Origin of the sequence: Algoriphagus halophilus (assembly GCF_900129785.1) — a bacterium.
Classification (GTDB): Bacteria; Bacteroidota; Bacteroidia; order Cytophagales; family Cyclobacteriaceae; genus Algoriphagus; species Algoriphagus halophilus.
Window position 1 is genome coordinate 2,191,519 of record NZ_FSRC01000001.1, and the last position, 57,671, is coordinate 2,249,189.

General features: G+C 40.3%; 42 protein-coding genes (1 of these 42 running past the window's edge). 20 read left to right on the forward strand and 22 right to left on the reverse strand.

Annotated elements, in window-relative coordinates; genetic code table 11:
- Positions 1–28 precede the first annotated feature (28 nt).
- From cysQ to BUR11_RS09380, 14 genes are all read right to left on the reverse strand, one after another.
- Positions 29–823: a 3'(2'),5'-bisphosphate nucleotidase CysQ gene (cysQ, locus tag BUR11_RS09315; protein WP_234982136.1), complete on the reverse strand. Its 795-nt coding sequence runs from the start codon at positions 821–823 to the stop codon at positions 29–31.
- Between the two features lie 122 nt (positions 824–945).
- A complete protein-coding gene (gene cysN / locus BUR11_RS09320) occupies positions 946–2,205 on the reverse strand; it encodes a sulfate adenylyltransferase subunit CysN (RefSeq protein ID WP_074224555.1) in 1,260 nt (419 codons plus the stop codon).
- Positions 2,206–2,359: 154 nt separating this feature from the next.
- On the reverse strand, positions 2,360–3,265 hold the full coding sequence (gene cysD / locus BUR11_RS09325; RefSeq protein WP_074224556.1) for a sulfate adenylyltransferase subunit CysD: 906 nt from the start codon (positions 3,263–3,265) through the stop codon (positions 2,360–2,362).
- Between the two features lie 21 nt (positions 3,266–3,286).
- Complete coding sequence (gene cysC / locus BUR11_RS09330) at positions 3,287–3,880, reverse strand: adenylyl-sulfate kinase (RefSeq protein ID WP_074224557.1); 594 nt, start codon at positions 3,878–3,880, stop codon at positions 3,287–3,289.
- Between the two features lies 1 nt (position 3,881).
- Complete coding sequence (locus BUR11_RS09335; RefSeq protein WP_407640228.1) at positions 3,882–5,639, reverse strand: SLC13 family permease; 1,758 nt, start codon at positions 5,637–5,639, stop codon at positions 3,882–3,884.
- Between the two features lie 20 nt (positions 5,640–5,659).
- A complete protein-coding gene (locus BUR11_RS09340; protein WP_074224558.1) occupies positions 5,660–6,592 on the reverse strand; it encodes a UDP-glucuronic acid decarboxylase family protein in 933 nt (310 codons plus the stop codon).
- 85 nt (positions 6,593–6,677) lie between these two features.
- Positions 6,678–7,103 carry an adenylyltransferase/cytidyltransferase family protein gene (locus tag BUR11_RS09345; protein ID WP_074225192.1) on the reverse strand — a complete coding sequence of 142 codons (426 nt, stop codon included), beginning with the start codon at positions 7,101–7,103 and terminating at the stop codon, positions 6,678–6,680.
- Positions 7,104–7,842: 739 nt separating this feature from the next.
- Entirely contained in the window at positions 7,843–10,299 is a 2,457-nt protein-coding gene (locus BUR11_RS09350; RefSeq protein WP_074224559.1) for a GumC family protein, read from the reverse strand.
- A gap of 5 nt (positions 10,300–10,304) precedes the next feature.
- The gene (locus BUR11_RS09355; protein WP_074225193.1) at positions 10,305–11,120 is read right to left on the reverse strand and encodes a polysaccharide biosynthesis/export family protein; all 816 of its coding nucleotides are present in this window, start codon (positions 11,118–11,120) and stop codon (positions 10,305–10,307) included.
- A 217-nt stretch (positions 11,121–11,337) separates the two neighbouring features.
- Positions 11,338–12,060 (reverse strand): 3-deoxy-manno-octulosonate cytidylyltransferase, encoded by a 723-nt coding sequence (gene kdsB, locus BUR11_RS09360; protein WP_074224560.1) that lies wholly within the window; start codon positions 12,058–12,060, stop codon positions 11,338–11,340.
- 135 nt (positions 12,061–12,195) lie between these two features.
- The gene (locus BUR11_RS09365) at positions 12,196–14,655 is read right to left on the reverse strand and encodes a GumC family protein (protein WP_074224561.1); all 2,460 of its coding nucleotides are present in this window, start codon (positions 14,653–14,655) and stop codon (positions 12,196–12,198) included.
- Positions 14,656–14,660: 5 nt separating this feature from the next.
- Positions 14,661–15,485, reverse strand: a complete 825-nt coding sequence (locus tag BUR11_RS09370) for a polysaccharide biosynthesis/export family protein (RefSeq protein ID WP_074224562.1) — start codon at positions 15,483–15,485, stop codon at positions 14,661–14,663.
- Positions 15,486–15,614: 129 nt separating this feature from the next.
- Complete coding sequence (locus BUR11_RS09375; protein ID WP_074224563.1) at positions 15,615–16,553, reverse strand: GNAT family N-acetyltransferase; 939 nt, start codon at positions 16,551–16,553, stop codon at positions 15,615–15,617.
- Between the two features lie 38 nt (positions 16,554–16,591).
- On the reverse strand, positions 16,592–17,620 hold the full coding sequence (locus BUR11_RS09380; RefSeq protein WP_074224564.1) for an LLM class flavin-dependent oxidoreductase: 1,029 nt from the start codon (positions 17,618–17,620) through the stop codon (positions 16,592–16,594).
- A gap of 157 nt (positions 17,621–17,777) precedes the next feature.
- Between BUR11_RS09380 and BUR11_RS09385 the strand changes: the two genes are divergently transcribed.
- The gene (locus BUR11_RS09385) at positions 17,778–19,004 is read left to right on the forward strand and encodes a hypothetical protein (protein ID WP_074224565.1); all 1,227 of its coding nucleotides are present in this window, start codon (positions 17,778–17,780) and stop codon (positions 19,002–19,004) included.
- A gap of 1 nt (position 19,005) precedes the next feature.
- Here the strand turns inward: BUR11_RS09385 and BUR11_RS09390 are convergent, their stop codons facing one another.
- The 3 genes from BUR11_RS09390 to BUR11_RS09400 form a co-directional block, all read right to left on the reverse strand.
- Positions 19,006–20,742 carry a discoidin domain-containing protein gene (locus tag BUR11_RS09390; RefSeq protein ID WP_074224566.1) on the reverse strand — a complete coding sequence of 579 codons (1,737 nt, stop codon included), beginning with the start codon at positions 20,740–20,742 and terminating at the stop codon, positions 19,006–19,008.
- A 73-nt stretch (positions 20,743–20,815) separates the two neighbouring features.
- A complete protein-coding gene (gene msrB / locus BUR11_RS09395) occupies positions 20,816–21,256 on the reverse strand; it encodes a peptide-methionine (R)-S-oxide reductase MsrB (protein WP_074225194.1) in 441 nt (146 codons plus the stop codon).
- A 66-nt stretch (positions 21,257–21,322) separates the two neighbouring features.
- Positions 21,323–22,294 carry a polysaccharide deacetylase family protein gene (locus BUR11_RS09400; RefSeq protein ID WP_084560904.1) on the reverse strand — a complete coding sequence of 324 codons (972 nt, stop codon included), beginning with the start codon at positions 22,292–22,294 and terminating at the stop codon, positions 21,323–21,325.
- 92 nt (positions 22,295–22,386) lie between these two features.
- On the opposite strand from BUR11_RS09400, the gene BUR11_RS09405 reads away from it, so the two are divergent.
- The 5 genes from BUR11_RS09405 (at position 22,387) to BUR11_RS09425 (ending at position 25,350) form a co-directional block, all read left to right on the forward strand.
- Positions 22,387–23,169, forward strand: coding sequence for a glycerophosphodiester phosphodiesterase (locus BUR11_RS09405; RefSeq protein ID WP_074224568.1), 783 nt, complete (start codon positions 22,387–22,389; stop codon positions 23,167–23,169).
- Between the two features lie 244 nt (positions 23,170–23,413).
- Positions 23,414–23,806: a response regulator gene (locus BUR11_RS09410; protein WP_074224569.1), complete on the forward strand. Its 393-nt coding sequence runs from the start codon at positions 23,414–23,416 to the stop codon at positions 23,804–23,806.
- A 70-nt stretch (positions 23,807–23,876) separates the two neighbouring features.
- Entirely contained in the window at positions 23,877–24,302 is a 426-nt protein-coding gene (locus tag BUR11_RS09415) for a hypothetical protein (RefSeq protein ID WP_074224570.1), read from the forward strand.
- Between the two features lie 11 nt (positions 24,303–24,313).
- Entirely contained in the window at positions 24,314–24,637 is a 324-nt protein-coding gene (locus BUR11_RS09420) for a hypothetical protein (RefSeq protein ID WP_143185900.1), read from the forward strand.
- 2 nt (positions 24,638–24,639) lie between these two features.
- Complete coding sequence (locus tag BUR11_RS09425) at positions 24,640–25,350, forward strand: LytR/AlgR family response regulator transcription factor (protein WP_074224572.1); 711 nt, start codon at positions 24,640–24,642, stop codon at positions 25,348–25,350.
- An 18-nt stretch (positions 25,351–25,368) separates the two neighbouring features.
- Here BUR11_RS09425 and BUR11_RS09430 read toward each other — a convergent pair whose 3' ends face one another.
- Positions 25,369–29,715 (reverse strand): PAS domain S-box protein, encoded by a 4,347-nt coding sequence (locus tag BUR11_RS09430; protein ID WP_074224573.1) that lies wholly within the window; start codon positions 29,713–29,715, stop codon positions 25,369–25,371.
- Positions 29,716–30,058: 343 nt separating this feature from the next.
- Here BUR11_RS09430 and BUR11_RS09435 point away from each other — a divergent pair, with 343 nt between their 5' ends.
- The 5 genes from BUR11_RS09435 to BUR11_RS09455 all read left to right on the forward strand — a co-directional run bounded on the left by BUR11_RS09435 (position 30,059) and on the right by BUR11_RS09455 (position 37,855).
- On the forward strand, positions 30,059–31,465 hold the full coding sequence (locus tag BUR11_RS09435; protein ID WP_074224574.1) for a sulfatase family protein: 1,407 nt from the start codon (positions 30,059–30,061) through the stop codon (positions 31,463–31,465).
- Between the two features lie 261 nt (positions 31,466–31,726).
- Positions 31,727–32,902 carry a DUF4856 domain-containing protein gene (locus tag BUR11_RS09440; protein ID WP_074224575.1) on the forward strand — a complete coding sequence of 392 codons (1,176 nt, stop codon included), beginning with the start codon at positions 31,727–31,729 and terminating at the stop codon, positions 32,900–32,902.
- Between the two features lie 61 nt (positions 32,903–32,963).
- The gene (locus BUR11_RS09445; protein ID WP_074225195.1) at positions 32,964–34,091 is read left to right on the forward strand and encodes an imelysin family protein; all 1,128 of its coding nucleotides are present in this window, start codon (positions 32,964–32,966) and stop codon (positions 34,089–34,091) included.
- Positions 34,081–35,454, forward strand: coding sequence for an HTTM domain-containing protein (locus tag BUR11_RS09450; RefSeq protein ID WP_074224576.1), 1,374 nt, complete (start codon positions 34,081–34,083; stop codon positions 35,452–35,454). The genes BUR11_RS09445 and BUR11_RS09450 overlap by 11 nt, the downstream gene beginning before the upstream one ends.
- Positions 35,435–37,855: a TonB-dependent receptor domain-containing protein gene (locus BUR11_RS09455; RefSeq protein WP_074224577.1), complete on the forward strand. Its 2,421-nt coding sequence runs from the start codon at positions 35,435–35,437 to the stop codon at positions 37,853–37,855. The genes BUR11_RS09450 and BUR11_RS09455 overlap by 20 nt, the downstream gene beginning before the upstream one ends.
- Positions 37,856–37,947: 92 nt before the next feature.
- Here BUR11_RS09455 and BUR11_RS09460 read toward each other — a convergent pair whose 3' ends face one another.
- The 3 genes from BUR11_RS09460 to BUR11_RS09470 form a co-directional block, all read right to left on the reverse strand.
- Positions 37,948–40,677, reverse strand: a complete 2,730-nt coding sequence (locus BUR11_RS09460) for a WD40/YVTN/BNR-like repeat-containing protein (protein ID WP_074224578.1) — start codon at positions 40,675–40,677, stop codon at positions 37,948–37,950.
- Between the two features lie 142 nt (positions 40,678–40,819).
- Positions 40,820–41,854, reverse strand: coding sequence for a DJ-1/PfpI family protein (locus BUR11_RS09465; RefSeq protein WP_084560905.1), 1,035 nt, complete (start codon positions 41,852–41,854; stop codon positions 40,820–40,822).
- Positions 41,855–41,910: 56 nt separating this feature from the next.
- Positions 41,911–42,876 (reverse strand): GlxA family transcriptional regulator, encoded by a 966-nt coding sequence (locus tag BUR11_RS09470; RefSeq protein WP_074224580.1) that lies wholly within the window; start codon positions 42,874–42,876, stop codon positions 41,911–41,913.
- A 287-nt stretch (positions 42,877–43,163) separates the two neighbouring features.
- Here BUR11_RS09470 and BUR11_RS09475 point away from each other — a divergent pair, with 287 nt between their 5' ends.
- The 9 genes from BUR11_RS09475 to BUR11_RS09515 all read left to right on the forward strand — a co-directional run bounded on the left by BUR11_RS09475 (position 43,164) and on the right by BUR11_RS09515 (position 55,191).
- Positions 43,164–44,027, forward strand: coding sequence for a heme/hemin ABC transporter substrate-binding protein (locus BUR11_RS09475; protein ID WP_084560906.1), 864 nt, complete (start codon positions 43,164–43,166; stop codon positions 44,025–44,027).
- Positions 44,027–45,097, forward strand: coding sequence for a FecCD family ABC transporter permease (locus tag BUR11_RS09480; protein WP_074224581.1), 1,071 nt, complete (start codon positions 44,027–44,029; stop codon positions 45,095–45,097). Before BUR11_RS09475 ends, BUR11_RS09480 begins: the two co-directional genes overlap by 1 nt.
- Positions 45,090–45,908 (forward strand): heme ABC transporter ATP-binding protein, encoded by an 819-nt coding sequence (locus BUR11_RS09485; RefSeq protein WP_074224582.1) that lies wholly within the window; start codon positions 45,090–45,092, stop codon positions 45,906–45,908. Before BUR11_RS09480 ends, BUR11_RS09485 begins: the two co-directional genes overlap by 8 nt.
- Positions 45,895–46,944: a hemin-degrading factor gene (locus BUR11_RS09490; protein WP_074224583.1), complete on the forward strand. Its 1,050-nt coding sequence runs from the start codon at positions 45,895–45,897 to the stop codon at positions 46,942–46,944. Before BUR11_RS09485 ends, BUR11_RS09490 begins: the two co-directional genes overlap by 14 nt.
- A 41-nt stretch (positions 46,945–46,985) precedes the next feature.
- The gene (locus tag BUR11_RS09495) at positions 46,986–49,241 is read left to right on the forward strand and encodes a TonB-dependent receptor (protein WP_074224584.1); all 2,256 of its coding nucleotides are present in this window, start codon (positions 46,986–46,988) and stop codon (positions 49,239–49,241) included.
- 22 nt (positions 49,242–49,263) lie between these two features.
- Positions 49,264–50,325 carry an HmuY family protein gene (locus BUR11_RS09500; RefSeq protein ID WP_084560907.1) on the forward strand — a complete coding sequence of 354 codons (1,062 nt, stop codon included), beginning with the start codon at positions 49,264–49,266 and terminating at the stop codon, positions 50,323–50,325.
- Between the two features lie 141 nt (positions 50,326–50,466).
- Positions 50,467–51,978 (forward strand): rhamnogalacturonan acetylesterase, encoded by a 1,512-nt coding sequence (locus tag BUR11_RS09505; protein ID WP_074224586.1) that lies wholly within the window; start codon positions 50,467–50,469, stop codon positions 51,976–51,978.
- Between the two features lie 110 nt (positions 51,979–52,088).
- Positions 52,089–52,424 (forward strand): L-rhamnose mutarotase, encoded by a 336-nt coding sequence (gene rhaM, locus BUR11_RS09510; RefSeq protein ID WP_143185902.1) that lies wholly within the window; start codon positions 52,089–52,091, stop codon positions 52,422–52,424.
- On the forward strand, positions 52,417–55,191 hold the full coding sequence (locus tag BUR11_RS09515; protein WP_084560908.1) for a glycosyl hydrolase: 2,775 nt from the start codon (positions 52,417–52,419) through the stop codon (positions 55,189–55,191). The genes rhaM and BUR11_RS09515 overlap by 8 nt, the downstream gene beginning before the upstream one ends.
- A gap of 148 nt (positions 55,192–55,339) precedes the next feature.
- Here the strand turns inward: BUR11_RS09515 and BUR11_RS09520 are convergent, their stop codons facing one another.
- Positions 55,340–57,671 carry the 3' portion of a glycosyl hydrolase family 18 protein gene (locus tag BUR11_RS09520; protein ID WP_074224587.1) on the reverse strand. 104 nt of this gene lie beyond the right edge of the window, so the window shows 2,332 of its 2,436 coding nt (coding positions 105–2,436); the start codon falls outside the window, past its right edge; the stop codon is at positions 55,340–55,342.

The window sequence follows — 57,671 nt, forward strand, 5'->3', positions numbered from 1 at the left end:
TAGAATAATATTATACTACCAAAAAAATTCATTTCTTCTTATTCAAATTTATCTCTAACAAAAAAGTTATAAAATATGGATTTAATAAATCAATTTTATTATAGTTTATTATATGATTATTAGGCCATTGTAACATATGCCCATTCATCGCTAATATCACACCATGAGCTGCTGCAGTATCCCACTCCATTGTAGGGGCAAACCGAGGATAAACCTGAGCTTTTCCTTCAGCGACCAACATAAATTTCAGTGAAGAGCCCATAGAAATCACTTCTACTCCAGGGTATTGATCGATAAAATCTTGAGTTTCGGGACTAAGATGGGAGCGACTGGCAACAATTGTTTTAACTTCTGAAGAAAATCTTTTTTTCAATTGAAAGGCAGTGGCAGACCCTTCTTGTTTCCAAGCTCCCTCCTCTTTATTACCCCAATACAACCATCCCAAAACAGGTGCATAAACGACACCTAGTATAGGCTGCCCTTCATGAATTAAAGCAATATTTACCGTAAACTCTCCATTCTTTTTAATAAACTCTTTGGTTCCATCCAGTGGATCTACCATCCAAAAATAATCCCAAACTTTTCTTACTTCGTAGGGAATGTCCTTTCCCTCTTCAGATAAAATAGGAAGTCCCGTTTTTTCGAGAAAGTTTTCAATTACTTGATGCGCTGCTTGATCTGCTTTGGTGAGTGGAGAATTATCACCTTTCATTTCAACACCAAAATCAGCCGAATTGTAGATTTCAAGAATTGCTTTGCCTGCGACTACAGAAGCTTCTTTGGCAAGAGAGGTAAGTTGTTTTATGTTGATTTTTGAATTCAATGCTGTCTTATTAATCCTCCTTAGCCCCCTTTGAAAAAGGGGGAATTGATTGGGAGTAAATTTGTATTCTATTTGTAAATTGTAAATAAATATCTTGACTCTAGGATCTAAAATCTTGACTCTTAGATTATCATTCCAGCTCCGACCGTCTCATTTGTATTTGGATCAATTAGGATAATGGAACCGGTTTGTCTATTTTTACTATAGGAGTCAAAGAAAACAGGTTGTGCTGTTCGTATAGAAATTCTTGCAATGTCATTCATACCTATCTTCTGAATATTTTCTATTCTATGTAGTGTATTCACATCGACTTTATATTGAATATCCTTTACCATGGCCTGGCACTCCTTCGTAGTATGCTTCACAATCAACTTGGTTCTATTTTGAAGGGACTTTTGATTCATCCAACAAACCATCACTTCTAAATCTTGCTCGACTTTCGGTTGATTATTAGGTCTAACTATCATATCCCCTCTACTGATATCTATCTCATCTTCAAGTGTCATAGTGACTGACATTGGAGCATAGGCCTCATCAATGGCTTCCCCATTCAGTTCTATACTTTCAACCTTGGAAGTAAATCCAGAAGGTAAAATCTTCACTTCATCACCTGGCTTAAAAATTCCTCCATCTATTCTACCTGCATACCCCCTAAAATCCTGGAAATCCAAGGTATGGGGACGAATTACCATTTGCACAGGAAATCTGCAATCTATATGGTTGAAATCAGAGGCTATATGAACATGTTCTAAATGATACAATAAAGTGGAGCCTTCATACCAATGCATGTTCTCAGATCTGTCTACAACATTATCTCCTTTCAAAGCAGAAATGGGTACAAATTGAACATCTTTGATATCCAACTTGGATGAAAAAGCCTCATAATCTGCAACAATTTTGTTATAGACATCTTCAGAATAATCTACCAAATCCATTTTGTTCACACAAACTACCACATGTGGGATATTCAAAAGCGAGGCGATGAAAGAGTGCCTATAAGTTTGTTCTAATAAACCCTTACGTGCATCTACCAAAATAATGGCAAGGTTAGCAGTGGATGCTCCCGTTACCATATTTCGAGTGTATTGAGTATGACCAGGAGTATCTGCTATGATAAATTTCCTCTTAGGGGTGGCAAAGTATCGGTAGGCTACATCAATAGTGATTCCCTGTTCTCTTTCGGACTTTAATCCATCAGTGAGAAGTGATAGGTCTACATAATCAAAGCCTTTTTTTTCAGAAGAAGACTTTACAGCCTCAATTTGATCCTCAAAAATTGATTTGGAATCGAATAGAAGTCTTCCGATTAATGTGCTTTTCCCATCATCTACTGAGCCTGCGGTAGTAAATCGAAGTAATTGATTGTTTTCTTGTATAGACATTATTATGAATTCTTATTGATCAATTGAATTTGTTGTCATTGCAAACGCAGAGAGAAATATTATTTTTATTTAAACTTACAAATAGATTTCTCTTTGTACCTCGTCTAAATGACTATAAAATCTAGATACTAAATACTATGTACTAGATACTATTCTAAAAATACCCCGCCTTCTTTCTATCTTCCATAGCGGTTTCTCCTCGTTTATCATCAGCCCTTGTCCCACGCTCTGTAGTCCTAGTTGTTGCAACCTCTTCAATGATCAATTCAAGAGTATCTGCATTCGAAAGAACAGCTCCTGTAATAGGCATATCTCCACAAGTTCTATAACGAACAACCAATTTCTGAATCTCTTCCCCTTCTTTCAATGGCAAATATTCTGACTTCGCTAAAATCACTTCATCACGTACCACACATTCTCTTTCGTGAGAGAAGTACAAGGATGGCAAAGCAATATTCTCTTCCTTGATGTACTGCCAAACATCCATTTCTGTCCAGTTAGAAATTGGAAAAACCCTAAAATGTTCCCCATGATGCTTTCTACCATTAAACAAATTCCAAAGCTCAGGTCTTTGGTTTTTAGGATCCCACTGACCAAATTCATCTCTATGGGAAAAGAAACGCTCCTTCGCTCTAGCCTTTTCTTCATCTCTTCGGGCACCGCCCATAGCAGCATCAATTTTCAAATCCTCTAAAGTATCTAATAAAGTTATCGTCTGAAGTGAATTTCTACTAGCATTTACCCCAGTCTCTTCTCTAACTCTCCCTTTGTCAATACTTTCTTGCACTGACCCCACTACTAATTGTACTCCCAATTCTTTAACCAAAGCATCCCGAAATTCCAAGGTTTCTGGGAAGTTATGACCGGTATCAATGTGAACTAATGGAAATGGAATTTTTGCAGGATAAAATGCCTTTTTGGCAAGGTGCGCCAAGAGAATACTATCTTTTCCTCCTGAAAATAGTAGAGCCGGCTTCTCAAACTGAGAAACAACTTCGCGTATGATGAAAATTGCCTCTGCTTCCAGTTCTTTTAAATGTGATAAATAGTATTGTCCCATTGTTTATTTCTGGATTGTGGATTAATGGCAAATGTTTGCCGAAATTGTTTTGATTACTTTTTGAACAGAATCTTTCAATTCTTCTTGATCAGAATGCACATGAACCGCTGGGTTTAAGGGCTCTTCATAAGGAGAATCAATTCCTGTAAAGTTTTTGATAATACCTTTTCTTGCCTTAGCATATAGCCCTTTTACATCCCGTTTTTCACAAACCTCAATAGGACAGTCCACAAATACTTCCAAGAAGTTTTCTTCCCCGACCAATTTTGCTATCATCTCTCTTTCCTCCCGAAAAGGAGAAATAAATGCGGAAACAACTAAGAGCCCTGCATTCATCATCAACTTAGCCACCTCTGCGATTCTTCGAATATTTTCAATTCTATCTTCATCCGAAAAGCCTAAATCTTTATTCAGACCGGTTCTAATATTATCCCCATCTAACAAATAGGTCATATAACCGTCCTCAAAAAGTTGGGTTTCTACTGCATTTGCCAATGTTGATTTTCCCGAACCTGATAAGCCAGTAAACCAAATCAACTTTGGTTGTTGCTTCAAGCGCTCTTTTCTCTGTTGTCCTGAAATTTTAAATACAGTAGGATGTATATGGTTTTCCATATTAGAAATAATATAAATATATAAAACTGATCACTATACTGGAGTAGATGATAGTTAATGGCAAGCCTATTCTTGTATAGTCAGAGAATTTATAGTTCCCTGGTCCTAATACCATCAAATTCGTTTGATAGCCAATTGGAGTCATAAAGTCTGCAGAAGCAGCAAAGGCTATGGCAATAAAATAAGGGGTTAAATTTTCTCCAAGACCTAAACCCATTTCATAGGCCACCGGAAACATAATAGATACTGCTGCAGCATTAGTAATCAAAGTTGTTAAACCTAAAGTCAGTAAAAACAAAATACTTATTTCACCAATAGGACTCAATCGTGGAAATATTCCAGAGATTTGCTGAACTAAAAATGAAGCCGAACCTGATTTTTGGATTGCCACTCCTACAGCTAAGGCTGAAACCAAAATTATCAAAAGATCCACATCTATGGCAGATTTAATCTGATTCAGATTAATTACTTTAGACAAAGTCATTACTAAAATCCCAATAAAGGCAGCAAGAAATAAATCTATGAATCCAAAAATACCAATCAATAGTATTCCAATTGAGAGTATGCTCGGTAAAGTCTTTTTAAATGACAGATCAGTTTGAACCTCGCCTGATTTGGATAGCACAATCAAGTCCCTAATAGAAATTACTCTGGAAAAATCCTTAGAACAAAGAAGTAATAATAAATCACCCTCCTTCAATTTAATCTCACCAAGATTCTCTTTTACTTTTTCCCCTTTTCTATAAACCGAAATTACTGAGGCCTTATATTTGTCTCGAAATCCTAAATCTTTTAGGGACACACCTACCAAATCACTTCCTGATGGAATTACAGCTTCTGTCAATGCCGAGAAGCCATTGCTTACTAGGTGTGTTGTTTCAGGAAGTTCCAATCCATTATTATCATTGATTAAATCTAAAATAGAATGTGTATTCCCTGCAAAAAAAAGCACATCATCGGCATGAATTATTCGATCAGAGGATACTGCAGCAATGCTTCTTTCTCCTCTTTTGATTTCAACCAAAAACAAATCCTTTAAATGCCTTAACCCTGCCTCTTCTATGGTTTTTCCAATCAAAGCTGAGCTTGAATTTACTTTGGTTTCCACTAAATACTCATTGAGATGCTCCAACAAACTTTCTTTTTTTGTGGTGGTGTTTGGCAATAACTTTTCAGAAAAAAAGGCCAAATAGCTTAATCCCAAAACGGTAACTATTCCTCCTAAAAATAAGAAATCAGAGTAGTTTAGAGAAGGAAGTCCTGATTGAACAATCAACCCATTTAAGACCAAATTGGTGGAAGTACCAACTATCGTGATCATCCCACCTAATATGGTTGCGAAAGAAAGTGGAATCAAGAATTTTGATGCAGAATACCCGTTGCTTTCTGACCAGTTCTTAACGTAGGGGATCATAAATGCCACCACAGGAGTATTATTAAGCATACTGGACAATCCTGAAACTGTTAACATCATCCTCAATCGAAACTGAAAAGGTGAAAGCATCTTATTGAAAAGGGTGTAAAAAAAGCCTTTTCCAAGATTTTGCTGAATTCCAGAAGTAAGAATTATCAGTAAGAAAATTAAGATAATTTGCTTATTAGCTAGTCCTAGTAAAAAATCCTCTATAGAAATCACTTTTAAAATTACAAAAGCAAAAACTACAAGCACAAATGCCAAAGAAGGTTTTAGCCAGTTTTTGTAAAGGGTGATGACTAACCCAGTTACCAAACAAATCGTACTAAAAATTTGGATTGACAAAAAAAATAAATTAATAACTTTTATATTAAAGATTCAAAGTAACTTATAGTTTTCTTTAAGCCATCTTCTAGCTGTATTCTTGGATCCCAATCCAATTCTTTCTTAGCCAGCTCAATGACAGGTTGTCTCTGTAATGGATCATCCTGAGGTAGCGGAAGAGAAACCAGTTTGCTTTTACTATTGGTTAATTCCAAAATCAGCTGAGCTAATTCCAACATAGTAAATTCACCAGGGTTCCCAATATTAACAGGACCAGTAAATCCATTTCGGGAATTCATCAATTTGTACATTCCCTCAATATTATCATCTACATAGCAAAAGCTTCGAGTCTGAGAACCATCTCCGAAAATAGTGATGTCTTCTCCTTTTAACGCTTGTACAATAAAATTACTTACCACTCGTCCATCTTCCGGATCCATCCTTGGTCCATAGGTGTTAAAAATTCGCATTACCTTAATTTCCAATCCATGTTGTCGGTGGTAATCAAAAAACAAAGTCTCTGCACACCTTTTCCCCTCATCATAGCAAGCTCGAATTCCAGTGGTACTCACTGAACCTTTGTAAGATTCAGGTTGAGGATGTACCTCAGGGTCTCCATATACCTCAGAAGTACTGGCTTGCAAAATCTTGATTTTTAACCGCTTTGCCAATCCCAACATGTTGATCGCTCCCATCACAGATGTTTTGGTAGTCTGGACTGGATCAAACTGGTAATGAATCGGGCTTGCGGGACATGCCAAATTGTAAATCTCATCCACTTCTACATACAATGGGAAGGTAATGTCGTGCCGCATAAATTCAAAATTCTTATAATCCATTAAATGATGAATATTCGACTTACTACCTGTATAGAGATTATCCACACATAATACCTCATTCCCTTCTGTAATCAGTTTGTCACAAAGATGGGAACCTAAAAACCCTGCACCACCAGTAACCAAAACTCTTTTCATAAATTATTTACTGCTATTTTATTTAAAAATATTATCAACTTTTTAATATTTTTATAAGGAATAACTCTCCTAATTAAATATTAAACTATTTCGAACCCGTGAGTAACCAACTGCTGGACTGAATTTTCTCACCCAAACCATCGATCAATTTTATTCCGAGCTCTTCACATACCGGAACTTCAGGAATAGATTGATTATTCTGATCACCTCCATTGGCGAATGCTAAATGATAAGAATCCGAAAGTTCTTGATGAATTTGTCTAATCGTGTTACAAACAGTCCTATCCTGGTCAATTGATAAATAGACCCTGTCTACACTTTTAATATTGGATACGATAAAATGCCGCTCTTCTTCCTTTTGGAATTCTTTAGAGCCTTTTAATGCCCGCTGTAAATCATTGTTGACAATTACAATCAACTCATCTCCAACTGCCTTGGCATGGTTAAAATATTCAATATGACCTTTATGTAGCGGATTGAAATACCCTGAGACGATAATGGCTTTTTTCATTCTATTTAACTTTTCAAGAAACATTTTGGTTGATAGCATGTCCAGAATAAGACATTTAATTTACAGCTTCGCCCTTTCAGTCCCATTTTTATCGAATTGGAATAAAGATTTATTTCAACTGAAATTAAATCCAATCCTATTTTTCAATGGAACTTAGCTTAGAAAATCAGGTTCATCCATTTTGATGAACATTTTGGGTTAATTGTTAAAAAAACAGCCTCTTTTTTAATAATAAGGCAATATTTCATCAAAGATAATGAAAGCGAGTAGTTTTTGTACTCATTTTTTATCCTATTTTTAAATGGAATTTTTATATACTTAAAACTGCATTTGATATTTTAATGGGCGATTTCTGTTCCCCTACTTAATCAAAAAGGCGACCAATTTTTAATTCCTTGGAAACCTGATGTTTGAAGTAATGTTCATAAATTAAGGATGTACAAGGGATAGTCAGGTTGGGGAAAATGGAAACAGATGTATGTTAAAAGATGCATGATGTATGATGTTAGATGTCAGATGTTTGATTCATATTTCTAAATTCAGACTTCTTACTTTAATTTCAGATTTCTGACTTTATATTTCTGACTTTTTCCCTGCCCTGCAATTTGGCCACTTTGCTTTCGATCTTTTTTTAATTTCCTTATGTAATCCCCCCGCCCCTTTTTAAAGGGGGAGTTGATGCGTTCTCAATTCAAAATCTCATTTCAGACTTCTGAATTCATACTTCTTACTTAAGCTATTATTTCCTTCTCAGCGCCCTTTTCCACCAAGGAAGTGGTGTAGCTTCTTCATGGTACCCATAGGAGTTTCCTCCGTATCCATAGCCATAGCCATACCCATAGCCATACCCATAGCCTTTGTCAATGTGCATATCATTCAAAATCCCATAAATCTTGGTTACCCCTCCTTTTTCCACCAAATTATTTAAAATTTGTGTATTCCCTTTCATAGAATACCCCTGACGGAATACATAGAATGAAATGTCGGCTAAGGCGAATAATTCCTTGGTTTCAGAAACTAATCCTACAGGAGGACAATCAAACACCACCACATCGTATGATTGCTTAATCTCATTGATAATTTGTGTAAACTTATCCTGAAGTAATAACTCTGCAGGATTAGGCGGAATGGGACCCGACAATATCACATCAAAATCTTGATGGCCTGAAGATTTTACTACCGACTGCCAAGGGGTATCTGAACTCAAACAGGTACTCATTCCCTTATCATTCGGCAATCCAAAATCCTCCGCAATTTTAGGTTTCCTTAAATCCAAACCTATTAAAATTGTTTTCTTACCCATCAAGGCATAAACGGAAGCCATATTAATAGAAACAAAGGTTTTACCTTCTCCAGATATACTTGAGGTAAATAAGATCGTCAAATTATCCTTTTGCTGACTTAAATAAGTCATATCTGCTCGAAGGGAACGAAATGATTCAGTAACTGTGGACCTAGGATTATTTAATACAGGTAATGCATCATAAGAGGTATTTCTTCCTACCATCCCAATTAATGGTACTTTAATTTGATTCTCTAAATCTTTTGGATCCTCGATTTTAGTATTCAAAAAATCTTTAACTGTGATAAATCCAATTGGCACAATCAATCCTAAAATCAACCCGATCAATAAATTTAAAGAACGCTTCGGTGCAACAGGTTCTTGACCAGCTTTTGCAAAATCTAAAATCGTATTTTTAGGCATATTTGAGGCTTTGGTAATTTCAGCTTCTGCCTTTTTCTGCAATAAATACACGTAAATATTTTCATTGATTGAAAATTGCCTTTGAATCCCCAATAAATCCCGCTCAGTTTTAGGCAAAGAATTGATGTCTGATTCAATCATCCGAATTCTATTGCGGATATCTGCCAACACATTTTTAGTATTATTTAAAGCTAAATTGGTGTTTTCTTGCAATTGCTTTTTGGTACTTGCAATACGGCTTGCATTTTCTCTAACAGCAGGAGCTTGTTCGGTAAAATTTGAACGTAATTTAATTTGTTCTGCCTGTAATTCTGCTAATGCATTTACCAATGAATTCAGCAAGGGATCCGTAATTCCAATAATAGAAGGAGCTACTAAATCTCCACCTTGATTACTTTCCAAATATTCATTTAATGTTTCATAGTATTTTAAGCTAATTTCTGTCTCACTTTCCTCTTTCTCCAATTCGGTCAGCCTTTCAAAAATTACTGAACCTTCTTCTGATAAATTGAAAATATTATTATCTGAACGATATTCCTGCAACTTATTTTCTGAAAAAGCTAAAGAGTCTGAAATACCTGCCAATTGTTGATCAATAAAACGAATGGTACTTTCTGACGCACGATTTTTTTCATCTAACTCAAGTTTCAGATACATTTCCATTAGCTTATTGATGTATTCCTCACCTAGTTTTCTTACGGGAGTTTCAATGCTTAATAAGAGTATCGAGGCTTGTTTGTTAATAGGCGAAACCGATAACTCCTCCCGAAATGATAATGCCAAAGTGGGTACATCAACTAGACGAACTTCAAATTTATCTCCAGGCTCAGCCTTAATATTATTGACTTTAAAAGACAAGTAATCTGATTCAATTTGCTCTCCAAAAGAATAAACTGATTTATTAAGAACTGGGTCGAAGTCCAATTCCTCAGGGTATTTTTTATAAAAAGGATCGTCTGGATTAAAAACCCTAAAATCATTATCCTCAATAGATATTTCAAAGGAATTGTCATTTATAATTTCAATTTCAAATAGACCTCCAACCCATTGAGAGTGGTTCCAATCAACTGAAACGATAATAGGCAAATTACCATATAATTGACTTGAGGTGATTATTCCATCCTCAAAATATTCAACTTGTAAATTTAATTGGGAAATGGTTTCCTCTGCTAAAGAATAAGATTTTAAAATACCAATTTCATCCTCAATGTTGCTTTTTCCTTGAAGTCCAAAACCAGCAGATTCAAACAAATCCATACCCAACGCAGGCTCTTCATCCTCCACCAAAACACTAGATTCAACTTTATATATCGGAGTAGAATATCTATTAAATAAAAAAGCACCTACAACCCCTACTACCATAAATGCTAAAATAAGCGGCCAATATTGTAAATAATTAAACAATAAAACTTTCAGGTCGATTTCATCTTCCTTTTGTACCATATATGAATTCTGGTTGGAGTTACCAGGAGATGGAGTATTTGGGTACATATAACTTATTTGATTAAATTAAGAATTAGAGCCATGGCTGATATTCCGGAAAAGATCAGAGCAAGAGATTGGGCTGTATTTTCACCAGTTCCAGTTTCTCTTACTTTCATGGGTTCTACATAGATCTGATCATTGGGTTGGATAAAATAGTAGGGAGATTTCACAATTTCTCTATCCAAAAGGTCAATTCGATGCAATTTAGTCCCTTCAGGATATTGTCTTATTAACAAAACATCACTCCTCTTTGCAACAGTTGTCAAATCGCCAGCGTTAGCAATCGCTTCAAAAATGGTCATTCTGTCCTGTAGTACCACAAATTTGCCAGGTCTTCTAAATTCCCCTAACGCAGAATAACGAATTCCCCCTAACTTGACTTTCACATAAAGCTCTGAGGTCACATAGACCCTTAATTTTTCTTCAATAGCAATTCGTGCTTCTTCCAAAGTTTTATCTTTCACCTCTACCTCCCCCACTATTGGCAATCTAATTTTCCCTTCATTATCAACAGTATAACCTGTTGTGTAATACAAATCACCACCTGTTTGACTTGCGATGTTTCCCATTTGATTCATTCCAGCCATGGAAGTTGATTTATTATTAAATCCATTTTGAATCATATCATCCACAGTTTGAATATTCACATCTACGATATCGTTGTATTGGAGCTTGTATTCTGGGATTTCGTAAGTAATTAATTCTCCATCAGGTATAGAGTCATTACCTTCTAAATTTTGTAAGTAAATAATCTTCTCATTGGAAATACATGATGAGGCAGCTATAAGGGCAATAATAAATACTAACCCAAGTCGGATTCTCCGCATAAATGAATTTTTAATAATCTTCGTCAAAAACTGGGCAAACTTAAACATTTTAACAGAAAAGAAGGATAAAATTTACGAATTCACAATAGGAAATGGGTAAATTACAGTTTTATCAGGATGTATATCAAGAATTTTGCTTTAACCTAAATACGGAATTAGTCCTAAGGATTGATATGTAATGAGCTTTTCTTGAGGTTTTTTCACTAAAGCCAATAGGTTATTTCAGTCCCAAAATACTCCTCGCTCTTGCCAAATCTTCTGCCGTATCTATAGCTACTGCTTTATGGTTGGTTTCTACCATCCTTATTTTTATCCCATGCTCCAACAATCTTAACTGTTCAAGCATTTCTATCTCTTCTAATTCTCCTCTATTCATTTCAGTATAGGCCAATAAGGCATTCCTGCGGTAGGCATACACCCCTATATGTTTCCAATACAATAAATCCTTGACCTTATCCCGATTGTAAGGAATTGCCGATCTTGAAAAATATAGCGCGTCTTCTTTGACATCTGTCACCACTTTGACAAAGTTGGGGTTCTGTGCCTCATCCTCTGAAATCCTTGTCTTTAAAGAGGCAATCTGTACTTCTTTTTCTACAAAAACTTCCACTAAATCACTTAGTGATTTTTTATCCTGAAAAGGTTCATCTCCCTGAACGTTCACAATAATCTCAGCATCTACTTTGGATAATGCTTCAGCGATTCGATCAGACCCAGAATTATGCTCTTTTTTGCTGAAGAACACCAATCCATTCAATTCATCTATTTGACTTGCAATATCTTCATGGTCCGTCACCACCCACACTTCATCAAAAACCCCGGTGGCAAGTGTACTTAAAAAGGTTCTTTGAATCACTGATTTCCCCCCAAGATCCTGAATTAACTTGGCCGGGAGTCTGGTGGATGCATACCTCGCAGGAATTAATGCTGCACTTTTCAATTGATATTGATTTTAATAGTTATACTGTAAAAAGGACCTATTCAAGGTCCCTTGTATTGCTGAGATTACTAATACATGATTTATCAAGGACCAGTTGGTTCTTCAATGCAAGTTGAAGAAAGCATGTCCAACTAGTTATTTGACACGAAAGGCTTTCTTTATTTTCTTCCAGACACTCGTATCTATTTTCTTGATACGCTTCCTTTTGGCATCGAGGTCCTCTCCATAGTAATTGTACATGTACTTATTATTCTGGGAATAAAGATAGGTATTACCATAGCCATAGTTATATCCCTCATAGTGGTAGCCAGAATTGATGATGCCATTAAAGACCCCATACACATTTTTGACTTGTTTATTATTGAACAAATCATTGATCATGACCAAATGGTCCTTCACCGTGTAACTTTGCCTTACCACATATAAATTGATGTCAAACAACCGCATTAAATCGATCGTTTCAGAAACCAATCCCATTGGTGGTGTATCAAAAATCACTACATCAAAGCTGTTTTCCAGATAGGCCAGGAAATCTTTTAATCGTTGAGTCTGTAAAAGTTCCGCTGGATTGGGTGGAATCACCCCAGAAGGTACAAAATACAGGTTTTCATGTTGGCTTTTAAATACAATTTCCTCTGCCTCCACTTTTCCAATAAGATAGGTTGAAAGACCTACTTTATCTGAATGTCCAAAATAGGATGCCAACTTTGGCCTCCTTAAATCCCCTCCTACTACCACCGTCTTTTTGGAGCCCAACGCCATCGCCGATGCCAAATTCAATGAGGTAAATGTTTTACCCTCCCCGGAAACTGAAGAAGTTACCAGGATTTTCTTGGTGTTTTTTCCACTGGCCAAGTAGGTGATGGCTGATCTTAAGGATCTAAATGATTCCGCCACCGCTGACTTAGGATGTTCTAAAACGACCTGATTGGTGTCTTTTTGACTATATCCGATAATCCCTAATTGAGGGATCATAAAGTTCTTTTTTAAATCCCGCTGATCTTTGATGGTATCGTCAAAAATATCTCGCACGACAATAAACCCAAATGGCAATAAAAATCCCAACACCACCGCTAAACCGTAGTTTTGTTGCTTTTTAGGGAAAATCAACGTCCCTCTTTTGGCAGGGTCCAAAATGGAGTTATCTGAAACATTGGAGGCCATGGCAATTCCTGCCTCCGCTCTTTTCTCCAGCAGGTAAGTGTATAAAGATTCTCTTAATTTAAATTCCCTGAATATCCCCGTGTATTGGGATTCAGATTCGGGTAAAGTAGAAAACTGGGAATCATAGAAATCGATATCATCCTGGATATCTCTCTTTTTTTGTTTGGTGTTTTCAATCAAATTCACCACGTTTTCAAACAGGGCTTCTTGTGCCTTCTCCATTTGAACGTCTATTTTCAATACCTCGGGATGGTTCTCATTGACGGTGGCCAGGAGCTTTCTTCTGTCTTGTGACAAGGTCACCAACGTTTGGATTAACCCATTTAACAAAGGGTCAGGAACGCCAATGACAGAAGGAGCAATTACGTCCGAGAAATCCTTGCTTTTGAGCTCCATGTACTTTTTAATCTGCTCAAAATAATTGAGCTGATAATCTAGCTCGGCACTCATTTCATCCAAGGAATTCATCTTGGTTAAAATATTGGCAAACTCCGCAGAGACATCCAACATCTTATTTTCAACCTTGAAATTTTGTAGTTCCTGCTCTTTGTTTTTTAAGGAGTCTTCTAAAAAGCCTAATTGCTCCTCAATAAACTTGATGGTGTTCTCTTGAATCCTGTTTTTTTCATTCAGATCATAATCAATGTAGGAAGTCATGAGGGCATTGATATAGTCCCTACCCTTTTCCACCACCTTGGTATTGGTACTTAATTTTAATACAGAACTGTATTCATTTACCAAGCTCACATTGATTGAACGAGCAAGTTGTTCTTCTAAAACGGTTGGGTTTTTAAGTTTAAAGACGATTGCCTCTCCTATTCGAGCTGGATTCACCAAAAAAACAGTAAACTTGGATCTAGCCGTTTCAATTTCTTCTCCAAAAGTGAAGGTTTTATCAAAAATTGATTCATCTCCAGCCGCCATAGCTGAATTGAAATCCATGAAACCCGAGGCCTCTGGTACAATTTTAAAATTCTCCTCTGAAAGTACCTGCAATTCAGCGGGCGTATCCGTCACTTGAAGATGGTCCCAATCCACATCAATTCGAATCGGGGAACGATCATATAGTTCTATGGCTTTGATGTTGGTTTTGGCATAATATTCCACATCAAAATGCACCTTCTTCAATGCCTCATGGGCCAGATTTTTCGATCGAAGCCGGAGAATGTCATTCTCCAAATTGATCCCTGAAGAAAAAATATTGGATCGGTCCAATATCCTTGCCTCTGGAGAGGTATTGGTCTTGATGATCATCGACCCAGTTACCTCGTATTCATCCACGGTATATCGATGAAATAAAAAGGTAGCTCCCAAAAAGAGGGCTATAAACAAAACATACCAAGGCCAGTACCTGATATATTTGGCAACAACATACCTTATTTCTAAGGCTTTCTCCTCATTATCGAGTTGACTTAAGTCTAATTTCTCCATGCTCCTTAATTACCCGTAACCAAATTAATAATTAATAAGGTAGATGCTAATAGGCCCGCAAATAAAGCCATTGAAGCCGTTAAATTATCAGCTGTACCGATTTGTCTGATTTTCATCGGCTCCATATACAATATATCATTAGGCTGTATGAAATAAAAGGGACTTCCTAACAAGGCACGATCGTTCAAATTTATTTGATGGATTTTAGTCCCCCCATCATATTGTCTGATGATAAATAATTTATTCTTTTTCCCCAGTAAGGTGGTCTCTCCAGAATTAGCCAATGCATCGAAAATAGTAGCTCTGTTTTTGTAAATCACCTTTACCCCAACACTATTAAATTCTCCTAAGGTAGTATACCGAATACCCGCAATTCTTAATCTCACATATACTTCTTCTTTAAAGAATTTATTGATTTCAGCCTGAACTTTGTTTTTCGCATCCTCTTCGGTCATTCCAGCTATTTTGATCTTTCCCAACTTGGGTACCTCTACTCTCCCCTCCTGATCTATACTATAACCTCTGAAATACAAGGGATCGGATCCTTGGCCTCCTCCACCTCCGCCTCCACCAATTCCGGACATACCTCCAGCCGTTGTGTTTTGATAACTAAATGCTTTGGTCAACTCTTCGTCAGAGGAAGCAAAATCTATTTCAACAATATCAAATGGTTGCAAAACATATTTGTAATCCACCTCAGCAAAGGGTATAAACTCATTTAATTCAATTGGTTCATTTTCAGGCAAATTCTGTAAATAGGTAATTCTTTTATTACTGATACATCCCCAAGAAATCAGAATCAATAATAATATGGGTATACGTTTTCTCATATTTTTCTTTAGCAGAAGTATCGTAAATATATGGAAATTGATGTTGGAGAATTAGCTTTTTAAAGAATGAATCAAGAATCAAGACAATTTATAAAAAATCAGTTTAATCCAATTTTAAAATGTAAAAACTTAAAATACTTCCAAATCCCCCAATGACCACCTCCAATCCAAATTCTGAAGATCCAGATCTTGCTTCACTTTTCTTAAGGTCACATAAGGACCTGCGTTGAAAATAGGTAATGCTCCAAGGTTCAATGCTTTTTGCTCAGGATATTGAAGTCCTGAAAAAGAGGTAAATCTTGCTCCCGATAACTTTTGAAAATAAGAAAGCGATTTATTTAAATGGATTTTCTGCTCTTTTTCTAATCCATCCAAAATGAATAGATCGGTTATTCTTAGCTCTCTTCCCATTTTGCTTTCTTTGATTCGATAAAAAAGCAGAAAGCTTTTATAATCACTGATATAGTAATAGGGGAATAGTGGACAGTCTAAATATCTCCATTTTAAATAACCTGGTTTCAAGTTGGTTTGATTAGCGCCAGAAAAATTCCCGAGATGCTCAATTTGTTCTACCAGATGAAGAATTTTACTCCAACTTTCTGGCTGGATAGGATGCTTATTTTTCCCAATACTTAAATGGAAATCTAATTTTAATGGGAGTTTCCCCCATTTCTCCCAGCCCATCTTTAAGTAACCGGGCATACTGTCTGCATTAGGGGTATTAAAGATTAAATCAAATCCCTCCCGCTTTAATTGATCAATCAACGTAAGGGTAAGCTTGGTAAAAATACCTTTGCCTTGAAAATCTGGATGGATGGCAGTATCTACCGCTCGGCATGCTTTTACAAGTGTACTGCCAAGCAGAAACTCCCATTGAAGGAATGCCCTTACTCCGATGATTTCTCCATCTACTTCGGCTACCAATACTGGTGAGGGGCCAAAAGGATTGTTTTCATGCTTCCATTTCCAAAGTGCTTCTGACTTAGGGATAAGAGACTCTCCTAATGAGATTCTCAGCAAAGAAATAATTTTTGGCAAATCTGAATCGGTCCCTTTTCTTAGTAACATGTAGTAAGTATAAGTAAATCATCTTTCAAAATTCATCTTTACCCTCTTTTCACCAAAGGAATGACCTCATTTCCAATCAGCTCAATGGCTTCCATCAACTGCCCATGTGTCAATCCTGCATTATCCATCTGGAACGTAAATCTTGAAATTCCTCCCAGTGCTTCACTGTGTCTGAGGATCTTTTCAGCCACTTCCTCTGGACTCCCTATCACCAATGCCCCTGTCTTTCCGGTCTGTGCATAAAAATGATTCCAGGTGACCGGTGGCCAACCTCTTTCTTTCCCAATTCTGGTAAATGTCTCGGCATACCCAGGATAATAATTTTCTAGTGCCACTTCCTTAGTTTTTGCTACATACCCCAAAGAATGTAAGCCTACTTTCAGATTCTCCTCGGCATGACCTGCTTTGATGCCAGCCTCTCTATATAAATCGATCAATGGCCTAAAACGATGGGTTTCTCCCCCAATCACCGCCACCATCAATGGCATCCCCAATTGACCTGCACGGACAAAAGAACCTGGAGTACCACCTACCCCTAACCAAATAGGAAGCTTCTTTTGAAGCGGCCTGGGGTAAATGCTTTGATTGTTTAAGGCAGGTCTGAACTGTCCCTGCCAAGTGACAGTCTCCTGATCCCTGATCTGAAGCAACAGACCTAACTTTTCAGAAAAAAGTTTATCATAATCATTCAGTCTTAATCCAAACAAGGGAAAAGCCTCGGTAAAAGACCCTCTGCCAGCCACTATTTCTGCTCGCCCTTTGGATATCAAATCCAGGGTTGCGAACTCTTGAAATACTCGTACAGGATCAGCTGCACTGATCACAGAAACAGCGGAAGTCAATTTGATACGTTGGGTTCTTGAGGCTGCAGCAGCCAAAATTATTGCTGTAGCTGAATCCAAAAACTCTTTTCGGTGATGCTCTCCTATCCCAAACACATCCAAACCCATCTGGTCTGCATATTCTATTCTTGCTAAAAGTTGTTCCAATGACAATACGCTCTTTTGTCCGTCTATTTGTACATCACCTGCTTCTGTGGCAGCAAAACTATCTATTCCTATTTCCATTTTTTTCCAAATCTATTTGGCATTAAACCAAATTCCTTCGCACTAAATTCCCTTCCTCCACACAATAATTGAGTGAATTCCTTAGTTAAAAAATTTTAAGTCAATTTTCTCTTTATCAATTTTCAATAGTTTTGATTTTATTTTTTTCTCAACGCTTATGAACAACTCCAATCCAATCAAGCAGTTTGCTTTACTTTCACTGGGAGTCTATATCCTTTCCTATGGGTTTCCTTTTCCGCTGGACAACATCCCTTTTACTCATGAGGTCTTTTCAAAATATGTCCTCTCACTCCAGGAAAAGTACATTCTGTTTTTCGGCAAATCTTTCTTGGGTCTTCCTGAGCTGGAAAAAATCCAGAGAACGGGAAGTGGGGACACTACCTTTGATTATGTGAAAATCCCAGCCTTGATGACCTTTTCATTTTTAGTGGCCATCGGGCTATTCTCCCTCAAAAAAGTACGCATCCATGCGGTTGATTTCTACCAATTGATATTGATTTATGCCAGGTATTATGTGGGCTTAACGCTCATTTCCTATGGCATCGCAAAATTTCTAATAGGCCAATTCCCTGGACCAAGTTTCTATTCCATGGATATTTTGGTAGGAGACATATCCCCCATGGGCTTGGCCTGGAGATTTTTTGGATATTCAGACACCTACAAAATATTTATGGGCTTATCAGAGTTGATCGCGGGATTTCTATTACTCTTTAGAAGGACAGCCATCTTAGGTGCACTGGTAGCTATTTCGGTTTGTCTCAACATTGTATTGGTCAACTTCTCCTTTGATGTACCGGTAAAGTTATTTTCCTCTCATCTATTGTTCTTTTCCATTCTAATTCTTCTCCCTGGAGCGAAAGCATTGTTTGACTTTCTGATTCTCCACAAGCCCAGCAAATTAGAGTTGATGTCTCCTCTTTTTACCTCGAAAAAGTGGAAAACAGCATGGGTTATAGTCAATATCTATTTGGTAGGAGTAATTCCCTTGTCAAGAATGTATGGGCATTACAGCAGCCAGGAATTTAGAGCCATGGAAAATGAATGGGAAGGTTTGTATACTGGATTTGAAAATGAGGCTGCCAGCCCTTGGACCAAAATCATTGTTGAAAAAAACTACCTGGTCTTAAAACCTGAAGAAGGAACCCAAGATTTTTATACCATTCTGGAAATAAAGGAGGGTGGAATGGTTTTGTTGAAAAACACCGAGGATGAGGATAACCCCCATGAACTATCCATAAAAGCACTGCCCACCCAGCAATACGAACTGAAAATCCGAATTGGAGAAAAGGAAAACACCCTTGTAGGAAGTAAAAAGTCAGTATCCGATTATCAATTAACGAAGCGAGGCTTTCATTGGATCAATGAATACCCTTTCAATCGGTGATTTATTGAACTTTCAGCGTTTCCACTTTTTCACTTACCCCGTTTTCATTAATGGCTTCAATGGTGAAATAGTAATCTTTCATCCGGTCCATGGTCTTGAGCCAATATTCATTGTTGCCAAGAACCATGATGCTGGTATAGAGTTTATCGGGAGCAGTGCCGTAATGGATGTTGTAGGCATAGGCATCATCTACCGGTTGCCATTTGATAAATGCACTTCGTTTGTCTTTCTCGGTTCTCAATACCACAAATCCATTGACTTTTTCAGGGGCCTTACCGGCTCCTTTTCCAAATACCCTCAAACCACTCAATGCAAACTTCCCGGTGGGCATGTGGACATTTTCCAATCGGATGAACCGCGCCTTCACAGGATTTTTGAGTTCAATATACTCATGTGGAACATCTGTTTGGTTTTTGCTTTTGTCTTTCAAAACCTTCCAGTTTTTACCGTCCTCTGAATACTTCAATACATATTGGTGATACTGATCATTGTATTTCCCCAATCGGTTGGCTGCCACATCCTGGTCTGCATAATTAATCTGTACCGCATGCACGGTACTCACATCCCCTAAATCTGATTGGATCCACTCTCCTGCATCCCCCGTCTTGGCAGACCAATAGGTTTTCAGATCCTCATCGTTGGCTTTGTTCGCAGTATAACTCCCCAAGGTAGAAGAGACTTGCATGGGTTTATCATAATTCAGGAGCATCCAACCCGTAAATGCTCCCGGCTTATCCGTAGCAGGCAAATAGTGGGGGTAATCGCCAAAGGCGGTATTGGCCCACATCACATCATCTTGATCAAATCCCGCAGGCCAAATCCCCAATCTTCTTTCAAAGGTATTTTTGACCGAAATCATGATGGTACTGACATGCCAATAATTCCCTTGATTATCCAGAAAGGTTGCTCCATGCCCGGCTCCCCGGGCAAAGCCTCCCAGCTTCATACTTAGGGGATCGGATTGGGGTGCAAAAGGTCCCAAAGGGGAATCTCCCACTACCACTCCATCGGAATAGCCACTGAATTCTGTTCCAGGAGCCCCATATTGCAAGTAATACTTGCCATTGTGCTTGGTCATATGTGCTCCTTCCATAAATGGGTCCAGAAAGGTATTGTCCATATGTTCTCCAAATCTTTGCCAGCCGTATCTCCAAGGCTCCAGCAGATACATTTCTTTTCTAGTGCCAATCGGATCCAGCGTATTGGTATTCAGTTCGATCCCATACAGGGGGTATCGATTGGAGCTTCCGTTGTACATATACAATCTACCGTCGTCATCTGTGAAAAAATCAGGGTCCCAGCCTCCTATTTCAAATTTCTCCACCAATGGTTTCCATTCATTCGCCAGAGGATCTGTACTCATCCAAATGGTAAAATCCTGTTCGTACGTAGAGCCCATCACCAGGACGGTATCGCCTTTTATGCCTACTGCAGGTGCACAAAGTTCATCGTAGACTTGATTCCATGGATTCAGAAAAAACCTGGAATGAAAGGTCCAGCGATACATATCCGGACTGGTCCAATATCCCCATTGGTTGGTACTGAAAAGGATGTAATCCCCTTTGTAATTGACGATGACCGGATCTGCCGTGGCCCTGTGACGGCCCCACTCGGTAAAATTCGGGATGGGCGTATACCCATAGTCCAGGTTGATGGGATTGCAATAGGTTAACTGCTGGGAAAACACAGGAGAAATACCTTTTATAAACAAGGCGAGCAATAGAAGAAAACGGTTCATTTGGGCTGAATTAATCTTCTACAAGATAAAAAAAAGAAAAATCCCCTAGGTAGTGCAGGGGATTTGGATTGGTTTATAATTTCCGGAGTGAAACTGCATTGATGCAATATCGAAGTCCACTGGGCTTCGGCCCATCTGGAAAGACATGTCCCAAATGAGCATCACAAACATTGCAGGTCACTTCCACCCGGATCATTCCAAAACTTACATCCTTGGTGTAGGCCACATGGGACAAGTCAATAGGTTGTGTAAAAGATGGCCATCCTGTGCCACTTTCAAACTTTACGGTAGCATCAAAAAGCTCCGTACCACAACATACACAGGCATATTTACCGGGTTCAAATAAACTGCAAAGTTCAGAACTATGTGCCCTTTCAGTTCCTTTTTGTCTGGCAACTCTGAATTCTTCAGGGCTTAACAATTCCCTCCATTCCGCATCCGTTTTCTCCACTCTCCTTGGAGGCTTGGGATTGCCCTGATTCGTAAACTTGATTACATCATTCCAATTAATCATCATTCGTATTCTTCTTATTTTTTTGTTGAAACGGAAACAGGTCTAAGTAACAGCAGATTCTTTTAATTAATTCTGAATGGCATCAAATTGTTTTTGAATATGTTCCAAACCAGGTTCCTTTCTCATCCAAACCATTGCCTCGTCCTGGTCTTCCATCCATCTATAAAACCAGGACACTCCCCACTTTTTATCGTAATAATTGGTCTGATGGTATGCAGGATCAGCCAATGCTTCCTCTACCCCAACAAATTCATAGCCTTGATCTCCGAGTTCTTTGATGATCGCCGGCAAATAGGCTTCATTGATGGAATTATCATGGCAAAGGTAGATCTGAGGAATCAACCTCCCGTATTCTTCCATCGAAAGCACTTCAAAGAATTCAAATAAGGCCAGGGTCTGGGACACATATTCCTCCCCAATTGCGACCGCCTTCGAGCGATCTCCTTGTTCAAGGAAATGCTCAAACACGGCATTATACATCCAGTCCGCACTTTCAACTGTAAAAGGCATGATTTCATACCCCAAGGTATCCAATCGTGCTTTAAAGGCATTTTGCTGCAGGGAATCCTTCCCTAAGTCATTGAAAGGAAACCGAAAGTATTTCAGGTCCTTTCCATAATACCTGGCAAGTTCCCTGGAAATGGCCTCCCCTTTCACCACTTCCTGTTCCAAGTCCTCCACGGAAAATCCGGAAGACCTTTTATGGTTGAAAGAATGATTTCCTAAGGTGGTATATGGTCTTTCTGTCCATTCCATTAGAAGGGAATAGTTTTTTGAAATGGAATCGGTTTTATAGAGTAAGCCCTCAATCACAAAAATTGAAATGGGAATTTGGATTTCATCCAACTTGGAAAGAAGTCCCAATTGGAAGTCATCCTTTTCATACTTTTTGGTATTTGGAATATCATCAATGCTGATGGCTACTTTCTTTTGAGCTGAAACCGAGAAGGTAAAGATCAAGCAAAGCAAAAAAGTAAAACTGTTTTTCCAGGTAAAGAACATTCGAAGGACACTGAACATGATACTCAAAATTGACATTTAACATGAAGTTTATGTAAAGAAACCAAAAACAGGACCCCTTTTTCTATTTGAAAACTTATTTTTAAGGAAATAAAAACTGATTACCGTTCATGAAGTTGTCCCTCACACTTTTCCTGTTAGCAATGCTCGTTCAAATTCCTTCTGGTTTTGCTCAAAAATCCTTCCATCAAAACAAAGTAATTGCCCACCGGGGCGCTTGGAAGTCAAAAGGACACCCACAAAATAGTCTTGCATCCTTGAATGAAGCGGTGGCCTTGGGTTGTGAGGGGTCGGAATTTGATGTTTGGATGACAGCGGATGGAATACTCGTGGTCAACCATGATACAGACTTCATGGGAATGCCGATAGAAACCAGCACCTATGATCAACTGTTGTCCAAAACACATGAAAATGGTGAAAAACTGGCGACGGTCGAGGAATACCTTGCCGAAGGGAAAAAGCAAAAAGGCACCAAACTGATTTTTGAAATCAAACCATCCAAAATTAGTGTGGAAAGATCGGAGGAAGTAGCGATCAAATCTGTGAAAGCCGTGAAAAAAATGAAAGCCAGTAAATGGGTGGATTACATCACTTTTAGCTACGAAGGGGGACTGAAAGCCATTGAAACAGATCCTAAGGCAAACGTTGCCTATTTAAGCGGGGATAAAACTCCAAAAGAACTCAAAGAGGCCGGTTTTTTTGGTTTTGATTACAATATTGGGGTGTTAAAGAAAAACCCTCATTGGATTCAAGAAGCACAGGAACTGGGGCTCACCGTCAATTCCTGGACGGTCAATAAAGAGGAAGATATGAAATGGCTCTTGGAACAAGGGGCAGACTTTATAACTACTGACGAACCTGAATTACTGCTGGAACTGATCCAATCCAAATGATATCCTTTTTTGGGTTGAGCAATCCTATCTATGCTATTTTTTTTAGGTTTGCACCACTTATTTTTTGATGCGTTGGTTCGGTCTATATCTTTTATCCCCCCTCAGACCGCATTAAACAAGGGTTTTCAATTTTTTCTAATCCATTCGTCTACAGATAGCTGCAATTCATCGATAGATAATTCAGTGTGACCGAATAGTTCAGTTTCATGGTTTTCAAAATGATGAAATTTGAAGAAAAAAGGATGTGAAAGTCTTGTTACTGGAAGATGTTTTATTGGAACAACTCAGATTTCAAAGGACCATAGAAATTCTGGATCTCAAGATTGACCTGACTATTGCTAATAATGGCAAGGAAGGAATCCTCCTTTTGAAAAATGAAAAAACCATACCTGACCTGATTTTGATCGATCTCAATATGCCTGGTCAAAATGGAATTGAATTTCTGAAAGAACTTAAAACCTTACCCAATCTAAAAAATATAAGAACCATTGCTTTTACCACATCCAATGATCCCCAAGACATTGACATGTGTTATGAAAATGGAGTCTCGAGTTTTATTCACAAACCTATGAACCCCAGCCTCTATAAAGAAACAGTAAAGTTGCTAATCACCTATTGGAAGATGAACATCCAATAAAAACAAAAAAGGAGAGTAAGTTGTTTGTCACCCAAGCCTTGCCCCCCACTACAAAAAACCAGGATCAATCATGACAAATCCAAACGACTTATATATAACTTTCTCCGGATTTGCCAATAATGATCAAATCATAGATAGCTATGAATTGATTCATTCCTTGATCACTGAATTTGGGGGGCAGGCTACTTTCCGTTTTCTGTTGGACCCAACACTCCCTATGATCAAAGGAGATCCCAATTTTATTTCTGGAGTTTTCAAGGATTTCATTCTTAAAACCATTGTAGAATTTAAACATCACCTAGGGATCGTCAAGGTCGTTCATATCAAAGACCCAAAATCCTGGATTTTCGCATTCTCCATTGATCAGAAATCAATGCCATCCGAAAAACAATCAGCTCCAGAATTAACCGAACCCATTCAGGAATTTAATCTGGCCATTTCCAAAAAAGCATTACAAAATTTAAGTGAGGTGCCTTCGGCAATAGCCTATCTTTAAATAGCATGACTATGGAAACTCCATCTTTACACTATCTCAAAGAGTTGTCCTGTGGAAATAAACTATTTGAAAAAAAGATCCTGAAGCTTTTGATAGAGGAGTTGCCAATGGAGTATAACACCTATCAGCAGGCAATCGACTCCAATAATTATTTCTGGGCGTCTGAAACGGTACATCGGATCAAACATAAAATTGCCTTTTTCCAAATGCAAAACGCTCTAAATGTCACTGAAAAGCATGAATTAGCATTACGATCGGGAAAACTAAATTTTCAAGAAGAATTTCAGGATATAGTAGCTAAAATACTTAAATTTCTACCTGAACGACCAGAGTAGACATGACCTGCATAATTGTTGACGATGAAAATGTGTCAAGAGAAATATTAAACTTTTTGTGTGAAAAAGAGCCCGGTGTAGAAGTAGTTGGTAATTTTTCTAATGCAATGGATGCTTTTCGTTTCCTCAATAAGGAAGATGTAGACCTGATTTTTTTGGATGTCCACATGCCTGGCTTTACTGGTTTTGATTTTATCCAAACCTTAAAAAACTCTCCCTATGTCATCTTGACCACTTCTGATCAGAATTCTGCGCTTAAAGCATTTGAATACGAAAGCATTATTGATTTTTTAACCAAGCCCATAGACCCGGATCGATTTAAAAAATCCGTCAAAAAGGTGGCTAAATTACTTGAAACAGGAAATTCCAATCCCAGTAACCCTAAAAAGTCAAAGGCCAGTAAAAATCAATTATTCATCAATATTGACAAGCGCCTTATTAAAATCAATACCGAAGAAATTGATCTGGTAGAAGCAAGTGGAGACTATGTAGTTATTAAATTGGAGAACACGGACTATAGAGTGCACATCTCCTTGACAAAACTCAAAGAAAAACTACCGTCAGACACTTTTTTTCAGGTTCATCGCTCCTATATCATCAATCTCAAAAAGATCGTAGATATCCAAGACAATACGGTACTGATCCATAAGTCAGTGATCCCGATTAGTAGATCCAAGCGGGGAGAACTCATGGGAAAACTAAACTTGATTTAAGTTGAGGGAGTGGGACTATTATCCCATCGAATCCTCCTGGGTATGAATTTGATGTAGGATCAGCTTTATCTCTTTTTCCACTTCAGCTAATTGATGCTCTAAAGCAGGTTTGTCCAATAACTTAAGCTTTTCAATTTCAGCAGCCATTTCCGATAAATAAAACATCCCTGAAGAGACTGCTGTGCCATATAATTTATGTCCAGCCTCTTTCAATCCAACCAAATCCTCATTCAGCAGTTTTTCCTTAAGGTCAGTAAAAGAAGTGGTTAATTCCGACTTGACGATCTTCAAAATCCCCTTCAAAATCTCTACATTATTATCCGTGTAAGCAATCAAGACTTCCTGATCATAATGACTTTTTGTGGATACTTCTGGTTTATCAAAGTCTAAAGAATCCAGCTTTTGAAGTGGCAACCATTTTTGAAAAATTTCATGAAGAGTCTCCTCAACTACAGGCTTCACCACGAAGTCATTCATTCCTGCTTCTAAACATTTCTCACGTTCTCCCTTTACATTGCCAGCGGTCAATGCCACAATGGGAATCCGGTCACCATTTTTTAAGCGTCGGATTTGCTTGGTTGCTTCATACCCATTCATTTCTGGCATTTGAACATCCATCAATATGATGTCTGGAATTTCTTCTTTACAATAATGCAAGGCCTCCTTGCCATCCTTCGCCTTGATCAAAATTGCATTTGGAAAGGATCGTTTGATGATGGTTTCTGCCAACATCATGTTGACCATATTATCCTCCGCTACCAACACTTTATAATCTACATCCAGTGGCAGAATATCATTTTCAACTTCTTTTACTAAGTCAAAATCCTTGGTATGGAGCCTTGAAAGTGCATGGTAGAAATCCTGTAATTTGAGTGGCTTAATCAAACGATGTTTCACACCCAGTTCTTGGCAGGCTTGTATAATTTTCTGGTCATCAGAAGAACTATGTAATAGAATGATCGGCATCTCTTCCAGACTATCCATGAAACTTTCCTTGATCTTACGAATGGTTTCCAAGCCATCCATGAATGGCATGTGGTAATCCATCAACACCACATCAAATTTTTCTCCCTTAGACAAGAGTTGAAGGGCTTCAAAGCCATTAGTCGCTTCGGTAGCATGAATGTTCTTCAACAACAACATCTGATTGACAATCAATCTATTATTGTCATTATCATCCACTACCAACACATTTTTGATTTGATCTACATCAAACCATTCAATGGCTTCTCCTTTTTCAGTTTTAAAGGTGACGTCAAAGAAAAATGTACTCCCTTTTCCCACTTCTGATACCAATTGCAGATTTGATCCCATCAATCCTAAAAGTCTATTGGAAATGGTCAAGCCAAGGCCTGTTCCCCCGTATTTCTTGGTTGTGGAACTATCCTCCTGGGAAAATGCCTCAAAGATCTTTTTCTGCTTGGCAGGATTAATCCCGATTCCAGTATCCCGAACAGAAAACCGAATTCGATTGAAATCACCATCCGAATGCAGGTTTTCTATTTTCAACTCTATTTCTCCTTTTTCTGTAAACTTGGAGGCATTGCCCAGTAGATTCACCAGCACTTGTTTTAACCGTACAGAATCGGCATAAATAAATCTTGGTAAATCGGTTCCAATATTCAAAAGCATTTCCAGGCCTTTGTTTTGGATTTGGTAGGTAATGATATCCGTTGCTTGGGAACTCATTTCATAGAGATCGCACTTATCAATATCAATTTCCAACTTCCCTGCCTCAATTTTTGAAAAGTCCAGAATATCATTGATGATACTTAAAAGGGCATTGGCAGACTGGTTGACAATCGATAGATATTGATGTTGGGTTTCATTTAAATTGGTTTTCAACACCAAGTCCGTAAATCCTATCACCCCATTGAGTGGCGTCCTGATTTCATGACTCATATTGGCCAAAAACTCAGATTTGGCTTTACTTGCTTCTTCTGCCTGCAACTTGGCCTGTTTGAGCTCTTCCCGCTGGGCAATCAAAGACGTGATATTTTGTGTAAAGACCATCATCCCACCAATTTCTCCATTGTGAAGGTACCAAGGCCTCATTTCCCAGGATATATATCTAGGTTCAGTTTCTCCAGGAAATAAGATTTTCTCTTCCTTATTGGTTAACACTTCCCCACTTAATACCCGATTATAATTAGCAATTCTTTCTTCATTCATCAGTTCACCAAAGAGCTCATAATGGGAATTTCCTAACACCTCTTCGGCTTTAAAGTGATATTCCTCTTCCCATCTATTACTCACTGCGATATATCGCATCTGATTATCCAACATGGATACCGCTGCCGGGGTATGCTGTACAAATGCCGCTAGCCGGCTTTTTTCATTGACCAGATCAATTTCAATGTTCCTCTTTTCTGTGAAATCAATCGCAATGCCCAAATAGCCGATACTGGTTTGGTCAGGGTCCTTGATCGGGGTAACTACCAAAGAAACCAAGCGTTCTTCCCTATCTTTTCGAATGTAGGTCCAATCCCGTTGCTCCGAACCATCTCTTTCCGGTCTGGCGATAAAGGTTTCAAATCCAGAAATAGGCCTTCCAAATTCCTCCGAAAGTTCTGAAGCTGCTTTCTCTACCTCCTCTTGAGAATGAATGATACTGGGAGTATGCTTGCCAACCATTTCCTCAGCTGAATAGCCTAGCATCTTTTCTGCTCCCTTATTAAAAACTGTAATTACTCCTTCTAAATCTGTGGCGATCACGCTTACTTCCGAAGAGGCATTGAACACATCATCCAATACTTTCCTAGCCCTAGATGCCTCCAATTCAGCTCTTTTGGTTTCGTCGATATCTTGAAAAGTCCCAAATAACCTGACACATTCCCCATTTTTGAATTCTGGTTTTCCAATTGCTCTTACCCAGATTTCCTTTCCTTTATGGGTAATCAATTGCAAATCCAAACTCCATGGGGTGCCATGCTGGATCGCTTCTTCCAAGGCCTTGGTAACCTTGTATCGGCTCTCTCCCTCTTTATAAAATTCTATGCCTGTAGTCAAATCCGGCTCAAAGTCTTCAGGAACTTCATGGATCATTTTTGTAACAGGTGTCCAGGATATTTTTTGATTTACTAAATCAAAGTTCCAGCCCCCCACTCTGGCTACCTTTCCCGTCTCCTCTAGCAATTGTTTGGTTTCTTTGAGGTCTTCTTCCAGCTTCGCCCGAGTGGTGATATCTATTGCATTTCCGATGACATATTGTGATTGGTCCACCCCACTTTTCTCAAGGACATTATTGAATAACCAAGTTCGGAGCGTCCCATTTTTATGCTTGGTCAACATTTGACCGTTGGCTTTTCCGTTTGTGGAAATGACCTTTAAATACCCATAGACCTCATGATGTCTCTCCTGAGGTACGATATCAAATAAACTTCGAGAAAGTATCTCTTCTACGGTATAGCCTAATATTCCTGCCCCCGAAGAATTTACAGAAAGGAAATTCCCTTCTAAGTCATGGGTACACATCAAACCTTGAGAATTTTCAAAGAAAACTCTCAATTTCTCCTCACTCTCAGCCAGTTTTAATTCGCGATTTCTTTCATAGGTGATATCTCTCCCTATCGCGAATATGCTTCCCGTTTCGGGCTCTGGAGAGGCAGTCCATTGTAAATATTTGAAGGAGCCATCATGGGTATTAAATCGATGTGTGAAATTGATGGTAGGATGTCCTTCTGAAAGTTTTTCTATTTCTTGTTGAGTCTTCTTTAAATCCTCTGGATAAATCATTTCAAAAAATGATTTGGTCAGTAAGGTCTTTTCATCCCATCCCAAAATCTTTTTAAATGAAGGACTTACTTTTTTAAAAAAACCATCCACACCAGCCAAACACACCAAGTCTGAGGATAACTGGAATAGTTTTTCAAAATGATCCAGTTCAATATTCTTTTTTCGATCCTTCAACAAACTCTGCAATCCCCCAAAAAGCGTAATCAAACTGGATTTTTGATCTTCATTGATCTCAACCACCTGATGATTCAAAATTGCCAAAGCTCCTAAAACAAAACCATCCTGATCCTTTACTGGACATGCAGCATAGTATTCAAAACCCCTTTCTTTTAAAGAGGATGGAAAGTTTTCATCCTTTGAATTGAATGAGATAAACGAAGCCTCTAGATGAGCACCAAAAATTGAACTTAAATCCAGTGACTCTATCGCATCAATACTTCCAAAAACTGATTTGATAAAGGTCTTTTTCTCATCAAAAAAATAGATCAAGCCAACCGGCACATTACATAACTTACAGGCAAGCTTTGCGATTCCGTCAAATTCCCTCTCTTTTTCAGTAGTTGAAATCTGATAACTCTTTAATGAGTTTAATCTGGAACTATCTCCGAGTAGAGATGGGGTATTCATCATTTTTGAGGGATTACAATAAAATTAATCAAAAAAGAGATGGAACATATACTTCCTAACTAACAGGTAAATTATTGGGTTAATCTTACATTAAAAAGCCCATGCCCCTAAAAAATAAAGAGAATTACATTGAATTTTTCATCCCTGAATTTTCACTCCACCATATCCAAATTACACACTTACAATAATGTATTTCACCTAAAAAAATTGCTCAGGTATTTTTTGAGAATACTAATTGTTTCTCCCACTATTTTTTGACAGCGCAGTAATTTCGGGATAACTTCAGTCCTTATTCCTTATATTTCTCCTGATAGAATCAACCCATCAGATAGCCAAATTTTCAACTATGAAATCTTCTTTTAAAGTTAAGCTGTTCATCATCTCACTTTTTACTGTCCTTTCTACTCCTGGTTTCATTTCCGCCCAGGACAAAAAACCTAATTTCATCATCATTTTCACCGATGACCAAGGGTATGGAGATGTGGGAGTTTTTGGACATCCGACCATCAAAACCCCAAACCTGGATCAAATGGCCATGGAGGGACAAAAGTGGACCAATTTCTATGTGGCAGCAAATGTCTGTACCCCCAGCCGTTCCGCAATTATGACGGGAAGACTTCCTGTAAGAACAGGGATGTATAGTAATACCAGAAGGGTTCTTTTTCCAGACTCGGATGGAGGACTTCCAAGTTCTGAAAACACCATCGCAACCTTGCTAAAAACCTCTGGCTATGCCACCAAAGCAATCGGGAAATGGCACTTGGGTCATCTGCCCCCCTACCTCCCCACGAACCATGGGTTCGATTCTTACTTTGGCATCCCCTATAGCAATGACATGGACCGAATCAACGATGTTTCTGCTAAAGAGGCCTTCGCAAATCCAAAACACAATTATTTCAACGTTCCTCTGATGAGGGACACGGAAATTGTGGAAAGACCCGCCGACCAAAATACGATTACCAAACGCTATACAGAAGAAGCCATCCAATACATCCAGGAAAATAAAGACCGACCTTTCTTTATCTACCTGGCTCACTCTCTTCCCCACGTGCCTTTATTTGCAAGCCAAGGATTCTTAGGAAGCAGTGAGAGAGGGTTATATGGAGATGTCATTGAGGAAATTGATTGGAGCGTGGGTCAGATCCTAACGACACTTAAAAAAGAAGGCTTAGATACCAACACCTACGTAGTCTTTACTTCAGACAATGGTCCCTGGCTTGTCTACAATGAACAAGGAGGAAGCAATGGAGGCCTTTTCGGGGGAAAAGGCACCAGTTATGAAGGCGGAGTTCGTGTGCCCACCATCATTTGGGGCCCGGGAAATGTGCAACCAGGGGTCGTATCAAAAATTGGAAGTACCCTGGATTTGTTGCCTACCTTTTGCAGTTTATCCAACACGGTCAAACCAAACGATCGGGTTTATGACGGGTTTGACTTAAGCCCTGTATTGGCAGGAAAAGACGAAACCCCAAGAAATGAACTGTTTTATTACCATGGAGACCGGTTATTTGCCGTAAGAAAAGGGGATTACAAACTCTATTTTTACCAAAACAACCCCATGGGCTATCCTGCCAAAGTCGAAAAACTGGATACGCTTCAACTCTTTAACCTGGCACATGACCCTTCCGAGAGGTTTAATATCGCTTCAGAAAACAATCAGATCATCGAGGAAATCCAGGCCTTGATCCAGACACATCAATCCAATATGACCTTTGGTCCCACACAATTGGAAAAACGAATTGAAAAGAATTAAGTACTGATTCGTTTCTTAGGTTTGGGGGTATTATTTGGACGTGTCAAGGCTGTTTAGCTTTGACACGTTTTTTTTTGTCCGCCTTCCTGCTTCTTTATTCACTTCATCACCCTTGTGTCTGTCGATTGACTATTCTTTTTAGAAAAAGCACTTCTAAAAAACTCGTTCTATTTTTATTTAGATTTTTTCTAAACAATTGTTTTAGAATTAATCTAAATAAATAACTTTGCAGTCGAAATCAATTACCCAATCAACTATAAAATGATGAAGTTTTTAAAAAGCCCTCAATTCCTTTTGGGGTTCGTCTTATTAGCTGCAACATCTTGTGAAAATGAAACTGCAGAACCCAATCTGAGATCGGAAATCGGCTATGGTGAATTAAACACCAATGAGTCCTACTCTACTCAATTTTTGGATCAATCGGGGAATTCAACGGTGGATCTAACCGAAGGGACTATTTCATTAAGTATGTTTCAGTCGATGGATAATTACATAAAATCCAGCGTCAGTACTAATTCAAGAATTGATCAAAGCCTTTTATCAAACCTATTCAACAATACTGGATCTTCTTTTACTCAAATTGAGGTAAAAGGAGGCTTATTCAATGCTTCTGACCTAGTTAATTCTGAAGTAAGTATAAGTGAAAGAGTGGCACCATCAAGATCACAAGCTGAAATTCTTGCCACCCAGGCCTATTTTGAATCTCTATTTGAGGAAATAGATGCAAACAGTTTATCCATCAATGAAGAAGCATCCATCAACCAAGCAGGTAAACTCGGAAGTTACCTGTTGAATGACAAGGGGATTGAAGTAGCACAGGTCATCCAAAAATCTCTTTTAGGGGCATTTCAGTTGGACTATATAGGAAACGTCCTTCTAAACGCTGGGCTGAATGCAGATAACTTCACGCTTGTTTCGGATAAAAACTATACCCAACTGGAACACAATTGGGACTTGGCCTATGGCACACTTACGCTGAACCCTATCTATTTAGAAGGATTTTCTGATACTGAGAAAGGATCTGTTTCTGAATTCGGAGCAGGAGCTTACATCTGGGAATATAATAAAAGCGGCTATGCGAAAATCTATCCTGCATTTCTGAAAGGAAGAGCTGCCATCGTTAACAACGACTTGGCTGAAATGGAAAACCAGGCGCTTATCATCAGACAGGAATTCGAAAAATCAATTGCAAATGCAGCCCTTGGCTATTTGGGTAAATGGAGATCCAGTACCACAGAAGACAAAAGAGCACATGCAATCGGTGAAGCCTTGGGATTCATTTATTCCCTGAGATTTGCCAGTACTTATCAAGCAGATGCAAATTTCTCTGATTCTGTGATCGCTGCTCTAATCAATAGTGAGAATGGTTTCTGGGATATAGATGCAGCTAAAATCAATGCTGCAGAAGCTGCCATCAAATCAAAATTCAACTTGTAAGAATTCATATCATCGGGCCGGAGGAGTTCCGGCCTTTTATTCCACCTTAAATACATTGGAGATGAATTACGGAAAGTACCCTATTATTCTCTTTTTGTTGGCTTTGCTTTTCGGTTGTGTTGACTCAACTGATGATCAGGATATTCCTGAAGAAAACAGCGATCGAAAAGAAATGCTGAAGTTTTGGGCAGAGGAAATGATCATCCCTTCTTATGCAGCCTTTGATCAAGACCTGCAAAACATGGTAATCAGTGCCGATCAATTTGTGAACAGCCCCACCGAGTCCAACCTTCAAACGTTAAGAAACACCTGGGTGCAGGCCTATGTTTCCTGGCAACATGTAGAATTATTTGAAGTAGGTCCTGCGGAAAAATATACCTTAAGGAACTTTTACAACATTTATCCCACCAATGTATCAGGAATTGAATCCAACATCGCTTCCTCCACATTAAATTTGAATCTGCCCTCTACCTATGACCAGCAGGGATTTCCAGCCTTGGATTACCTGATCAATGGTGTGGCAGAAGAGGATAGCAAAATCCTGGAATTTTATACGGACTCAGACAAGGGCGAAGATAGACGTGCTTACCTGAACTCGTTGGTTACCAGAATGGAAGTTCTACTCAATCAGGTAATCACAGATTGGAATGGTCCTGCCAAAGAAGAGTTCATATCAAAGACTGGATTGGATATAGGTTCTTCCACAGCTTCCATGGTCAATGCTTATGTGCTTTATTATGAAAGACATGTGCGTAGCGGTAAATTTGGTATTCCTTCCGGAGCAACTTTGGCAAGTTCCGGCACCCCGAACCCAGAAAAAATTGAGGCTTTCTATAAGCAGGATATCTCTCTTCAATTGGCGAAAACTGCTCATCAGGCATTCACTGATTTCTTTAACGGGAATGCCAATGGCAAACAAGGCCGTTCCCTGAAATCCTATTTGGTAGCGATCGGCGCCAAAGACCCAAATACAGGGAAATTATTGTCTGAATACATCAATGAACAATTGACAGTCATCAGCAATCTCCTCAATGGATTATCCGAAAACCTTTACCAGCAAATCATCACGGATAATGATGCCATGATCCAAGTGTACCAGGAAATGCAAAAAGCTGTAAGACTTCTGAAAGTAGATATGACTTCAGCAATGAGTATTACGATCACCTACTCGGACAACGATGGTGACTGATTTGAAAACAAGGTTTTCATCTTATTTAAACCAAACATCTTCTCCAGCAGCCTTAGTTGTTTTCAGAATGATGTTTGGTTTATTGATGTTTCTAAGCCTCTTGCGATTTTGGCTCAAAGGCTGGATACACCAATTATATATTGCACCAAAACACCATTTTAGCTACTACGGATTCGAATGGGTACAACCCTTGGGGCAATATACTTACCTCCTGTTTTTAGTAGGGATGATTGCTGCTTTGTTGATAAGCATAGGGCTTTACTACCGATGGGCTGCCCTCCTCTTTTTTTTAAGCTTCACCTACATTGAATTGATGGATAAGACGACTTATCTAAACCATTATTATTTTATTTCCCTCTTAAGCTTCTTATTGATTTTTCTTCCTGCAAATGCCTACTTTTCTGTAGATGCTTGGAGGAAACCCAGTCTCAATTCTTCCAAAATCCCCTCTTGGTGTACTGATTCCATCAAGTTCATGGTCATCATTCTCTATTTTTTTGCAGGGTTGGCAAAACTCAACAGTGATTGGCTGTTCCTGGCTTTGCCCATGAAGATTTGGCTACCGGCTAAAAATGACCTTCCTCTGATCGGAACGCTATTGAATGAAACTTGGGTTGCATACCTCTTTAGTTGGATCGGATGTATCTATGATTTAAGTATCGGTTTTCTTTTACTCTATACTCCAACCAGGAAATTGGCCTATGCCTCTGTCATTGTATTCCACCTGCTCACTTCTTTGCTTTTTCCGATAGGGATGTTTCCTTATATCATGATAGGTACGGCACTGATTTTTTTCTCTCAGGACTTTCACCTTCGTATCATTCATAAAATTGGAGGAATACTGCATGCCTCTTCCTCCTTTTTAAATCCCCAAAGATCTTTCAGCTATTCCAAAAATTTGACTGGTCTATTAACCGGCTTTTTGATCCTGTTCTTTGCCATTCAAATCCTCCTTCCCTTCAGATACTTCCTATACCCGGGAGAATTGTTCTGGACCGAGGAAGGATACCGATTCAGTTGGAGGGTGATGCTCATGGAAAAAATGGGATCAGCCACCTTCTTGGTCAAAGGGGAAAACGGAGAAATCAAGGAAGTGGATAACAAGGAGTTTCTTACTCCCCAACAAGAAAAGATGATGGCAACACAGCCGGATATGATACTGGAATTTGCACATATCCTTCAACATCATTTTGAAAAAACAGGAATTGAAAATCCACAGATCTTTGTGGACAGTTATGTTTCCTTAAATGGAAGATTAGGAAAAGCATTGGTTGACCCAACAATTGACCTTTCCAAAGAAAAAGAATCGCTCGCTCCAAAAAACTGGATTTTAAAATTTGAAGATGAAATTAAAGGTTTTTAATACATTCCTAATAGGGTTATTTCCAATGCTCTTGGTGGCTCAATCCAAATTGAGCGGTACCATCAGATCATCTGAAAACAACCAGGCTGTTTCTTCCTGCATCGTCTATTTAAATGATGGGTCAAAATTGGTAGAAGCCTCTTCCAAAGGTGAATTCCATTTTGAAGACCTGGCCAATGGCTCCTACACCGTTCATTTCACCAGCGAATTTTTTGAGTACAAGAAAATTCAGATTTCCATCGCCAATAAAGACCAGAACCTGGAAGTGTTTCTTGAGCCTAAAAGCATGAATCTGGCAGAAGCGGTGGTCACAGAATCCGCCTCAGATTTTGGCCTTTCCCGGATGAATGCGGTGGATAACATGGGCCTGTATGAAGCCAAAAAATCAGAAGTGATCCTGCCTGAAAATATGACGGCCAACCTGTCTACCAATAACGCAAGACAGGTCTATTCCAAGGTAGTAGGATTAAATATTTGGGAAAATGATGGAGCCGGTCTTCAGTTAAGCATTGGAGGAAGAGGGTTGGACCCTAACCGCTCCTCCAATTTCAACACCAGGCAAAACGGGTACGATATCAGTGCGGATGCACTTGGTTATCCTGAAAGCTACTACACTCCCCCATTGGAAGGAATTGGTAAAATCCAGATCGTAAGAGGAGCGGCCTCTCTGCAATATGGAACTCAATTCGGAGGACTGGTGAATTTTCAGATGAAGCGTCCGGTGGAACATAAAAAAATGGAATTAACAGCCCGGCAAACCCTTGGATCATTCGGCTTCTACAATGCCTTCACCAGTCTTAGCGGGACCCATAAAAAATTCAGCTACTATACCTTTTTTCAATACAAAAAAGGGAATGGTTGGAGACCCAACTCTGAATTTAACAGCTATAATTTCTATACTAATCTTAATTACCAAGTCACAGAAAACACCAAAGTCGGTATTGACATCACAAAAATGACCTACCTCTCCCAACAGCCTGGGGGTCTAACCGATGAGATGTTTGAACAAGACCCCAGACAAAGTAATCGATCAAGAAACTGGTTCAATGTGGACTGGAATTTATATGCTTTCCATTTGGACCATAAATTCAACCAGAATAATTCGGTCAATCTTAGATTCTTTGGATTGAATGCCAATCGCTATTCCGTTGGTTTCAGACCCAATAGGGTGGCCACCATAGACGATAATTCAGAAAGGGATCTCATCAAAGGTGATTTTGAAAATTGGGGCACTGAGTTTCGATACCTCAAAAGGTATTCGCTGGGCAACATCCAATCCATAGGAATCACAGGAATCCGTTATTACCATGGATATAATCATAGTACGCAAGGGTTTGGCAGTACTGGGTCAGATGCGAACTTTAATTATTTGCCAGGGGAAGACAACCTGCTCAATGACTATGAATTTCCAAACAAAAACCTCTCCCTGTTTTGGGAAAATATCTTCTTCCTGAATGATAAACTATCCATTACTCCCGGGGTCAGGTTTGAAAACATCAAAACTTCTGCGGAAGGATATTATGCGATCGTTTATAGAGATCTGGCAGGGAATATCCTTGAACGAAATGTGGTGGAAGAATCCAGAAAAAATAACCGGAGCTTTCTGTTGGGGGGTGTAGGCCTGAGTTTCAAGCCAAATGAGAAATTAGAGGCCTATTCCAACATTTCGCAGAACTACCGTTCCATCACATTTAGTGACATGCGAATCTCCAACCCTTCCGCCACCATTGATCCGGATCTGGAAGATGAAAAAGGATACTCCATCGATCTTGGAATCCGTTCTGATCAAAACAGGTTAATCAATTATGACCTGAGCCTCTTCTACCTTAACTATAACAACAGAATAGGGGAAGTCCAGTATTATGATGAAAGCAATCGGGTATTAAGACAGAGAACCAATATCGGTCAGGCCATCATCAGTGGCTTTGAGAGTTATGTAGAATGGGATTTCCTATCTACTTTATTCCCCGACAATGAGTCATGGAGAGGCACTGTATTTAGTAACCTCGCAATTATTAACTCCACCTATAAAGCCAGCGATATTAATGGAATTGAAGGCAATGAGGTAGAATTTGTCCCAAATGTCAATTTCAAAACCGGACTTTCGGTGGCCTATAAAAACTTTAAATCTTCGCTTCAATTCAGTCATCTCAGTGATCAATTCAGTGATGCCACCAATGCCATCGATGGGGGTGTTTCAGCAGTGGTCGGTTTAATTCCTGCTTATTCAATCATGGATTTCAGTTTATCCTATGAGTACAAAAAATTCAAGTTGGAAGGATCTGTCAACAACTTGACCAATGCGATTTACTTTACCAGAAGAGCGACAGGGTACCCTGGCCCTGGTATTTTACCCTCAGATGGAAGGGGAATTTATTTGACTGTACAGTTTCAACTCTAGTCAACTACTCGCTTGGCTTTACGCTGATTTATTCAGACAAAAAACAAAAAGCCGATTTTTTTCAAAATCGGCTTTTTGTTTTTAAGAGTTAATTAATTCAACGTCCAATAGTCCTTCATGACTACCGCTTCCTTGGTGGAAGATTGACCATTCATTTCAACCTCCACGGTGTAAGTACCAGGGTTCACGGTACGGGTAATGAATCTCATCGATTCAATTCTCCTCTGGATGTCTTCCTCTTCCATTCCAAATCCACGGAACCGTTCAGCGGTTTGATCCAACTGCTTCTGGGTCCGCTCTCCAGTAACTTCCTCAAATTCCCAAACAAACTTATTTAATCCCGCTTTTGCATCCATAGATTTGGTGAAAATCTCTTTGGCACCTTTATAGATTTTAATCGTTGCTTGACCCGCATTCTTGGCGTAGAATTGAATATGGTTACCTGGGCTTCTGCTCTCTCCATCAAAGTTGGTATAGGCAGTCACATTACTCAAACCTTCGATGTATTGCACGGCAGGTTGGATATCAAATAAAGTCAATTCCGTGTCCAGCACAGTTTGATCCAATCCCTGAAGAGGACTGATATCCGCGATAAAAATACCTCTACCATGGGTAGCAACCACCAGTTCATTTTCTCTTGGATGTATCACCATATCATAGGCAGGATTACTTGGCATATTGGTCATGAACCTGGTCCAATTGGCTCCCCCATCGATACTAGCATAGGTTCCCAATTCTGTTCCCACAAATAACAAATCGGGATTTTTAGAATCCTCTCTGATTACATTTATTCCTCCTGCTGGGATACCCGCGGCAATAGAAGTCCAGGTTTCACCCCAATCGGTTGTTTTGTATAAGAATGAACTAAAGTCATCTCTTCTCATTCCATTATAAGAAAGGTAAGCGGTACCCGGATAATGTGCGGAAGCCTCAATTCTTGTTACCCAATACTCCGGATTGTTTGGAATGTTCTCATTTAATAAGGTCCAGGTTTTCCCACCATCTCTCGTGACTTGGACGTTTCCGTCATCCGTACCTGCCCAAAGCTCATTGGGATCCAATGGAGATTCCTCCAAAGTGGTAATCGTTCCATACTGGATATTTCCGGTTCCTAATGCCTTGATAGAATCATTTTTAGATAAGTCAGGACTGATTTCAGTCCAATTCTCGCCTCTGAAGCTGGATCTTAGCACTTTGTTGCCTGCATGATAGATCACATCTGTGTCATGTTGTGAAACTACGATGGGTGAATTCCAATTCCAGCGCATCTCTCTTGCCCCAGAATATCGAATGCTCTTTGATTCTCCGGTTTCCAGATCCAAGCGTTGAATTGGCCCGAATTGAGACTCGTTGTACAGGTATCGATTATTGGATCGATCAATGACATTATACATTCCATCTCCTCCTCCTACTCTTTGCCAAGCTTCAAAAGGAATGGAGCTTCCGTCTTTCATGGAACTTGGACCTCTCACAGAACCATTGTCCTGTAATCCTCCATACACATTATAAGGATAAGCCATGTCCACATCTACCGCATAGAACTGAGCCAAAGGCAGTTCATCCGGGTGATACCAGGTCGCCCCTGCATCATAGGTGATGCCCATTCCATGGTCGTAGCCAAGCAACATATGCTCAGAATCCGCTGGGTCAATCCACATCGCATGGTTGTCTCCTCCGAATCTGAAAGGCATTCCCCAGGTTTTACCCCCGTCTTTGGTTTCCCAAACACGAATTCCCAAGACATACACATGGTCTTCATCGTTCGGATCCACGATTACCTGTTGATAGTAATAGGAAGGGTAACCTCCTACATCCTCCCCTTCTGGGCTTATTTTTCTCCAGCTTTCTCCTCCATCATCAGATCGATACATTTCTGTTCCTGCTGTTTTTTGATCGTTGCCCAAAGGAAGTCCGATCTCAAGCATTCTTTTTCTCTCTTCCTCAGAAATCCCTTCCACATTGACGTTTTCAACATTGGCATAGACCACATTTGCATTGTTAGGCGCATAGGCAAGTCCTATTCTACCTAAAAATCCACCGGGGAACCCATTGCTTAGCTTATTCCAGGACTTCCCTCCATCCGTGGATTTGTACACTGCACTTCCTTCTCCTCCTTCATTGAAAGTCCAAGGTCTTCTGATTTTATCATAAGCTGCGGCGATCAAAGTATTGGGATCTTCAGGACTCATGATTACATCCACCACTCCAATATATTTCCCGTCTTCACGCTGGATATCCAACACCTTCTTCCAGGTTTTACCTCCATTGGTTGTCTTGTAAAGTCCTCGTTCTTCATTCTCAGAATACAAATGGCCCAATGCCGCCACGTAGACCACGTCAGAATCTGTGGGATCAATGACGATTCTGCCAATATGATGAGACTCTGGAAGCCCCATGTTTGTCCAGGTCTTTCCGGCATCCGTAGATTTATAGATCCCATCTCCCCAATAGGAACTTCTGGAGTTGTTTGCTTCTCCAGAACCCACCCAAACCACATCGGGATTTTTTTGGTCAACGGCTACCGAACCAATGGAAATCACTGATTCATTGTCAAAAATCGGAGTCCAGGACTGTCCATTGTTCACGGATTTCCAAAGTCCCCCTGAAGCAGTAGCGGCATAGATTACTTTCGTTGAATTGGCCACTACAGCGAATTCAACATAGCGACCCCCTTGCCTGGTAGGACCTATTTCCCTGAATTTAATAGCCTCCACGACTTGGTCAGGGATTTTCTGCGCATGAGCATTGGGAAGTGAAACCGCTGAAATCAACAGTCCCATTGCCAAAACACTCTTTAATTTTTTTGTAGATTGTTTGATCATAGAATTAAGGTTGTGCCACTTAAATTAAGGTAAAAAGCAAGCACCACAAAACCCCATGAACTCAATTATGTAAGTGGTGGGAATGCATGGCTTTTTGGCAATGCCAACCGGTAATCCCGGACTAAAAACAAGATAAGCCTGACTATTCTTTGATTTTTTCGAAAAGGACTCCTTCCTTTTGAATTCGATAACCCCTGACTTTCCCCTTGCTATCACGCTCAAAATAAACCAAATCCCCGTCCACATCAGAAAAGATGTTTTCTGTTTCAAAGAACAGCGGGAATTTCACCCCCTTGATGATCGCATGCAAATCAGGAGAATGATCCACTAAAACAAATTCCAAAGTCGCTCCCTCCTTGTATTCAAAGACTCCCGTATATTCTGACAGGCCAAAATCGGCATCCAGAAATTCATAGGGATCTTCCTCCGTTAAAATCAACCCGTCTCCCGGAACCCAATTGTCATACTCCATATAAAATGCAGTCCGCTTCGCTTTGGTCAGCCCCTGGAATTTGGCTACCAAATGCAAAGCCCCATCTATTCCTGCAGAAATTCCGGCAGTGGTGACCACCTTTCCATTATCTACAAAACGAACATCCTTCCGGACATCTATAGTTGGATAATTTTCTTCCAGGTTGTCTAATGCGTCATGAAAAGTAGTGGCCGTCTGACCATCCAGGATCCCGGACTCAGCCAATAAAAACGCACCCGTACAAACAGAAAAATAATAGTCGGTATCAGCTTGCTGTTTGATCCAATCGATCACCGCTGGATCCTGGTAGGCGCTGGCAGCATTCCCCCCGAAAAAAGCAAGTACATCCGCTTTGGGGGCATCTTCAATGGAATAATCAGGGGTCACCTTTAATACGCCTTGTGATTTTATGGGATTTTTGCTTTTGGAAACAGTAAATACCCGATAGCCGGCATACGAAAATACTTCCAAAGGGCCGGCAAAGTCCAACACCTCTACTCCATCCTGAAGGTAAAATGCAATGGTTTTCACCTCCTCTTTACGAATCAAAGGCATGTGACAATGAGGGCAAATACCCGGTCCCTCATAAATCAGGGAATCACATGCAGCTCCACATGGGGGACAAATGTACTGGGCGGGGTTATTGGGTAATCCTGGAACTAATAACATCAAACTAAAAAGAAGGGATAAAATAGGTTTGAGCATAATTCTTTTTTCTCAAAGCTAGCTTAACCATGGGCAAGTCGAAAGGACAAAACAACTCACTTTTGGGACAGTTGATGGGGTAAAACCCCTTCAAACTTCCTGATTAGGGAACGAAGTTGATTGCTGCTTTTTAACCCGCAGCTGGTGCTGATCACCTCCAGCTTCTGACCACTTGCCAACATTTTCACCGCTTTTTCCACCCGTAGTTTATCTCGATACTCCCCCAGGGTGATGCCTGTCGTCTTTTTGAAATTCCTACTTAAACTTCTTGGACTCATGCAGGCCTGTTCCCCCAATCTTTCTAAGCTCAAATCCTGATCCAGATTCCCTGCCATAAAATCCTGGATTTCATGGATCCGGGTATCCAGGTGATTTCGGAACTGAAGAAACACACTCAATTGAGGGTCTTCTTTCGACCTTCTCACATACAAAACCAATTCCTTTGCAACCTTCATGGCCAGGATGGGCCCATACATTTCTTCCAACACATACAAAGACAAATCAATCCCTGAGGTAACCCCCGCACTGGAATAGATATTCTCATCTTTGACAAACAGCCGATCCTCCAACCAGTTGGTATTCGGGAATCGCTTTTGAAATTGTTTCAGGTATTTCCAATGTGTGGTACAACTTTTCCCTTCCAGAATCCCGGAAAGTGCCAGGATTAAGGTACCGGTGCAGACAGAACAAATCTTGGCATTTCGGTCATGTTGCTGCTTTAACCATTCCAAAAATGGGACAGCGGCTTGTGCAAATCCCCTGCTCAGAAGAAGTTCGGAATCAATCCCGGGAATAAACACCCAATCCTCCGAGTGGAGCTGAAAGTCAGCAAAATCCACCAATCCAGAAAGAGCAAGTCCCGCACTTGATTGCTGGGTTTCCCCTCCCTCTGTGCTGATAAAGTAAGTCTCTAAACCCTGCTCCATCATTCCTGCCTCGTAAAAAGCATGGATTGGACCACTGATATCCAACAAATGAACTTGGGGAGGCACCGCAAAAAAGACCCGCTTGACTTTTTCCATGGTCCTAACCTAAGCTTTTATAAAGAAATTTGACAAGCGATTGGAATGAAAAAACAGGTAAATGAGGATTTCAATCCAAGGTAGTCCACCCCCAACAAGGGAGCATTTCAGATCAACTTGTGATCCCTCGCTTCTCGTATGCTATTTTTTTTCCTTTCCCCCATCCATTCCACCCTAAACCCTTGCCAAAGTCCATTCAACATTTTTTTATAAAATTAATCTTATCTCTATTTGGATTAAATCTAAATAAATCTACTTTTGTCATGTATTTATAATTGATCTAAATAATGATAAGGAAAATAATTCTGGTATTCTTAGCAGGGGCCCTGGTGTCTTGTGGATCTCCTGAACAATCCAAAGAGACGAACTCGGATCAACCCTCCAAAAAAATAATTACAGCCGGAGGCACGATCACGGAGATGGTGAACGCATTAGGCCATGGAGATGAAATCATTGCAACGGATTTAACCTCCACTTATCCGGAGGCAATGAAGGAATTGCCTTCCATCGGGTATAGAAATCAAATAAAAGCAGAAGGGATTTTAGCTTTTGGACCTGATTTGGTCCTGATAGAAGAGGGGTACTTAAATGCAGATGTCATCACCCAATTAAAAGCTGCACAGGTTGAACTGGAGGTGTTTACCAAACCCAAGTCCATCGCAGAGACCAAAATTCTGATCACAGCGCTTTCTGAATTTTTTCAGGAAGAGGATAAAGGTCTCCAACTCATTTCAGAAATAGAGGATGATTTAGAGCAATTAAACGGGTTTTTGGCCACCCAAGACCGCAAGCCCAAGGCTTTGTTTGTCATGGCAAGGGGACCGGAAACCCTATTCATGGCAGGAGAAAAAACCTTTGCTTCTGAAATGTTTAAACTGGCTCAGTTAGAAAGTACAGCTACTGGCTTTGATGAGTTCGCCCCTTTGAGTCCTGAATCCTTGCCCACATTAAACCCAGACTTCATTGTGCTTTTCACATCAGGTGTCCAAAGTTTGGGCGGATGGGAAGGCTTATCAAAAATTCAGGGAATGGATCAAACTACCGCCTTCCAGAAAAACCGAGTTATTTCAATGGATGGTCATTACTTATCCAGCTTTGGACCCCGCGTAGGGAAAGCTGCCTTGGACCTTGCTAAAGCTGCCAGACCCTAATGCTGATTTCAACTTCACATAGGGATAAGTCCAAGTGGCAAAACCTCATCCTATTGGCTTTTGCACTCTGCTTGACTGTATTATTTGTCCTCTCCCTTTCTCTGGGAGCCTATTCCATTTCCCTGCCACAAAGTTTTTCCATTTTGATGGATCAAGTAGGTATTCGTATTGGGTCCCATCACATACAGCAGGAAAATGTGCTGCTTCAGATCAGGTTACCCAGGGTTATGATGGCTACCCTAGTAGGAGGAGGATTGGGAATTGCCGGGGCCTCCCTACAGGGAATGTTCAGGAACCCCCTGGTAGAACCCGGTCTAATCGGAGTCAGTAGCGGTAGCGCACTCTTCGCGGTCATCTTTATGGTGTTCATCCCTGTCACGTCTGGTCTTTTCGAAGCTTTGCAACTCATAGGACTGCCCTTGTTCGCGTTTTTGGGTGGATTAATACATGTCCTCGGGGTCTATAAACTTTCCAAAAGCCAGGGAAAGTCTGAATCGGGAATGTTGATATTGGCTGGAGTTGCCATCAATGCTTTAGCAGGGGCCTTGATTGGACTCGTGCTATTCTTTGCGGATGATACGGCCTTAAGAAGTTTTACCTTTTGGAGCTTGGGGGACCTGGGAGGTTCCGTCTGGAATAAAATCCCAATCAGCATCCTATTTATCGGGGGACCTTCCCTCCTGCTGCTCTTTCAACATCAAGCCTTGAATGCATTGGCACTGGGAGAGCAAGAAGCCTTTCATATGGGGGTCAATGTACAGAGAATCAAGCTGCAGCTTTTAATCTGCTGTGCATTAATTGTAGGAACCGGAGTATCCATGGTAGGAATGGTCGGTTTTGTTGGATTGGTGGTTCCCCATCTGATTCGGATTCTTTTTGGGGCTGATCATCGACTCGTCTTACCGGGATCCTTCTTGCTTGGAGCCATCTTGATGAATGTCGCAGACCTCATAGCCAGAATCATCGTAATCCCTGCAGAGATGCCCATTGGGGTCATTACCGCCTTAATCGGAGCACCATTCTTTATCTGGTTGATTTTCAATCTAAACCATTCCAAAACCTATGCTTAGAGCTTCAAACATTCATTTTTGCATCAAAAACAGAGCGATCATAGATCAGATGAATCTGGAATTGAACCCAGGGGAAATCCTGGCTGTATTAGGCCCGAATGGGGCAGGAAAGTCCACTTTTTTCAAAATCCTATCCGGAGAAATTGCTTGTAAGCAGGGTACTGTTCACTACAATGGAAAATTGGTTCATCACCTGCAACCAAAGCAATTGGCAGCGATCCGATCGGTGATGCCCCAACATTCCCAGTTGAATTTTCCTTTTTCTGCTGAAGAAGTGGTTCGGCTGGGTTTGATCAGTTCCAGTGCAAGGTCCCCGGAACACCTGATTTCCGAACTGATGGAAGTAACCAATACTGCACATCTCAAAGAAAAAGCCTTTAACCATCTCTCTGGTGGAGAAAAGCAACGGGTTCATTTGGCAAGGGTCCTGGTTCAAATCTGGGAAAACAAACCCTTTCCAAGATTTCTGCTGTTGGATGAACCTACTTCCAGTCTGGACATTGCCCAGCAACATGCAGTCTTAAAAATACTGGACCGCTTAAAATCCAGAAACATTGGCATTCTGGTGATTTTACACGAACTGAACCTGGCTATTCAATACGCGGATAAAATAGCCCTGCTAAAGAACGGAACCCTTGTAAAAACCGGAGAAGTGCATGCAGTCATGGAAAAAGAAACCTTGGCCCATGTGTTTGACCACCCCATCCAACTGATCAAAAACCCTTATACCGGAGGACTGATAGTCTCGTCCTCCCCTGAAATAATGTCAACAATATCCTCTTCAAAACTAAGCTACTATGGAAATCTTTAATGAAGCTACCATTTCCCTAAAGCAAAACTGGGAAGCATTAAAAACAGAATCGCCTCAATTGAGAATCAGGGATGCCGCAAAAAGACTTGGGGTTTCTGAAGCCGAACTTTTGGCAACCGGGATCGGTGAGCAGGTGATTAGACTGCAAGACAATTTTGAATCGCAGGTACTTGATTTCCCTCAGCTTGGGAAAGTCATGGCTTTGACCAGAAATGAAGCATGTGTCCTGGAGCATAAAGGTCCTTTTCAAAAAATCGAACTACATGCTGCCGGTCCTTCCACCATCGCTACCGTGATTGGCCCCATAGAACAACGTGTGTTTTTCAAAAGCTGGAAATTCGGTTTTGCCGTGACTACCCCCTCTCCAAAGGGAATATTAAAAAGCCTCCAATATTTTGACCAGACGGGAGAGGCCATTTTAAAAGTTTATTTACAGGAGCAATCCAATCCTGCCGCTTATGAACGAATGCTGGAAAAATACGCATCGGAAAACCAACATAGCACGCTGGACATAGAAACACCTGAAATACCCTCCTACTCCTCCTTCAATGAGCTGGATATGGATGCGTTTCAATCTGATTGGGCCACTATGAGAGATACCCATGACTTTTTCGGGATGCTTCGAAAGCACCGGCTGAACCGATTGGATGCTGTAAAATGGATTGGGGATAGATGGGCTTACGAAGTAAACAAGCTTTCGGTGAGGAAAGTACTTTCTGTTGCCTCTGATACACAATTACCCATCATGATTTTTGCGGGCAATAAAGGGAACATTCAAATCCATCAGGGAAAAATAAGAACCATCAGACAGATGGGAAATTGGATCAATGTACTGGATCCTGACTTCAATATGCATCTCAACGAATCGGAGGTGGATTCCGCTTATGTGGTACATAAAAACACCACAGATGGATATGTATCCGCACTTGAACTCTTTGACAAAAACGGGGAATTGGCAGTTCAATTCTTTGGTCTTAGAAAACCAGGATTGCCCCAAAAACCCGCCTGGAAAGAATTATTGGATCAATTGACTTAATACGGATGGGGAGGTAATACTCCCCAAAAAAATTTAACCCTATGTTTAGATTTAGTCTAAATAAAATTATCGCTTCAATCCTATCTATCCTCTTCTGGTTTCCTCCCGTGCTGGCACAGGAAAAAGCTAGGGTGATCAGTAATTCCGGAGAGACTATTCCCTTCGCGACGATTCAGGTAATGAATGGAAAAGGGATCACAACTGACCTGGAGGGGAGGTTTGATTTGGATCAAGAATTGAGAAATAAACGGTTCCAGATTTTGGCATTAGGCCACCAGTCCAAATGGTATTATTTAACTGATCATGATACGATTACAGTATTTAAGCTCAAGGAGGAAATCAATGAACTGGACCCCGTGGTGGTCACAGGAAATTACGAACCACAATCTGCCAGAAATTCGGTATACCAAGTTCGGTCGATTGAAAAAGAAACGCTTCAAAACAGGGCCTCCACTACCATTCAGGAAGCTTTAAATACCCAACTGGGAATTCGGTTTAGCCAGGACAATGCATTGGGATCCTCGAATATGGAACTTCTTGGATTGTCCGGACAAAATGTGAAAATCCTTGTCGATGGAGTACCCATGGTGGGAAGACAAGGAACTTCCAACGAAATCAATATCAATCAAATTGATGTAAACCGAATTGAACGCATCGAAATTGTAGAGGGGCCCATGTCGGTGGTATACGGAGCGGATGCACTGGCCGGAGTAATCAACATCATCACCAAGAAAGACCTGGGAAACACCTGGAGTTTGTCGGCTAGAATCCAGGAGGAAACTGTCGGATCGGAATACCAACCCTTTACCCGCAAAGGCAACCACACCCGCAGTGTTTCCGGGAATTATGGGATGAATAAATGGAACTTCGGAGCATCTTTCTCCCAAAACAATTTCGGGGGCTGGAAAGGCAAAAAAACAGGTCGGGACTATGAATGGCTGCCAAAAGATCAGATTTTTTTGAATCTGAGCGCTTCCTGGACAGGTAAATCTTTCTATGCGGACTATCAATTGGACTACCTGGATGAAACGGTATTTTCTTATGGTGCAGATGCACGGTTTGAAATTTTAGATCAACAGTTCATCACCTCCAGATGGATGCACAGAATAAGTGGAAGATGGGAATCCTCAAACGGCATTGGCCTTACCTGGCAAGGTGCCTATACCGATTATTCCCGGGACTCTGAGACCTGGGTGACCCAGGTCTACAGTGGCGAAAAATACCAATCCCAAGCAGAAGGGGCCAATTCCACCATCCATTACCAAGGCTTCACCTGGAGAATGATGGTGGATTGGAAATTAGGAAACACGCTACGGCTAAATCCAGGGGTAGACATTCATCTTGAAAAAGGAGCAGGAGAACGGATTGTATCCAATGATGGAATCCGGGATTATGCAGTTTTCCTTTCTGCAGAATGGGTACCCAACCCAAAAATCAGTATCAAACCTGGAATTCGGAAAACCTGGAATTCGGCTTATGAGGCACCTCCGATCATCCCTTCGATCAACAGCAAATGGAATCTCTCAGATCAGTTGGCCATTCGGTTTGCCTATGCTTATGGCTTTAGGGCCCCTTCCACCAGAGAATTATATTTTAATTTCTTCGATGCCAGTCATCGCATCTCTGGCAACCCAAACCTCAAAGCAGAAAACTCCAATAGCTTCAACGGTTCCCTGGATTGGAAAAAGCAAGTTTCTCAAGGGATTCAATTGAAAACGGTACTCAGTGGGTTCTATAATGACCTCTCCAATAGAATCGCCTATGCTCAGGATCCTGACAATATGCAGGTCACTACCTTGATCAATGTAGATAGGTACAAAACGACTGGACTTACCCTAGGAGAAAGCCTTTCCATGAAAAACTGGAATTTCAACCTAGGCTTTTCCTACATAGGCAGGTACAATCAACTATCCCAAGAGGAATCCAACCTTCCTGCTTTTGTTTGGACTCCAGAAATCACCTCTGACATTTCCTACCAGATTAAACCATGGAAAACCACGGCCAGTCTTTTTTACAAATGGACGGGAAGCCTGCCAGGGTATGAAATCTCTTTAGATGAAAATGGAAATCCCCAACCAAAAGAAATAGAATTGGACGGATACCAATGGATGGATCTCACCTTCAAAAAAGAGATCCGAACAAACCTGAACGTCCATATGGGCATAAAAAACCTGTTCAACATTACCCAAATCAACAGCAGTTCGGAATCCGGCGCTGCGCATGGCATGGGGTCGCAAAGACCCATAGGCTATGGAAGATCCTATTTTCTGGGGCTTACTTATCAATTAAAAAACTAACCAATTTTCAATATTCTATACCATGAAAAACAATCGATTACTCACCATCTGCTCATTATTCATAGGAGCCAGTCTATTTTCATCTTGCAAAGATGATTCAGCTCCAATGGTCATTCCCCCGGATGAATCCGGATGGATGGAGGTAAATGGCGGTGGAGCTACCTATCCTAATACTGCTTTTATCAAATTGAGATCAAGTGAACAAACTGCCGTCAAAAGAACGGATTGGGACCTGGCATTTTATACCGGATCCGACTTCAAGGTGTTGATCAATGGAACGACAGGAGCCATGGCCTCTGCCACTGGAAAAACCTCATTGGAGGAGGTTGGAGCCGAAGAAATCTCAGCGGCTGAATCATCTGGAGAACTCCTGCTCTCCTTTACCAACCTGGAGGGGATTCTTCATGTAGATGACCCTTCTAATCCCTTGGAAAACCCCATTATAGCCCCAATCAGTGCATCAGATGATGAAAATGAAGTATACCTCTTAAACAGAGGAACCAGTGGAGCCACTGAAAGAACCTGGAAAAAAATCAAAATCACGAGAGCTGATTCCGGATACCTTTTGGAGCATGCTGATGCAACTGGAAACAGCTCTTCCTCCCTTGAAATCCCCAAAGATGATTCATACAATTTTGTGTACGTTTCCTTCGAGCATGGACTAGTGGAAGTAGAACCCGCCAAAGCAGATTGGGACATTGCCTGGACAGCAGGTACCTCCTCCACTCCTTACCCTCAAGCATCCAATGGAACCTTGGCTTATTTTTTCCAAGATTTGGTTTACCACAACATCTACGGTGGAACCACCACGGCAGAAGTACTGGAAGAGGCTATTCCTTATGAAAACTTTCTCCACTCAGATATCGCTTCCCTGGACTTCAATTCAGACAACAGATTAACCATTGGCTCTTCTTGGAGAGGAGGAGGAGGTCCAAACTCAAGTCCCGCAGTTCTTGAAGACCGGTATTACATTGTCAAAGATTCAGAAGACAATTATTACAAATTAAGATTCCTCTCATTGACGAAAGATGGAGAAAGAGGAAGACCCTCTTTTGAATACGAATTGGTGAAGGAAGATGTATAGTAATGGGTAGTTAACTATTCACTCAGAGGCTGCTTTTGCAGCCTTTGTTGATGTATTCCTACTCCCCACTATACTTTTAAAAAAAGAATCTTTTCCTACCTTAGAAACTGAAATCACAATTCTTTTTAGATCGTTCTAAGCATGTTTCAGAAAAGACCAATCTTTATCATAGTCCTCTTCCTTCCTCTTCTCTTTTTAATCCTGGCTTTTACTTCGCTGAATACAGAAGAATCCCTTCCCAAAACGCTCTATTTAATCGGAGATTCAACGGTTCGAAATGGCGGAGAGGGAAACCTTCAGAGAGGATGGGGAAACTTTTTACAGGAGTTCTTCGATAGCAGCAGATTGAACGTCAGCAATCAGGCCATGGCAGGAAGAAGTACCAGAACCTTCCTGAAAGAAGGAAGGTGGGACAAGGTCTTGAGTACGCTCCAGCCCGGGGATTATGTGATCATGCAATTTGGTCATAATGAAGGATCAGTCCCTGATACAACGAGAGCAGGTTACCGGGGAGTTTTGAGAGGCATGGGAGAGGAAACCAAAGAGCTGATTTGGCCAGATGGTACCATAGAAACGGTGCATACCTATGGGTGGTACCTGGAAAAGTTCATCCAAGATACCAAAGCGAAAGGAGCCACTCCCATTGTGGCATCCATGATCCCTAGAAATAAGTTTCAACATGGTGAAGTGGAAAGGGCCAACCAAGATTTTGGAAAATGGGCAAGGGAAGCTGCAAGAAGACATGGGGTTCCTTTCCTGGACTTAAATACCCTTATTGGGGACCTATACGACACCTGGGGACCAGAGGTCGTGAAAGGGCTATTTGAAAAAGATCACACGCATACCAATGAAGCGGGTGCCAGAATCAATGCCTGGTCAGTGACCCAGGGAATAAAAAAACTGAACAATACTGATTTGAAAGAATACCTGAAAAAAGATCAACCTACGTTGTTCCTGATTGGGGATTCTACCGTGAAGAATGGTCAAGGTGATGGAGCAGGCGGGCTTTGGGGTTGGGGAGATTTTTTAGCTCCTTACTTTGATTCTGATCAGATAAAAGTTCAAAACCATGCCCTTGGAGGCACCAGTAGCAGAACCTTTCAGACGTATGGGCTTTGGGAAAAAGTGTTGGATAAAATGGAGCCGGGAGATTTTTTGATCATGCAATTTGGCCATAATGACTCCAGCCCATTGGATGACACCTTAAGAGCCAGGGGAACCATCAAAAGTGCAGGGCTGGAAGCCGAGCATATTTACAACCCGATCACAAAGCAACAGGAAACCGTTTACTCCTATGGCCAATATTTAAGACAGATGATCTTGGCAGCCAAAGCCAAAGAGGTAACTCCCATCGTCTGCTCCTTGATTCCAAGAAATAATTGGGAGAACGGAAAAGTGGTTCGTGCGGACCAAGGATACGGGCTTTGGGCTAAACAAGTAGCTGAAGACACCCACACTGCTTTTATTGATTTAAACACGTTAGTGGCAAACCAATACGATAGCTTAGGTGAAGAATACGTGAGAACTCATTATTTTAACGAGACTGACCATACACATACCATTCAAAAAGGTGCTGAACTAAACGCCCAACTAGTGGCAAAAGCAATTGATGAGCTGACGGAAATTGCTTTGAAGGAATATTTAATGAAGTAAAGTTCGTCTTGATTCGTCTTGAACAATGTATCAAGAGCAGGACATGGAGCTCCTCATGAATGGTTTGAAAACAAATTCTCCTATCTGAAATCTCACATCAAAAATTACCTATGTTGAAAAAATTAGCTTTCCGAATGAAATTGATTCCAGGATTTGAGGAAGAATATGAAAGGCGTCATCAAGAAATCTGGCCTGAATTGGTTGGTTTGTTAAAAGACACAGGAATCGTGGATTACCATATATTTCTGGATAGGGAAACCTCCAATCTGTTCGCTTTTCAAATAATTGAGGGAGATGCAAATTCACAGGACCTTGGAAACACTGAAATTGTTCAGCGCTGGTGGAAATACATGGCGGATATTATGGAAACCAATCCAGACAACTCCCCTGTGTCTATTCCTCTTTTACCGGTTTTCAACTTAAATGAAGCTCAATCCCATGAATAGATTTTTACTTTTTACCTATTTGGCTTTCTCCTCGGTCTTTTTGTGCTGTGCTCCCGATAATAAAAACGCAATAGGCACTGCTGATTGGCCTGAAATCACCCCTACTTCAAAGCCCTGGACAAGATGGTGGTGGATGGGAAGTGCTGTAGATCAACAAAACCTCTCTTCCCTACTGGAACAGTATCAGGAAGCAGGGTTGGGAGGCGTGGAAATCGCTCCTATCTATGGAGCGAAAGGGTATGAAGATCGCTATCTGGATTACCTGTCGGAGGATTGGTTGGAGGTGCTGGAGTTCACCATACAAAAAGCAGATTCCTTGGGTATGGGAGTGGATTTTACCCAAGGTACAGGCTGGCCTTTTGGCGGTCCTCAGGTAAACTTGGAGGAAGCTGCCAGTGCCATGAACATACAGGATTATGAAATTCATGATGGCAAGAGGCTTTCCGACCCGATAATCTTCCAAAGAAGGAATGAAAACCAACCCCTTGCCAAACTGGTTGCCATCATGGCTTATGATGAACATATGCATGCGAAAGAGGTGACCGAATTCTTAAAGGAGGATGGGATGTTAGAATGGGCAGAACCTGGAAACTGGAACATCAAAGCAATCTTTTTAGATAAAACTGGGCAAAAAGTAAAAAGAGCCGCCCCTGGGGGAGTGGGATTTACCTTGGATCATTTCAGCAAGGCTGCAGTAGACTCCTATAACAGCTATTTTGAAACTGCACTGAGCGGAAAGGATTATGGATTCAGGGCTTTTTACAATGATAGTTTCGAGGTATATGGTGCTGATTTCACCGCTGGTTTTTTTGAGGAGTTTGAACAATTAAGAGGATACGACCTGAAGGAATATTTACCTTATTTGGAAATGGAAGAGGGTTCTGAAATCGTCCGCAGGGTAAAATCGGACTATAGGGAAACCATCAACGATCTTCTCCTGGGTAATTTCACAAAAAACTGGACTACCTGGGCGCATACCCAAGGAAAGATCACGAAAAATCAAGCACATGGTTCTCCGGGAAATTTATTGGATTTATATGCTGCGGTGGACATTCCTGAATGCGAAACGTTCGGGTCCAGTTATTTCCCTATCCCAGGATTGAGGAGAGATAGTGCCGATATCCGCAATGTGGACCCAGATCCCATCATGTTGAAGTTTGCTTCTTCAGCAGCACATATCACCGGAAAAAACCTCGTTTCTTCTGAAACCTTTACCTGGCTGGGAGAGCATTTCAAATCCTCCTTTTCCCAAATGAAGCCTGAAGTGGAACAGGCCTTTTTAGCTGGTGTCAATCATATATTTTACCATGGAGTCACCTACAGCCCCGAAGATGTCTCTTACCCGGGATGGCTTTTTTATGCTTCCTTAAACCTCACCCAGCAGAATAGTCTTTGGCCACATATTGATGAATTCAATCAGTTCATCACCAGAACCCAATCCATTCTCCAAACAGGTAAACCTGACAATGAATTATTGGTCTATTGGCCCGTGTATGATGTTTGGTCGGCGCCAAAAGGAAAGATGGAAATGATTACCGTGCATGCAGTGGATGAATGGCTTCACCCGACCGAATTTTACAAACAGTCCAAAAACCTGATGGATTCTGGATATTCCCTGGATTTTATTTCAGATGACATGATTTCAACATCAAGGGTGGAGCAAGGAAGAATTCAAACTTCCGAACAGAACCAGGCTCAGGTATTAATCATTCCCTCAACGGAATTCATGCCCATTGAAACCCTCAAGAATATCTTAAAACTGGCGGAACAAGGGGCACATGTGATCTTTCAGTCAAAACCCAAGTCCACCCCAGGTTATCCTATCGATCAAGCTGCAATGCAAGCAGAACTGGATCAATTATGGGAAACGCTCAATTTTGAAAATGGAAAATCCGAGCATGGAAATGGACAAGTAATTTTGTCCAACTCCATCCAATCTGCCTTGGAAGAACTAGAGATAGAAAGAGAAACCTTGGTAGACTCAGGGCTGGATTTTATACGTAGGAAAACGGAAGATGGTACGTATTACTTTCTTGTCAACCATAGTCCCCATGAAATCAACCAAACTATATCACTGAATGTCACTGCGGAACAATTGGTGGCAATGGATCCATTGACCGGAAGCAGGGGAATCTTGGAATCGAATATTCTAGGCAGCAAAACCAATACGTCAATCTTCTTAAAATCTGGCGAGTCCATTTTTATCAAAGCATTGGAGGAATCTATAGAAACTTCGCTGCCAAGTTGGCCCGATTACAGCAAGGCTGAAAGAAAACAAGACCTCTCTACCAATTGGAGCTTAACATTTAAGGAGGGTCAACCCCACCTTCCTCCCTCCCAACAAATGGACACCATCCAACCATGGACCAACCAGGGAGATCCTAGTGCGGATGATTTTTCCGGACAAGCAGAATACACTTCCAATTTTGATTTGGAAAAAAATGAAGGGAAACGCTATGTATTACAGGTGGATCAAGTGTATGAAAGTGCCAAGGTTTGGATCAATGGGGAGTACGCTGGAGCCATCTGGAGTATTCCTTTTCAACTGGATGTAACCGAGCATCTTAAAAACGGTTCAAACAGCATCAAAATAGAAGTGGCGAATTTGATGGCCAATAGCATCCGTTATTTAGACAGGAATGGAATTCAATGGAGGAATTACCATGAAATCAATTTTGTAAATATTGATTACCAACCCTTTGATGCAAGCAACTGGAATACCATGCCTTCTGGAATTGGAGGAAAAGTTCAACTATTGGAATTTTAAATCTCAGCAACCTTAATCTTCTCTGTCACCTACTCTTTCATTTCCATGACTGGAGGCAAGCCATGGTCAAAATCAATAAGCTGATTTTCTTTTGGGAAATCCCAACTTCCCTGGGGTAATAATCCATGGCATTGCCCTCTTCAACTTATTATGGTAAGTCTTTCTTCTCATAGGTCTTTTTGAGGATAAACCAGATGATGTAACAACCTATGATCAGGCCTGGAACAAAAGACACAATAATTACGGTAATTCCTGTTGACTCACTTCCTGCGCCTATAATATCGAAATTCCCATTAAAGAAGAGAGATAAGGAAATGGTGAAAAAACACAGGATTAAAAACACCAAAAACAAAATTTCCCTGTAAATCATATAGGGCCAATTATCTCCGTAATTCACCAATATCACATATTGGCTCAAAAACAAAACCACTATAACAATCAACAAGATCAGGGAAATCACCATAAATCCATCTCTATAAACATCCCATCTGTCTAGTAAGCAAGCACACTCCGCATCATTTTGAAGTTTATTTTCATATGGACTGATCTTGAAATTATAGGCAGCGACTGAATCCCAAGGACTTGAAATTGAATCTATTCTCATAATTAGATTCTTTCGGGTAAACATAAAATTGGAATCCAGTTCACTCTTGGCTTTTCTATCTAGGGGTGAATAATAGGGATCCGTTTCAAGATCTGAAATTGGGATGACGGCAGTATACTCGGAATACTCACAATAACTATTGAAATCCAACGGGTAGTCCCGGTTATATTTCCCCTGAATGATTTGAATGTCATTACTGGATGCCCAATATAGATCTGAATAAATATAGTTCAAGTTCCCCAAGAGTTTCCCGAGATTGGCAATCCCACTTTTTAGATCAAATGAAAAAATAGTGGACCATAGGGATTTTTCTTCTGAAGACGCTTCATTGTTTAAAGCATAAAAGGATGAATTGAGCAATGGAATGGTGTCTACCTCAAACATAGCCGCAGCCAGTGCATCCTGGAACTCAAAGTTAAAGTCATCATTGCCATACCCCCATACAGCCACTCCGCCCAGTTGTTGCTCCATGGCCCAAACGTATTTTAAATAGAGGCTCTGGCCATCCTCAAACCACACTTGCCTCAATTGATCATGATCCTGGTAATTTATATAGGGAGAGGCTTGCTCTGGATCAAACCCGGAAATATAGATGGAATCATTGCTAAAGGAAATTTCGGACTGAATCCTATTCAGGGTCATTTCTCTTCCGGACCCCGAAGATTTGGAATAGGGTTCAAAGTCCTGCTTAGGCCAAGTAATCCCAAGATATCCTACCGTCATGATCACTTTACTTAATGGCAAGTTCGAGTTCAAATAAAAATTGATGGTTTGCTCAATAGACCCTCGGCTTACTTTGGGATCATGATATAATGGGCTTGGAGAAAATGGGACATAGGAGGCCGTTACATTCAACTCGTTGGTATGAATTAAGTAATAATCAATCACTTGGTTGAGCGCTGCAAAATCATAGGAATAAGACTTTTCCCTGAATTTCAAGGTTCTTAATGCAGGCAAACTCAGACTCAATTCAAACTCCTCAATCCCACTCAATTGACTCTTTAACTTACCGATAAATGAAGAAAATCTACCTGAATATTGCTCTCCGAATTCTTCAAAGTAAATAGTAGCCCCTTTGAGGTGATAGCTTTTGGCATACTGGCTTAAATTCTTTATTAAGGTATTTTGAGCGCTAGTATCCTGAAGGAACCTATTGACTACATAGGCTGATTCACTGAAAATAGACAGGGATAGGTTTTTTCCTTCATTGATGGCATTTTGAAGAATCTGATCAGTTAGGAGAGCAGTTAACTCTCTGGAATTTCTTGGGGATCCATCTGCATTTAAATCGTATCCATACAGAATTAAATCTGTCAAATAACCCAGGTTTTTATTCCTAAGTTGGGACCCCTCTCTATTTGAATACCACCCAAACACTTTTCCCTTGGGTTGAAGGCAGTAAATTTGATTGGTTTCTAAAACCAAGGAATCTAAAATTTCTGAATCGCACCACATGTTCACTTGACGGAGTTGTTGCAATTTATTGGAAACAGCAGTAGCATTTTCCTTGGATTCCTGTTGAGCCTGATCTGACAATCCTTTTAGAACGGACTCCAGCTTAAATTGGATGGAATCAATTTTCTCTTTGGAAGCCTTTGTATCCAATAGGCTGATCGCTTGTTGAATCTGATTCCCCAACTCCATTCCTGTAGTATCATTTGCAGAGATTTCTTGGGCCATTTTCACCAATTCATCAGAGATTGCCGAAATCGTCGCTGTATCAATGCCTAGGTCCTGTTCAGTTGTCAATTCCTTCAGAAAGTCATAAACTGTCTGCCGCTCTCTCTTGATTCTATTATCACGGAATCGAATAGGCTGAATGATTTTTTGTATCAGGGATTTTTTGGTGGTGTCTGCTAAGTTGACGGAATCCAAA

What these genes read in the sequence shown, in the direction of transcription:
- BUR11_RS09415 (WP_074224570.1), top strand. Translation starts at nt 23,877, where the DNA reads ATGACAAATCCAAACGACTTATATATAACTTTCTCCGGATTTGCCAAT.
- BUR11_RS09460 (WP_074224578.1), bottom strand. Translation starts at nt 40,677, where the DNA reads ATGATCAAACAATCTACAAAAAAATTAAAGAGTGTTTTGGCAATGGGA.
- BUR11_RS09425 (WP_074224572.1), top strand. Translation starts at nt 24,640, where the DNA reads ATGACCTGCATAATTGTTGACGATGAAAATGTGTCAAGAGAAATATTA.
- BUR11_RS09375 (WP_074224563.1), bottom strand. Translation starts at nt 16,553, where the DNA reads ATGTTACTAAGAAAAGGGACCGATTCAGATTTGCCAAAAATTATTTCT.
- BUR11_RS09390 (WP_074224566.1), bottom strand. Translation starts at nt 20,742, where the DNA reads ATGAACCGTTTTCTTCTATTGCTCGCCTTGTTTATAAAAGGTATTTCT.
- BUR11_RS09465 (WP_084560905.1), bottom strand. Translation starts at nt 41,854, where the DNA reads ATGCTCAAACCTATTTTATCCCTTCTTTTTAGTTTGATGTTATTAGTT.
- BUR11_RS09445 (WP_074225195.1), top strand. Translation starts at nt 32,964, where the DNA reads ATGAATTACGGAAAGTACCCTATTATTCTCTTTTTGTTGGCTTTGCTT.
- BUR11_RS09420 (WP_143185900.1), top strand. Translation starts at nt 24,314, where the DNA reads ATGGAAACTCCATCTTTACACTATCTCAAAGAGTTGTCCTGTGGAAAT.
- rhaM (WP_143185902.1), top strand. Translation starts at nt 52,089, where the DNA reads ATGTTGAAAAAATTAGCTTTCCGAATGAAATTGATTCCAGGATTTGAG.
- BUR11_RS09450 (WP_074224576.1), top strand. Translation starts at nt 34,081, where the DNA reads ATGGTGACTGATTTGAAAACAAGGTTTTCATCTTATTTAAACCAAACA.
- BUR11_RS09480 (WP_074224581.1), top strand. Translation starts at nt 44,027, where the DNA reads ATGCTGATTTCAACTTCACATAGGGATAAGTCCAAGTGGCAAAACCTC.
- BUR11_RS09500 (WP_084560907.1), top strand. Translation starts at nt 49,264, where the DNA reads ATGAAAAACAATCGATTACTCACCATCTGCTCATTATTCATAGGAGCC.
- BUR11_RS09370 (WP_074224562.1), bottom strand. Translation starts at nt 15,485, where the DNA reads ATGAGAAAACGTATACCCATATTATTATTGATTCTGATTTCTTGGGGA.
- BUR11_RS09505 (WP_074224586.1), top strand. Translation starts at nt 50,467, where the DNA reads ATGTTTCAGAAAAGACCAATCTTTATCATAGTCCTCTTCCTTCCTCTT.
- BUR11_RS09495 (WP_074224584.1), top strand. Translation starts at nt 46,986, where the DNA reads ATGTTTAGATTTAGTCTAAATAAAATTATCGCTTCAATCCTATCTATC.
- BUR11_RS09350 (WP_074224559.1), bottom strand. Translation starts at nt 10,299, where the DNA reads ATGTACCCAAATACTCCATCTCCTGGTAACTCCAACCAGAATTCATAT.
- BUR11_RS09430 (WP_074224573.1), bottom strand. Translation starts at nt 29,715, where the DNA reads ATGATGAATACCCCATCTCTACTCGGAGATAGTTCCAGATTAAACTCA.
- BUR11_RS09400 (WP_084560904.1), bottom strand. Translation starts at nt 22,294, where the DNA reads ATGTCAATTTTGAGTATCATGTTCAGTGTCCTTCGAATGTTCTTTACC.
- BUR11_RS09385 (WP_074224565.1), top strand. Translation starts at nt 17,778, where the DNA reads ATGAACAACTCCAATCCAATCAAGCAGTTTGCTTTACTTTCACTGGGA.
- BUR11_RS09490 (WP_074224583.1), top strand. Translation starts at nt 45,895, where the DNA reads ATGGAAATCTTTAATGAAGCTACCATTTCCCTAAAGCAAAACTGGGAA.
- BUR11_RS09455 (WP_074224577.1), top strand. Translation starts at nt 35,435, where the DNA reads ATGAAATTAAAGGTTTTTAATACATTCCTAATAGGGTTATTTCCAATG.
- BUR11_RS09475 (WP_084560906.1), top strand. Translation starts at nt 43,164, where the DNA reads ATGATAAGGAAAATAATTCTGGTATTCTTAGCAGGGGCCCTGGTGTCT.
- BUR11_RS09485 (WP_074224582.1), top strand. Translation starts at nt 45,090, where the DNA reads ATGCTTAGAGCTTCAAACATTCATTTTTGCATCAAAAACAGAGCGATC.
- BUR11_RS09340 (WP_074224558.1), bottom strand. Translation starts at nt 6,592, where the DNA reads ATGAAAAGAGTTTTGGTTACTGGTGGTGCAGGGTTTTTAGGTTCCCAT.
- BUR11_RS09435 (WP_074224574.1), top strand. Translation starts at nt 30,059, where the DNA reads ATGAAATCTTCTTTTAAAGTTAAGCTGTTCATCATCTCACTTTTTACT.
- cysC (WP_074224557.1), bottom strand. Translation starts at nt 3,880, where the DNA reads ATGGAAAACCATATACATCCTACTGTATTTAAAATTTCAGGACAACAG.
- BUR11_RS09440 (WP_074224575.1), top strand. Translation starts at nt 31,727, where the DNA reads ATGATGAAGTTTTTAAAAAGCCCTCAATTCCTTTTGGGGTTCGTCTTA.
- msrB (WP_074225194.1), bottom strand. Translation starts at nt 21,256, where the DNA reads ATGATTAATTGGAATGATGTAATCAAGTTTACGAATCAGGGCAATCCC.
- cysN (WP_074224555.1), bottom strand. Translation starts at nt 2,205, where the DNA reads ATGTCTATACAAGAAAACAATCAATTACTTCGATTTACTACCGCAGGC.
- cysD (WP_074224556.1), bottom strand. Translation starts at nt 3,265, where the DNA reads ATGGGACAATACTATTTATCACATTTAAAAGAACTGGAAGCAGAGGCA.
- BUR11_RS09355 (WP_074225193.1), bottom strand. Translation starts at nt 11,120, where the DNA reads ATGCGGAGAATCCGACTTGGGTTAGTATTTATTATTGCCCTTATAGCT.
- BUR11_RS09380 (WP_074224564.1), bottom strand. Translation starts at nt 17,620, where the DNA reads ATGGAAATAGGAATAGATAGTTTTGCTGCCACAGAAGCAGGTGATGTA.
- BUR11_RS09345 (WP_074225192.1), bottom strand. Translation starts at nt 7,103, where the DNA reads ATGAAAAAAGCCATTATCGTCTCAGGGTATTTCAATCCGCTACATAAA.
- BUR11_RS09365 (WP_074224561.1), bottom strand. Translation starts at nt 14,655, where the DNA reads ATGGAGAAATTAGACTTAAGTCAACTCGATAATGAGGAGAAAGCCTTA.
- BUR11_RS09470 (WP_074224580.1), bottom strand. Translation starts at nt 42,876, where the DNA reads ATGGAAAAAGTCAAGCGGGTCTTTTTTGCGGTGCCTCCCCAAGTTCAT.
- BUR11_RS09515 (WP_084560908.1), top strand. Translation starts at nt 52,417, where the DNA reads ATGAATAGATTTTTACTTTTTACCTATTTGGCTTTCTCCTCGGTCTTT.
- BUR11_RS09405 (WP_074224568.1), top strand. Translation starts at nt 22,387, where the DNA reads ATGAAGTTGTCCCTCACACTTTTCCTGTTAGCAATGCTCGTTCAAATT.